Below are 55511 nucleotides of genomic sequence, written 5' to 3' on the forward strand. Positions count from 1 at the left end.
TTGGCTGAGTCTTTCGTCTCAACCGAGGCGCGCATTCTACAGCGCCCCGTGTATCTGTCAAGCGGTTATTTTTAGAAGTTTTCAAAGTTTCCTTATCAACTTCAACCACTTGCGCTTTCGATCTCTCGTTAGCGGGAGGCGAATTCTACAGCGTTAGTCGCTGCTGTCAACACCTCTTTTACACCGCTTTCGACCGAGAGGATCGAATCGTCGACAGGGCCAAACAACACCGCCCTATCCACTCCTTCCGTGCCTCGATGAACTGAAGCCCGCCTACATCGAAACCTACTTAACTCATTGAAACTCAAGGAGTTTTCCGTTTCGACTGCGCCGGAAGTGGGGCGAATTATAGACACCCAGGATTTTCCGTCAACCCTTTATTTCGCTTTTCCAGCCTCGAGACCGAAATGGCTCCAATCCGTCTTATATATAGACGGTATCGTTTGAAATGCGCACTATATTGCGCAAACCAGTCTTTCTCGCCTTTTCTTGGATGACACCCTGTAATGACTTCTCCCAATCGCAACCTGGTAGCTACCCTATATCCGGTTGCCCTGCTCCTCATAGCCATGGCATCCATCCAGTCCGGAGCCTCCCTCGCCAAAAGCATGTTCCCGGTGGTAGGCGCCCAAGGCACCACTACGCTGCGGCTCATTTTTGCCAGCCTCATCATGTTGCTGTTGCTACGACCCTGGCGAGCCAAACTCACCGCCCAGTCTCTGCGCACCGTGGTCATCTACGGATTGGCCCTGGGCGGTATGAATTTCCTCTTCTATATGTCGCTTCGCACGGTTCCACTGGGCATTGCCGTGGCACTGGAGTTTACCGGTCCCTTGGCCGTTGCCATCTACGCCTCTCGCCGAGCAATCGATTTCCTCTGGATTGCCCTGGCATTGATTGGACTGCTGTTACTCATACCAACCGGAGCAGCCAGCGCCAGCATCGATATGACCGGAGCCAGCTATGCCCTGGGAGCAGGCGTGTGTTGGGCGCTATACATTCTGTTTGGCCAAAAGGCAGGAGCGGATAACGGCGTGCAAACCGCGGCATTGGGCGTCATGATCGCCGCCTTGTTTGTAGCCCCTATCGGCATCGTCCATGCCGGGGCCGCGCTACTTACACCAAGTCTTATCCCGGTCGCCATTGCAGTCGCCATACTCTCCACTGCCCTGCCTTATACCTTGGAAATGATTTCCCTGACCCGGATCCCCGCGCGTACGTTTGGAACCCTTATGAGCGTCGAGCCCGCGATCGGCGCGTTGTCGGGCCTGTTATTCCTCCAAGAGTACCTGTCCCTGGCCCAGTGGACCGCCATCACCTGCATTATCCTCGCTTCGATCGGCGCGACACTGACCATGGGCGATACCGCAAAGCCCGCCGTTGCGGCGGATTGAGCAGTTTTTTACATAGCTCTGGTATTTACCGGCCATTTAGGCCATGTTTAGGCCCGTAACCTAATGCCAGACATGGATTTTTTCATACAGGACGTCATGAACGCTTCAAGCGAAAGCGAACGCAGCCGTACGTAGACAGAAGATCCACGACGGCATAAGGACGGGAATGAAACGAATTTTGATATTGATCGCCGTACTTGCGGTTGCGGGCTGCGCGGCGACATCGAAAACCGAAATCAAACGCGGTAAGAAAGGCCTGCACATCAATTGCTCTGGCCTGACGTCATCTTGGGACCAGTGTGCTGCTACCGCCGCCAATTCATGCGCCCCAAAAAACTACAAGGTCATCGCCAAGTCGGGCGACGCCGTCGAGGAACCGGGGGATTATCCCTTCGGACTCAACCCCGCCGGCTACACCAGCCGCAGCATGATCGTCATCTGCAAATAAGCGCAGGTCAATCGGATGGCCGCTCGGCTATTCGGCGGCTGATTTCATCATGACTGGACTTGAGGACATCGCGCTGGACCTCGGGTGTCGCCAGCATTCGCGCGACGACCAACGCTCCCACGCATTGCGACAGGATTGCCCACGCAAGGCTGCTGCTTCCCAGTATTTGCGCCCAACTTTCGTGCAGGCGGCAGATCCACGCTTGTGCCGCTTCACGAACCTCCAGATCCGAGCGCGCAATCTCGGCTCCCAGTACCGGCAAGGCGCACCCTGCTTCGGGTTGCTCGACATGGCTCATGCTCAGGTACTGCTTGAGACAACGTTGCAGTTTCGTTGAGTCCATCACCCCGTCGCCGCTCAAACGGTCCAGGCTGTGAGCGAGCTCTCGCTCGATAATGACCTTGAAAAGCTCGTCCTTGGATGAGAAGTGACTGTAGAACGCCCCGCCGCTTAATCCGATCGCCTTCATAAGACCATCAACCCCTACCGTCGAAAAACCCGACTTCTTGGCTGACATGGCGCTGCTAACGAGCAGCTTTTCCCGGGTTTCCATCTTGTGATTGGCTGAATAACGCATCGTCCTGCCCCTTGGTACTCACCTTGACGTCCACCGAACCTTAGCATAACGTTCGTTTAGCTAACGATCGTTTACCTACAGGACTGATCATGAATAATAAGAAGGTCGTACTGGTTGTCGGTGCGGGTGATGCCACAGGCGGCGCCATAGCCAGGCGATTCGCCCAGGAAGGTTTCGTCGCATGTGTAACGCGTCGCAGCGCCGACAAGCTCGAACCGTTGGTCAACGACATTCGAGCCCAAGGCGGCGAAGCCCACGGTTTCGCCTGCGATGCGCGCAAGGAAGACGACGTCATTGCATTGATCGAACAAATCGAGACTCAACTCGGCCCGATCGAAGCCTTCGTATTTAATATCGGCGCCAACGTGCCGTGCAGCATCCTGGAAGAGACAGCGCGCAAGTATTTCAAGATCTGGGAGATGGCATGTTTCTCAGGCTTTCTCAACGCGCGAGAAGTGGCCAAGCGTATGGTCAAGCGCCAGCGCGGAACAATTCTGTTCACCGGGGCCACGGCGGGATTGCGCGGCGCATCTGGGTTCGCCGCGTTTGCCGGGGCGAAGCACGGCATACGCGCGCTGGCCCAGAGTATGGCGCGTGAACTGGGGCCGATGAATATCCACGTGGCTCATGTGGTGGTCGACGGCGCCATCGACACTGATTTCATTCGCAATAATTTCCCGGAAAAATACGCAACCAAGGATGAGGACGGCATCCTCGACCCCGGACACATTGCTGAAAATTATTGGTATCTGCACACCCAGCCTCGCGATGCCTGGACCTTCGAGCTGGACCTGCGCCCCTGGAGCGAACGCTGGTAGCCCTCTCCTTCCTATACCAATAAGAGAGCAATGCTGATGAATAAATCTGTGGAATTTTTCTTCGATCTCGGCAGCCCGACCACCTATCTGGCCTATACCCAATTACCCGCGCTTTGCGCACAAACCGCCAGCAAACTGATTTACCGCCCGATGCTCCTCGGTGGCGTATTCAAGGCAACGGGCAACGCATCGCCGGTGACCGTGCCAGCCAAAGGTCCTTACCTGTTCAAGGATCTGAATCGCTTTGCCAAACGTTACGGCGTCGATTTCAAACTCAATCCCTATTTCCCGATCAACACATTGCTGCTGATGCGTGCCGTGACCGGCATGCAGTTGCGCCAGCCCGAGCGTTTCGAGGCTTTTGTTGATTGTCTGTTCCGAGCATTGTGGGTCGATGCCCGCAACCTGAACGATCCGGCAACCGTGGCGGCGGTCCTGAGCGAGGGCGGTTTCGATCCTGATCATGTGCTGGCCTTGACCGCAGATGAACAGATCAAGGAAGCGCTCAAGACAACCACGCAAGAAGCTATTAGACGTGGGGTGTTCGGCGCCCCGAGCATGTTCGTGGGCGCAGAACTGTTTTTTGGCCAGGATCGGCTGGACTTCGTCCGTGAAGCCCTTGGCTGATCCCTTCGCCTCAGATTGCCGCAGTCCGGGTATTCAGCCATTGCAACGCGTCGCCGTCCAGCAACGGGCTCAATCGACGCTGGACCTCGGCGTGATAACCGTTGAACCAGTCTTTTTCATCCTGGGTCAGCAGGGACGGCTCCAGGCAACGGGTGTCGATCGGGCACAAAGTCAGGGTTTCAAACTCAAGGAAATCACCGAACTCGCTGCTGCCCGCCTCGCGATTCAACACCAGGTTCTCAATGCGCACACCCCAGCGACCGGGACGATAAGTGCCTGGCTCGATGGATGTGATCATGCCCGGCTGCATCGCCGTTTGTGGCGTGGCGGCGGCCTGGTAGGCAATGACCTGCGGTCCCTCGTGAACATTCAGGAAGTAACCGACGCCGTGGCCAGTGCCATGGCCGTAATCCACCTGTTCAGCCCAGATAGGCGCGCGGGCGATGGCATCCAGCAAGGGCGACAGGATGCCCTTTGGAAATTTGGCCCGGGATAAGGCAATCACGCCTTTGAGCACACGAGTGCAATCTCGCTTCTGCTCTGGTGTCGGCGTTCCGACCGGCACCATGCGCGTGATGTCCGTGGTACCACCAAGGTATTGGCCACCCGAATCGATCAGCAGCAAACCATCGCCTTCAATAACCGCGTGCGCTTCTTCCGTCGCGTGATAATGCGGCATCGCGCCATTGGCATTGAACGCTGCGATGGTATTGAAGCTCAGGGAAATAAAATCCGGCCGACGCTTGCGCGCTGCGGTCAGGTGCTCATCGATGGTCAGCTCGGTGATGCGTTCGCGGCCCCAGGCATTCTCCAGCCAGGCGAAGAATTCGCAGAGTGCCGCCCCGTCCTGCTCCATGGCTAGACGAATGTGCTCGGCATCGGCCAGGCTTTTGCGCGATTTGGCCAGTGTCGTGGGATTGAGCCCTTCGACCAGCTTCACGCCGCTGTTGAGGTTGTCCAGCAATCCGACCGTGACCCGCGCCGGATCAACTTGCAAGCTCGCGTCGCTCGGCACTTCACGCAAAGCGGCCGCGGCCTCGCTGTAGTCGCGCAACGTCACGCCATCCTGTTCGAGGAGGGCACGCAGCGATGCATCGATTTTGCCCAGGGCGACAAACAGTGTTGCCCGCTGTTGGCTGATCAAGGCAAAGGAAACGAATACAGGATTGAACGACACATCCGCGCCGCGCAGGTTGAACAGCCAGGCGATGTCGTCCAGCGTGGCGATGAAATGCCAATCGGCGCCGCGTTCCTTGAGAGATTCCCGCAGCTTGGCAAGCTTCTCGACACGGCTGGCCGTCGCTTGTGGTGGGAGGTGAGCGTACACCGGTTGACCAGGCAGTTCCGGGCGATCGGTCCAGGCCTGCTGAAGCAGGTCGATATCAGTACGCAATCGCGCGCCACGCGACTCAAGCTTGCTGCTCAACGTTCGGGCCGACGCCACGGCCATCACCGCACCGTCAACTGCAACCACGCCGCCTTCAGGCGTCTGCTCGCCCAGCCAATCCAATGGGCCAGGCTGGCCGGGAATGAGTTTGACCAGCTCGATGCCGCTGCCCTCCAGCTCCTGTGTGGCCTGCTCCCAATAACGACTGTCGGCCCAGACCCCGGCGAAATCCGCAGTGACGATCAAGGTACCGACCGAGCCATGGAAGCCCGACAACCATTGGCGCCCTTGCCAGTAGCCCGGCAGATACTCGGATAGATGCGGGTCGGCTGATGGAACCAGCAGCGCGTGAACGCCCTCCTCGCTCATCAATTGGCGGATTCGGGCCAGGCGCTGGGGAATCTGTCCCGCGGTCAAAGGCTGGGTGCTCATCATTACTCCTGCTAATCAATTTATTGTTCGATGCCAAACACGTTCGGCTCAGGGCGCTGCCGCCCAGAAAGCCGGCGCAGCCGTGCAGGCTACCTTGATCAACCGCACGGCCTCATCGACATCCTGCTCGCTGGTAAAGCGACCAAGGCTCAAGCGGATGGTCCGCCCGGCCGCACGCGCATCGTGCCCGAGGGCAAGGAGCACGTGGGACGGGGTGTTCTGCGCCGAGTTGCAGGCCGAGGTCGCGGAAAATGCAATCGATGCGCCCAGCGTCGCCGGGTTGAATTCGCCTTCGTTGAAAGTAACGCTCAGTGTGTGAGGGATCCGGCGGTTCGCACTGCCATTTATACATACACCGGGCAACGCCAGCAGCGGCTCAAGCAAACGATTGCGCAACCGAGTGATTTTGGCGAGTTCTTCATCAAAGAACTGCGCCGCCAGTTCGAATGCCGCGCCCATCGCTGCAATCTGGTGGGTGGCCAGGGTACCGGAGCGCAAGCCACCTTCATGACCTCCACCATGGATCTGGGCCGACAGGTGCGTCCGCGCGCGATCACCGACATAAAGCGCGCCGATGCCCTTGGGGCCGTAGATCTTGTGCGCGGAAAAAGACATCAGGTCCACCGGCCACCGGGCCAGGTCGATGCCCACCTTGCCGGCGCCCTGGGCCGCGTCCATGTGGAATAGCGCGCCATGCTCGCGAACGATTTCGCCGATGGCGACGGCATCATTGAGGGTGCCCAACTCATTGTTCACCAGCATCAGCGACACCAGGAATGTGTCGTCACGCAACGCCTCGCGAACCGCTTGCGGACTGATCAGTCCATCGGCGTCCGGCGCCAGCCAGGTCACCGCGACGCCACTTTCCTCGAGCTGCCTGACGGTGTCGAGAACCGCCTTGTGTTCGATCAGGCTGGTGATGACATGGCCTGCGCACGCACCGCGCATCTGGGCCACGCCTTTGATGGCCAGGTTGTTGGATTCGGTGGCGCCGGACGTCCAGACGATCTGCCCGGGTTGAGCCCCAACCAAGTGGGCCACCTGCACGCGCGCCTGTTCCACGGAACGCCGGGCCTCCTGTCCGAAGGCATGGGAGCTGGAAGCCGGATTGCCAAAATTACCGTCAAACCCCAGGCACTGGACCATGACCTGGATGACTCGCTCATCCACCGGCGTAGTGGCGGCATAATCGAAATACAAAGGACGCTTATTCATAAGAAACTCGCAGAGCCTGCTCCGGGATCAGGATGCCCTCGTTGGGTTCGAGACAAGCTATACCTGATCAAGACCTTAAAGAAGTCGGACTTCGTTTAAAAGTGCGTAGGAACGCTCCTGGAAAAGCGAGCTTAGCAGGCATCGCGTCGAAGCTCAGCCCTCAGCTCACGCTTTCGAGCAACAACGGATACAGCGATGCGACCAACAGCAGCGCCATGCCCCAGTTGAACAGGCGCAGCCATCGATGATCACGCAACAAATTGCGCAACAGGCTGCCGCAAACCACCCACAAGCTGACACTTGGCAGATTGATGAGGGCAAACACCGTCGCGATCACCACCACGTTGAAAAAGTAGCCTTGCAGAGGCGTGTAGGTACTGATGGCACCGATGGCCATGATCCAGGCCTTGGGATTGACCCATTGGAACGCCGCCGCGCCCCAATAGCTGATCGGCTTGTTGTCCCCGGTTCCACTGTCAGAAACAGGACCGGAATGAGCGATCTTCCACGCCAGGTACATCAGATACGCCGCGCCGACGTAGCGCAGCACGGTGTAGAGCAGCGGGTAGGCCTGGAACACCGCGCCCAGGCCAAGGCCCACCGCCAACACCAGGGAAAAGAACCCGCAGGTGATGCCCAGCATGTGAGGAATGGTGCGGTTGAAACCGAAATTGACACCCGAGGCCAGCAACATGGTGTTGTTGGGGCCTGGCGTGATCGAGGTCACGAGGGCAAACAGGGCGAAGCCCAGCAGCAGGTCAAGCGAGAGGGTCATGCCAGGTCAATCCGTCGGGGCAGTCAGCTAGTGACCCTACCCCACGTCCCGGCGCAAACCCATGGACAGTTAGGCAAAACTTCGAGCGGTACAGTCCCTCAGCTTGGCCGGCCAGGCAATTGGACGGTCTGCTCGGCATTCATTTCGCCACGCTCATCAAAGCCGACATTTTTCTGCGAAGGTCCAAGCAGTTCGGCTTTTTTCGCATGGTATTCGTCAAACGAAAGGCCGCGGCGATTCAAGGCTTCAAGGGCCAACTCGCGAGATTCCTCGGCGGTGTAGGGACGCAGCTCCGGCGAAGAGCTGGCGCAACCGCTCAATACGGTGACAGTCAACAGCAGCAAGACAGCAAGGATACGATTCATGGCGGGTGTCCGATGTTCTGGAGTTGGGCGATGAACAAAGGCTACCCGCCGCCCCGGCACGGCAGAAATCAACGGTTTTGATAGTGGGTATCGCCCTCTCGGATTTCTCGTTGCGCTTGCCTGAGCCACCGGCACTGCAGCGCGTTGTCCAGGCTGCGCTCGATGTCGTGCAGTACCTGGAACGAGCCGAACGTCACCGCTTTGGCCCGGTGCGCCTGAATCAACTGCCAGAAATTCTCCTCGCCGTTTTCGAAACTTCGAAACGCCGCCTCACCCGCTTCGCGGGTTTGCCATTGCAAATAATTGAGTACCCGCCGGCCGTCGTCGCTGGCCTGGATACTGGCACTGAGGAAGCCCAGGTGGTCACGGGCCAGACGCTCGGTCTGCTTCGTCAGGGCGATTACCAGCGCCTGCAGCGACTGCGGCTCGATATCGAATTCGATCAGTTGCGTGAAACTGCGGTTATTACTTGGCGATTGCATGAAAGGTCCCCGTCCACGTAAGGCGAATCTTGCGATCCGAAGGTCTGCAGGGTAAAACCTCTAGTTAAGTCAAGGTCAAGCGGTGATTCAGTTGCCAGCACCTCTCAATATTCACAAGCAACTTACTGTCGGCCAAGTCGCCGCCCGCAGCGGCGTGGCAGTCACGGCGCTCCATTTTTATGAATCCAAGGGCCTGATCAAAAGTACCCGCAACACGGGCAATCAGCGTCGCTACCCTCGCGAAGTCCTGCGGCGCGTGGCGCTGATCAAGGTCGCCCAGCGCCTGGGTATTCCTCTGGCGGAAATTGGCGAGGCATTGAAGAACCTCCCGGACAACCGCGCACCAACGGCGACCGACTGGAAGGTTTTGTCGGCGCAGTGGGGCCGGAACCTAGATGAGCGCATCAATCAACTGGTCGCGCTGCGCGACCGGCTCAACGGTTGTATCGGCTGCGGTTGTCTATCAATGGAGAGTTGCCCGCTGCGCAATCATGGCGACGTATTAGGCAAGCTTGGACCTGGGGCGCATTTGCTGGACGAACCTTGAGGCGTTCGTCGGGACATGAGCCCAGCCGCGATGGCCGGCCTATAGTGGGTGAGCGCAAATCGACGAAGACTTTCTTCGCCTCCCATAACAACCAAGGAGAAGCGTCATGGGCGTCAAAGCGATTCCGGAAGGTTTCCACAGCATCACGCCCTACCTGGGCATTCAAAAAGCCGCCGAAGCCATCGATTTCTATAAAAATGCCTTCAACGCCACGGAGGTGATGCGCCTGGCCATGCCCGATGGGGGTATCGGACATGCCGAGCTGCGAATCAACGGTTATCCGATCATGCTCGGCACGCCTTGCGATCAGGGCCCGCTGAGCAACCCGGACCGATCGCCCTCGGTGGGACTGCATTTATATGTCGAAGACGTGGACAGTGCCTTCACCCAAGCGATTGAAGCCGGAGGCACAGTGATTTCCGAGGTCAAGGATCAATTTTATGGTGATCGCACCGGGACCCTGAAAGATCCCTTCGGGCATCTGTGGTTCCTGGCGACGCACAAGGAGGATCTGAGCCAGGAACAGATCGAGCAGCGAGCCAGGGAGATGTTCCAACAGCAGGGCTGACTGGTCCAAAGCCTTTTTGGCGAGGGAACTTCCTCGCCAAAAAGTCATGAACAGTAAACGCGAAACATTTTCTTTCATCTTCTCTTTCGGGATTTCGCTCGCTCATTCGTCTTAATTAGATGCAGCAGGCCGCGTCGGCAAAAGCCACGGTCTGTTTTCCCAGGGTTCATGGCGTTACGAAGCCCGTGACACAGAACCTTTCATCGAATCAAGACGCCCAATCATGTCCAAGAAATCCCGTTCAAAACTCTGGTTCCTGGTTCATAGCTGGCTGGCGCTGCCCATCTGGTTCTTCGTCCTGATAGTTTGCGTCACCGGCACCCTGGCGGTGGTCAGCCAGGAGATTGTCTGGCTGGTGAACCCTGAAATGCGCGCCAGCGAGCCCTCGGACGATGCCCCGCTGCTCAGCTACGACCAGGTGATTGCCGCCATCAAGCAGGCCCAACCGCTGACCCAAGTGCAAAGCATCGTGCGTCCGGAAGAATCGCATTTCGCCCTGGAGGCCAAGGTCACCTACCCCGACGGTCGCCCTGACACCGTCTACGTAAATCCCTACAGCGGCGTCATCCAGGGATCGGCCCCGGCGTTCAACTTCAGGGCCTTTACACGTGCACTGCATGGATGGTGGCTGGTGCCATTCACCAACGGTTACAGCTGGGGCTGGTACCTGGTGTCTTTCCTCGGCCTGCCGCTGCTCGCGTCCCTGGTGACCGGGCTGGTGGTCTACAAGCGTTTCTGGAAGGGTTTCTTCCGTCCGACCCTGCGCATCCGTCACGGCGCCCGTATTTTCTGGGGGGACTTCCATCGGCTCAGCGGCATCTGGTCGATCTGGTTCATTGCGGTCATTTCCATCACTGGCGTCTGGTTCCTGATCGAGGCCGCGCTCGCCGACAACGGGATTTCCATCTCCAGTGCACCGGTCGTCGCGGTAGTGGCCCGCGAAAGCGTTCCGCTCTCGGCCGATGGCGTGCCGCCGCCACAGCTGAGCCTGGATCGCGCCATCGAAATCGCCCAGCAGCGAATCCCAGGGCTGGAGGCGAGCTTCGTCAGCCTGCCCTTCAACGCCTACAGCCATCTGGAAATCGGCGGTCGCGGCTGGTATCCGCTGATGTTCCAGACCGCGACTATCAATCCCTACAACGGTGACGTGGACGCCTCGCGCTTGTTGTCGGACCGTACCGCGCTGGAATTCGTCACCGAATCGATGCGCCCGTTGCACACCGGGGATTTCGGCGGACTATGGATCAAGCTCATCTGGTTCTTCTTTGGCCTGGTCCTGAGCCTGATGGTCCTCAGCGGCCTGTTGATCTGGACCAAACGCACGGCCCTGGCGACCGCCAACGCCTTCAAGCGCAGCCAGAAACCCGCACGACAGGCCTTGGCCGCGCCTTTATTGCAGCCGTCCTCGCACCGTGACTCGCCGGAGGGCAACCTGTGAACCCGTCCACCACGACGACATCACCCTCACGCCTGGGCCAGTTCTGGCACAAATGGCGTTTCCACCTCAACGTCTTGTTGCTGTTGATTCCCCTGGGTTTCATGCCTAAGTATTTCTCAGAAGCGGCTCTGTTCCGAGGAGACGGGGGGCTTGGCGAGCGTGAAGTCGGCGAGGTCCAGGTCGGGCCGTGGAGCCTACGCCTGGCGGAGTTTCGCAATGAAGCGCCTCGCACCCAGGGGCCCGCCGGCCCGATGAAACACTTCAATGCCGCCCTCTGCCAGCGCTGCATCAGCCAGGTCAAGGCCACCTACTTGCGCATCGGTAAACCGCGCAGCCTGCGGGCCGCCGGGGTGATTTTCTTCGGCTCGCCGTATCGCATGGGCGCCCTGCTGCCAGTGCCGAAAAAGACCCAGCCAGACGCCGAACTGTGGATCACCCTTGAAGGCTGGGACGGTTCGATGCATCAAGCTTCCATTCCCCTGAGCCAGGCCTCCCCGGCCACCGTCGCCTGGTTGAAATCCCAAGGAGCCCGTCCATGACCCTCCGCGCCTCTTTCAACAGCCTGGCGCTGCTGCTCTGCGCAGGCTTGAGCACCAGCGCACTGGCCCACAACCCGATGTGCGAATGCAAGGCCATCGACGCCGAACAGATCCAATGCACGGGCGGTTTTTCCGACGGCAGCGGCGCCCCAGGGGTGACGCTGGACGTCATCGGCTACGACGAAACCATCCTGGTCCCCGGCAAGCTCGGCGCCGACTCGACCCTGACCTTCAAAAAGCCGAACGCCGAATTCTACGTGCTCTTCGACGCAGGTCCCGGCCACGTAGTGGAAATCGACCAAGCCGACATCGAGGCCCCATGAGCGCACCTACAACCCAAGTCATCCGCCCCGCCGGGGCCGGCCATGAAACGCTCTACGTGTTGCTGCTGTGCCTGGTTATCGTATTGGGCGCCGGCTCGGTCGTGGCTTGGCACGGGGAAACCCAGGACGTCGCGCGTCTGGAGAGCTATCAACTGGATGCTCGCCGCGACCTCAGCGCCGCCGAGCAAGGCATCTATGCCGACCTGCGGGTGACGCTGGATGAGATCCGCCTTCTGCGCGAAAGCGAGCAAGCCCTCCCCGGCCCGCAAGCCTTGGCCGACGAAGGTTTTGCGCCGTTCGCCCACGACGCCAGTTCCGTCAGTCGAGGCGACCACGCCTGGCAACTGTTGGACGGACAAGCCTACTTCGGCGCGAGCACGAGTCCATCGGTCTCAGGCTCCTTTCTGATGCGCATCAGCGAAGCGTCCGATGCCGCCCCGGACATCTGGCTTAACCGCAACAACTCTCCGACGGCTCCCGCGGCACTGGACGACGCCGCCTTGTCCGCCGCCGGCTGGCAACAGATCGTCGCGCAATTCGATGCCGGCGTAACCCGTCAGCACCGGCACTGACTCCACGTTTTTTTTCGAGAGAAGACCGTTTGCCCATGCCTATTGCATTTCAACGCCGCCCCTTGCTGCGCCTGCTATTGATCGGCCTGCTCGCTTGCCTGGTCGCCCCACTGGCGAGCGCCGAAACACCCAAGCGCCTGCGCATCGGCATCACCTTGCACCCTTATTACAGCTACGTAGCCAACATCGTCGGCGACAAGGCCGAAGTGGTGCCGTTGATCCCGGCGGGTTTCAACCCTCACGCCTATGAACCCCGCGCGCAAGACATCAAGCGCATCGGCGGCCTGGACGTGATCGTGCTCAACGGCGTAGGCCACGACGATTTCGCCGACCGCATGATCGCCGCCAGCGAAACCCCGGACGTCAAGGTCATAGAGGCCAACGAAAACGTACCCTTGCTGGCCGCCACCGGCACCGCCGCACGAGGCGCGGGCAAGGTCGTGAACCCACACACTTTCCTGTCCATCAGCGCGTCCATCGCCCAGGTCAACAACATCGCCCGGGAATTGGGCAAGCTCGACCCGGACAATGCCAAGGCCTATACGCAGAACGCCCGCGCCTATGGCAAGCGCCTGCGGCAGATGCGTGCCGCCGCCCTGGCAAAGCTGACCCAGGCGCCGAACGCCGAACTGCGGGTCGCCACAGTGCACGCCGCCTACGACTACCTGTTGCGCGAATTCGGCCTGGAAGTCACCGCCGTGGTCGAGCCCGCCCACGGCATCGAGCCCAGCCCCAGCCAATTGAAAAAGACCATCGACCAACTGCGTGAGTTGGACGTGAAAGTGATCTTCTCGGAGATGGACTTCCCATCTACCTACGTCGACACCATCCAGCGTGAATCGGGGGTGAAGCTCTACCCGCTCTCGCACATCTCGTACGGCGACTACAGCGCCGAGAAGTACGAAAAGGAGATGACCGGCAACCTCGACACGGTAGTCCGAGCGATCCAGGAGTCCGGCGCATGACCGTCCAGCAAACCGTTATCCAGCCACACGCCGGCCCCCTGATCGAGTTCGCCGACATCGGTCTCAACCTGGGTCGCACCACGATTCTCGACAGCGTGGCATTCCAGGTACAACCGGGCAGCATCCATGCGCTGGTCGGGCCCAACGGTGGCGGCAAGAGTTCGCTGATCAAGACCTTGCTCGGGCAGATGCCGCATCAGGGCCGCTTGAGCCTGCAATGGCCGGGCGAGCCTGGGGTGATCGGCTACGTGCCCCAGGCATTGGAGTTCGACCGGGGCTTGCCCATGACCGTGGATGATTTCATGGCGGCGATGTGTCAGCGGCGGCCAGCCTTTCTCGGCCTGAGCAAACACTACGCTGGCGCCATCGGCCAGGCCCTGGAGCGGGTCGGAATGCAGGACAAGCGCAAGCGGCGCATGGGCGCGCTGTCCGGCGGCGAACGCCAGCGGGTGTTGTTGGCCCAGGGGCTGATTCCTTCACCGCAATTGCTGGTGCTGGATGAACCGATGTCGGCGCTGGACGAGGCAGGCATCCAGGTGTTTGAAAAATTGCTACAGGACTGGCGCCTTGCCGGGATCACGGTGCTGTGGATCGAACACGACCTGGAAGCCGTCGGGCGCCTGGCTGACCGCGTCACCGGCCTGAATCGCCGCGTACTGTTCGATGGCCCGCCGCGCCAGACCCTGACACCGGAACGCCTGCTGACGCTGTTTTCCACCCATCCACGCACGAACGGGAGCGCCGCAGGATGAGTTACGAAGCCTTTCGCTTGATGATCCAGGGCTGGGCGTCGTCCGGTTATCTGCCCGAGGCGCTGGCCTATGGATTCGTGGTCAATGCCTTGCTGGCCGGGCTATTGATCGGGCCGGTGCTGGGCGGCCTTGGCACGCTGGTAGTGGTCAAGCGCTTCGCGTTTTTCTCCGAGGCGGTGGGCCATGCGGCGCTGACTGGCGTGGCCATCGGTATCCTGCTCGGCGAACCCTACACCGGGCCCTACGGCAGCCTGTTCGGCTACTGCCTGTTGTTTGGCATCTTGCTCAATTACTTGCGCAATCGCACCGGCCTGGCACCGGACACCCTGATCGGCGTCTTCCTTTCGGTGTCCCTGGCCCTGGGCGCCAGCCTGCTGTTGATCCTGGCGGGCAAGATCAACGTGCACATCCTGGAAAACGTGTTGTTCGGCTCGGTGCTCACGGTCAATGGCAACGACCTCGTGGTGCTGGCGGTGGTCGGCTCGCTGGTGATGGCCCTGGCGCTGCCGTTGTACAACCGGATCATGCTCGCCAGCTTCAACCCGCAACTGGCGGCGGTTCGCGGGGTGGCGGTCAAGACGCTGGATTATCTGTTCGTGGTGTTGGTGACGCTGATCACCGTGGCGGCGGTAAAGGTCATCGGCGCCATTCTGGTGGGCGCGTTGCTGGTGATTCCGGCGGCGGCGGCGCGCTTGCTCAGCCAATCGTTGAAAGGCTTTTTCTGGTGTTCCGTGCTGATCGCCACCGTCAGCACCTTGTGCGGGATTCTCGCGCCGATTGTGTTCGACCTGCCGATCCCGTCCGGTGCCGCGATCATTTTGGTGGCCGGCATCGCTTTCGCCCTGAGCGCCATCGCCCGTGGTGTCGTCCCCAGCCTCAAAGGGAATCTTGGATAAATGGTTTTTTCATTGCGACAATTGACCCTGGCCGTCGCGTTATGCGGCATGGCTGTCACCTCGTCTTTCGCCGACGAAAAGCTCCGTCTGCTGGCGTCATTGCCGGTCACCTATGGGTTGAGCGAGACCTTGCTCAAAGGCACCAAGGTCAGCCTGGAGCGGGCCGCGCCCGCCAACCTGCCCGGAACCCGCCAGAGTGCCTACTTCAGCGGCCGTGGCGCGCCGGCCTTGAGCAAACTGGCCAGCGACGCCGACGCAGTGATAGGCCTGCGCTCGTTGTGGCCGGACGATCCGCTATACCCCATGGCCCGGCGCAGCAATATCCGCATCGTCGAGGTCGACGCGGCGCGCCCGGTGGACGGCGCCCTGCCCGGTATCGCCGTGCAACCGGGCATGGCCGATGGCCTGGCGAGCCAACCGTGGATGGCCAGCCATAACCTGGGCCGCATGGCCGACGTGATTGCCGCCGACCTTGTGCGCCTGGCCCCGGCGGACAAAACAAAAATCGATGCCAACCTGGCGGCGCTCAAGCAACGCCTGCTCAAGCTCAGCGCCGACAGCGAGAAACGCCTCGCCGGCGCTGACAACCTGAGCGTGCTCAGCCTGAGCGAACATTTAGGTTATCTGATCAGCGGACTGAATCTGGACGCAATCGGCACCGATGCCCGGCCCGACGCCGAATGGACCGCCGAAGCCCTCAAGCAGTTGACCGCAACGCTGAAAGAAAACGACGTGGCACTGGTGCTCCATCACCGCCAGCCGTCGGATGCGTTGAAAGCGGCCATTGCCGAAGCCGGGAGTCAGTTACGGGTATTGAGTACCGACAGCGCCGATCCGGTGGCGGAACTGGAAAGCAATGTGGAGCTGGTCGTCGCGGCGCTGACCAAGGCATGACGACAGGAGCGAATGGACTCGTTCCCACCGCGGCCCAGTCAGCTCAGGACATTCCCTGGCACCCGCACGACACCTTCCATCAAGACCCGCGCGCTGCGGCTCATGATGGCTTTTTTCACGGTCCATTCGCCGTTGACCTCGCTCGCCTCGGCGCCCACGCGCAAAGTGCCGGACGGATGCCCGAAGCGCACCGCGTTACGCTCGGTGCCACCCGCCGCCAGGTTCACCAGTGTCCCGCGAATCGCTGCGGCGGTACCAATGGCGACAGCGGCGGTGCCCATCATCGCGTGGTGCAGCTTGCCCATGGACAACGCCCGCACCAGCAGGTCGATGTCCCGCGCAGCCACGGCTTTTCCGCTCGATGAAACGTAATCCGTCGGCGGCGCGACGAACGCGACTTTCGGGGTGTGCTGGCGCTGGGCAGCTTCGTCCAGATGCTTGATCAAGCCCATGCGCAACGCACCGTGGGCGCGGATGGTTTCGAACATCGCCAAGGCCTTGGGATCGCCATTAACGGCACCCTGCAACTCGGTGCCGGTGTAACCAACGTCTCTGGCATTGATGAAAATCGTCGGGATACCCGCGTTGATCAACGTGGCCTTGAGCGTACCGACGCCGGGCACCTCCAAGTCATCCACCAGATTGCCGGTGGGAAACATCGAGCCGCCACCGCCCTCCTCCTCGGCCGCCGGATCCATGAACTCCAGTTGCACTTCGGCGGCCGGAAACGTCACGCCGTCGAGTTCAAAATCGCCGGTTTCCTGCACCTCGCCCTCGGTGATTGGCACATGGGCAATGATGGTCTTGCCGATGTTGGCCTGCCAGATCCGCACCACGGCCAGACCGTTCTGCGGGATACGGCCAGGCGCAACCAAACCACTGCTGATAGCGAATGACCCGACCGCCGCCGACAGGTTGCCGCAATTGCCACTCCAGTCCACGAACGGTTTGTCGATGGACACTTGGCCGAACAGATAATCGACGTCGTGGCCGGCGCGCGTGCTCTTGGACAGGATCACGGTCTTGCTGGTGCTGGACGTCGCGCCGCCCATGCCATCGATCTGCTTTTCATACGGATCGGGGCTGCCAATGACCCGCAGCAACAACGCGTCACGCACCGGACCGGGGACGCGGGCGGCTTCGGGCAGGTCTTGCAGGCTGAAGAACACGCCTTTGCTGGTGCCGCCACGCATGTAGGTCGCGGGGATCTTGATTTGAGGCGAGTGAGCCATGTGCTCCAACTCCTGAAAAAACGGGTGGCCGGAGAACGGGCCACCCAAGCGATTTAAACGGCAACCGCCGATTCAAGGAAATCCTGGGCGAAGCGTTGCAGCACGCCCCCGGCTTCGTAGATCGACACTTCTTCGGCGGTATCGAGGCGGCAGGTCACCGGCACTTCGACGCGCTCGCCGTTCTTGCGAGTGATCACCAGGGTCAGTGTCGCTCGCGGCGTGCGCTCGCCGATCACGTCATAGATTTCGCTGCCGTCGATGCCCAGGGTCTTGCGGTCCGTACCGGGCTTGAACTCCAGCGGCAACACACCCATGCCCACCAGGTTGGTGCGGTGGATGCGCTCGAAACCTTCGGCAGCGATCGCCTCGACACCGGCCAGGCGCACGCCCTTGGCCGCCCAATCCCGCGACGAACCCTGGCCATAATCGGCACCGGCAATGATGATCAACGGCTGCTTGCGTTCCATGTAGGTTTCAATCGCTTCCCACATGCGCATGACCTTGCCTTCCGGCTCGACCCGGGCCAGGGAGCCCTGCTTGACCTTGCCGTTTTCCTGGACCATTTCGTTGAACAGTTTCGGGTTGGCGAAAGTGGCGCGTTGCGCGGTCAGGTGGTCGCCACGGTGAGTCGCGTAGGAGTTGAAGTCCTCTTCCGGCAAGCCCATTTTTGCCAGGTACTCCCCGGCGGCGCTGTCCAGCATGATCGCGTTGGAGGGCGACAAATGATCGGTAGTGATGTTGTCCGGCAGCACCGCCAGCGGGCGCATGCCCTTGAGCGGTCGTGCCCCGGCCAATGCGCCTTCCCAATACGGTGGACGACGGATGTAGGTGCTTTGTGGGCGCCAGTCGTACAGCGGCGTCACTTTCGGCCCGGTGTCTTCCTGAATGGCGAACATCGGGATGTACACCTGGCGGAACTGTTCCGGCTTCACCGAAGCCTTGACCACCGCGTCGATTTCTTCGTCGCTCGGCCAGATGTCCTTGAGACGAATCTCGCGACCGTCCACCACGCCCAGCACATCCTTCTCGATATCGAAGCGAATGGTCCCGGCGATGGCATAAGCCACCACCAGCGGCGGCGAAGCCAGGAACGCCTGCTTGGCGTACGGATGGATACGCCCGTCGAAGTTGCGGTTGCCCGACAACACGGCGGTGGCGTACAGGTCGCGGTCGATGATTTCCTGCTGGATCACCGGATCCAGCGCGCCGGACATGCCGTTGCACGTGGTGCAGGCGAACGCCACCACGCCGAAGCCCAGCTTCTCGAGTTCGGTCGTCAGGCCGGCTTCATCCAGGTACAGCGCCACGGTTTTCGAACCAGGCGCCAGGGACGACTTGACCCACGGTTTGCGGGCCAAACCCAAGCGATTGGCGTTGCGCGCCAGCAGGCCGGCGGCGATCACATTCCGCGGGTTGCTGGTGTTGGTGCAACTGGTGATCGCGGCGATGATCACCGCGCCGTCGGGCATTTGTCCGGGCACATCGTCCCACTGGCCGGAAATGCCTTTGGCAGCCAGATCCGACACCGCGACACGGGCGTGGGGATTGCTGGGACCTGCCATGTTGCGCACCACCGACGACAGGTCGAAGGTCAGGCCACGCTCGTATTGCGCGTCCTTGAGGCTATCGGCCCACAGGCCCACGTGCTTGGCATAGGTTTCCACCAACTGCACCTGGGTGTCTTCGCGGCCGGTGAGCTTGAGGTAATCGATCGTCTGTTGGTCAATATGGAACATCGCCGCCGTGGCGCCGTATTCCGGGGCCATGTTGGAGATGGTCGCGCGGTCGCCCAAGGTCAGGGCACTGGCGCCTTCGCCGAAGAACTCCAGCCACGCGCCGACGACTTTCTGCTTGCGCAGGAACTCGGTCAGCGCCAGCACCATGTCGGTGGCGGTGATGCCCGGTTGCAGTTTGCCGGTCAGCTCGACGCCGATGATTTCCGGCAGGCGCATCCATGAAGCGCGACCGAGCATGACGCTTTCGGCTTCCAGGCCACCGACGCCGATGGCGATCACGCCCAGGGCATCGACGTGGGGCGTGTGGCTGTCGGTGCCGACGCAAGTATCGGGGAACGCAACGCCGTCACGCTGCTGGATCACCGGCGACATTTTTTCCAGGTTGATCTGATGCATGATCCCGTTGCCCGGCGGAATCACATCGACGTTCTTGAAGGCTTTCTTGGTCCAGTTGATGAAGTGGAAGCGGTCTTCGTTGCGGCGGTCTTCAATGGCGCGGTTCTTGGCGAAGGCTTGCGGGTCGGAACCACCGCTTTCCACCGCCAGGGAATGATCGACGATCAGTTGGGTTGGCACCACCGGGTTGACCTGCGCCGGGTCGCCACCCTGCAAGGCGATGGCGTCGCGCAAGCCGGCCAGGTCCACCAGGGCGGTCTGGCCGAGGATGTCGTGACACACCACCCGCGCCGGGAACCATGGGAAATCCAAGTCGCGCTTGCGCTCGATCAGTTGCAGCAGCGACTCGCGCAGCGCGGCCGGATCGCAGCGGCGCACGAGGTTTTCCGCCAGCACGCGGGAGGTGTAGGGCAGGCCGTCATAGGCGCCGGGGCGGATGGCCTCCACGGCAGCGCGAACGTCGAAATAATCCAGCGAAGTGCCGGGCAGCGATTTGCGAAATTCTGTGTTCATCGTCAGGACTCGGGTCACGGTGGTTTCAGAAAGGCGCTTGCCACGACCATGATCGCTCCCACGCAGAGCATGGGAGCGATCATGGTAATCGCGCGAGCCCTCCCGCTCAGCGTTGTTCGATTGGCACGAACTTGCGCTGTTCGACGCCGGTGTATTCGGCGCTCGGTCGGATGATGCGGTTGTTGGCGCGTTGTTCGAACACGTGGGCGGCCCAGCCAGTCAGACGCGAGCAAACGAAGATCGGCGTGAACAGCTTGGTCGGGATGCCCATGAAGTGGTAAGCCGAGGCATGGTAGAAATCGGCGTTGGGGAACAGTTTCTTCTGCTCCCACATGGTTTTGTCGATGGCTTCGGAGACCGGGAACAGCACCGTGTCGCCGACTTCATCGGCGAGTTTTTTCGACCAGCCCTTGATCACCTCGTTACGTGGATCGTTGTCCTTATAGATCGCGTGGCCGAAGCCCATGATCTTGTCCTTGCGCGCCAGCATGCCGAGGGTGCCTTCGATGGCTTCCTGGGGCGAGCCGAAGCGCTCGATCATTTCCATCGCCGCCTCGTTCGCGCCGCCATGCAACGGGCCGCGCAGCGAGCCGATGGCAGCGGTGATGCAAGAGAACAGGTCCGACAGCGTGGAGGCGCAGACCCGGGCGGTGAAGGTCGAGGCGTTGAATTCATGCTCGGCGTAAAGGATCAGCGATACGTTCATGACCTTGACGTGCAGCTCGCTCGGCTTCTTGCCGTGCAGCAAGTGCAGGAAGTGACCGCCGATGGAGGTTTCATCCGTCACGCATTCGATGCGCTGGCCTTGGTGGCTGAAGCGATACCAGTAGCACATGACCGCCGGGAACGCGGCCAGCAGGCGATCGGTCTTGTCGTGCTGCTCGGAAAAATCCTGCTCGGGTTCCAGGTTGCCGAGGAACGAGCAACCGGTGCGCATCACGTCCATCGGGTGGGCGTCGGCGGGGATACGTTCCAGCACTTCCTTCAGCGCTTGCGGCAAGTCGCGCAACTGGCGCAGCTTGCTGGTGTAGGCATCCAGTTGGGCCTGGGTCGGCAGCTCGCCGTACAGCAGCAGGTAAGCCACTTCTTCAAATTGAGCGTCAGCCGCCAGGTCGCGAACGTCGTAGCCGCGATAGGTCAGGCCGGCGCCCGTCTGGCCCACGGTGGACAATGCGGTTTGCCCGGCCACCTGGCCACGAAGTCCGGCGCCACTGAGTACTTTTGCTTCGGCCATTTGCTGTCTCCATTTTTCTTGAATTTGTAGGGGAGTCGCGCCTTACTTCTTCGCCGCGAACAACGCATCGAGCTTCTGCTCGAACGTGTGGTAGTCGATGCGATCGTAAAGCTCCATGCGGGTCTGCATGGTGTCGATGACATTCTGTTGTGTGCCGTCGCGGCGGATTGCGGTGTAGACGTTCTCGGCGGCCTTGTTCATGGCGCGGAACGCTGACAACGGATACAGCACCAGGGACACGTCGGCACCGGCCAACTGTTCGGTGGTGTACAGCGGGGTCGCGCCGAATTCGGTGATGTTGGCCAGGATCGGGGCTTTCACGCGGTTGGCGAACAGCTTGTACATCTCAAGCTCGGTGATGGCTTCCGGAAAAATCATGTCGGCACCGGCCTCGATACAGGCGGCCGCACGGTCCAGGGCCGACTCCAAGCCTTCCACCGCGAGGGCATCGGTACGCGCCATGATCACGAAACTGTCGTCGGTGCGGGCATCGACGGCGGCCTTGATGCGGTCGACCATCTCCTGCTGCGAGACGATTTCCTTGTTCGGACGATGGCCGCAACGCTTGGCGCCGACCTGATCCTCGATATGAATCGCCGCCGCGCCGAACTTGATCATCGACTTGACCGTGCGGGCGACGTTGAACGCCGAGGAACCAAACCCGGTGTCCACGTCCACCAGCAGCGGCAGGTCGCAGACGTCGGTGATGCGGCGCACATCGGTCAGCACGTCATCCAGGCCGGTGATGCCCAGGTCCGGCACGCCGAGGGAACCGGCCGCCACGCCGCCGCCCGACAGGTAGATCGCCTTGAAACCGGCGCGCTTGGCCAGCAGCGCGTGGTTGGCGTTGATGGCGCCGACCACTTGCAGGGGATGTTCGCTGGCGACCGCTTCGCGGAAACGCTGGCCTGGCGTGCTCTTGCTGGAACTCATGACTCACCTCGTTCAGTGGTGGCGCTGTCCTGGAAATGGCGCGCGATATTGCGTTTGGAAGCGCCGATGTGCCGGCGCATCAATAATTCAGCCAGTTCGCCATCACGGTCGGCGATAGCATCGAGAATCCGGTGATGCTCGGCAAAGGCCTGGCGCGGACGGTTGGGCGTGGTGGAAAACTGGATGCGATACATGCGCACCAGTTGGTACAACTCGCCGCAGAGCATTTGCGTCAGGGTGCGATTGCCACTGCCCTGGATGATCCGGTAATGAAAGTCGAAATCGCCTTCCTGCTGGTAGTAACCGACACCGGCCTGGAACGCCGCATCGCGCTCGTGGGTTTCCAGCACGCGGCGCAGTTCGTCGATTTCTTCCAGGGTCATGCGTTCGGCCGCCAGACGGCAGGCCATGCCTTCCAGGGATTCACGGATTTCGTAGAGTTCCAGCAGTTCGGCATGACTCAGCGACACCACCCGCGCCCCAACATGCGGGATTCGCACCAGCAGGCGCTGGCCTTCCAGGCGGTGGATCGCCTCGCGCAGCGGCCCGCGGCTGATACCGTAGGTCCGGGCCAGCTCGGGCTCGGAGATCTTGCTGCCCGGGGCGATTTCGCCTTTGACGATAGCCGCCTGGATGCGCCGGAAGACGTTCTCCGAGAGGGTCTCGACATCGTCCTGGACCGGAACCGGCGTTTCGAGCTGATCGAGCATATTGTCGACACCTTGGAGGTCAATATGGCGAAAACTACCCGCTGCCTGCCTTAACGTCAAAACAAAAATAGGTATTGTCGACAATCGTCTAATAAACGCCCCTGCCATAACCGACGGTACCGACGACTCGTAGCCCCCGGCCAGCGGTGGCGTCAGAAAACCACCGTGCTAGAATGCCGCCGCAATTGCCGCTCTTCCTATATAGAGGAGGCAACCTAGGGAGCTTGTGCAGTAATGCCAGGGCCTGAACCGAAAACGGAACGCTGCGCACCAGGATCTATGACACTCAAGCCCTTATCCGCTGCTTTTTATTTCTTGTGCCTGCCGGGGCTTGCCGCGGCGGGTGAGAAAACCGTGTACGGCCTCAACGAATATGCAGCGCTGCAAGGCATAGACCTCGAGGTCGCCGCCAAGCTCGACACCGGCGCCAAGACCGCATCCCTCAGCGCCAGGGACATCAAGCGTTTCAAGCGCAATGGCGAATCCTGGGTGCGTTTTTACCTAGCCATCGACGCGGCCCATTCGCACCCCATCGAACGCCCGCTGGCCCGAGTCAGCAAGATCAAGCGCCGCGCCGGTGACTACGACCCGGAAGAAGGCAAGAAATACACGGCCCGGCCGGTCATCGAACTCGACATCTGCATGGGTTCTGCCCTGCGCAGCATCGAAGTGAACCTGACCGACCGCAGCGCCTTCCAATACCCGTTGCTGATCGGCTCCGAAGCGCTCAAGCGTTTCGATGCGCTGGTCGACCCCAGTCTTAAATACGCTGCCGGCAAACCCGCCTGCGCCAATGCCGCTCATACCGCAGAGTAATTCCAATGCGCTCCCTTACCCTCCATCTGAAAATGCTGATCGCCATCCTGGTGGTGCTGGGCCTGTCGGTGACGGCCTATCAGATTTTCGTGCTCGGCATCCCAGTCACCGAAGACGCCACCGACGACTTGTGGAACATTGATGCCAAGGTCGAATTCGTGCCTAACGCCAAGGATCCGGTGAAGATCCAGATGTTCGTGCCGCCCTTGAGCCGCGATTATGTGAGCCTCAATGAGAGTTTCATTTCCAATAATTACGGCGTTGCGGTGAACCGGGTCGACGGCAATCGCAAGGTGACGTGGTCGGCCCGTCGTGCCAAAGGCAACCAGACCCTGTATTACCGCCTGGTGCTGACCAAGCGTTACAGCGCCGAGAAAACCAAGATAAAGGGCCCGACCTTCCGCGACAGCATCGCCGTCGAAGGCCCGGAAAAGCTCGCCGCCGAAGCACTGCTCGCGCCGATCCGCCAGCATTCGGCCGACGTCGAGACCTTCATCAGCGAAGCGATCAAGCGGGTCAACAACCTCAACGACGACAACGTCAAGCTGTTGCTGGCCGGCGATCCGTCCTCAAGCAACAAAGCAAGAATCGTCGAGTTGGTGCTGTCCATCGCCCACGTGCCGGTGGAAAAAGTCCATACCATCCGCCTGGTCGCCGACCAGCCGCAGACGCCTGAGCTGTGGCTGCGCAGTTTCAACGGCACCGACTGGCTGTACTTCAATCCGGATTCCGGCGAGCAAGGCCTGCCCACCGACCGTCTGTTGTGGTGGACCGGCGATGAGAACCTGATCACCGTCGATGGCGGCAAGAAAGCCACCGTCACCTTCAGCATGAACAACAGCGAAATGAACGCCATTCGCCTGGCCAAGCTGACGGACGAGAACACTGACGCCAACTTCCTCGAATACTCGCTCTATGGCCTGCCGCTACAGACCCAGCAAACCTTCATGATCATGGTGATGATCCCCATCGGCGTGCTGGTGATCCTGGTGCTGCGCAACCTGATCGGCCTGCAAACCCTCGGGACCTTCACCCCGGTGCTGATCGCCCTGGCGTTCCGCGAAACCCAACTGGGCTTCGGGATCATTCTGTTCACGGTGATCACTACGCTGGGCTTGTCGCTGCGTTCGTACCTGGAGCACCTCAAGCTGCAAATGCTGCCAAGGCTTTCGGTGGTGCTGACGTTCGTGGTGGTGCTGATCGCCGCCATCAGCCTGTTCAGCCATAAGCTGGGCCTGGAGCGCGGCTTGTCGGTGGCGCTGTTCCCGATGGTGATCCTGACCATGACCATCGAACGCCTGTCCATCACCTGGGAAGAACGCGGCGCCGGCCACGCGATGAAAGTCGCCATTGGCACGCTGTTCGCCGCCTCCCTGGCGCACCTGATCATGAGCGTGCCGGAACTGGTGTATTTCGTGTTCACGTTCCCGGCGATCCTGCTGATCCTGGTGGGTTTCATGCTGGCCATGGGTCGTTATCGCGGCTACCGCCTGACCGAGCTGGTACGGTTCAAGGCTTTCGTCAAGGCTGACTCCTGATGTTCGGCCTCTGGAAGACCTGGAAGGCCCTGGAAGCCCGGGGCATCATGGGCATCAACCGGCGTAACGCCGACTACGTGCTCAAGTACAACAAGCGCAGCCTGTATCCCATCGTCGATGACAAGATCATCACCAAGGAGCGGGCGATCGTTGCCGGTATTCACGTACCGGAGCTGTATGGAGTGATCTCCACCGAGAAGGAAATCGACAAGCTCGACGAAATCATCGGCGGGCGTACCGATTTCGTGATCAAGCCGGCCCAAGGCGCGGGCGGTGATGGCATCATCGTGATTGCCGACCGCTTCGAGGGGCGCTATCGAACCGTGTCCGGCAAGATCATCAGCCATGAGGAAATCGAGCACCACATTTCGAGCATCCTCACCGGCCTGTATTCCCTCGGCGGGCATCGTGACAGGGCATTGATCGAATACCGCGTGACGCCGGACCAGATATTCAAGAGCATCAGCTACGAAGGCGTGCCGGACATCCGCATCATCGTGCTGATGGGCTATCCGGTGATGGCCATGCTGCGCTTGCCGACCCGCCAATCCGGCGGCAAGGCCAACCTGCACCAGGGCGCCATCGGCGTCGGCGTTGACCTCGCTACGGGCCTGACGCTACGCGGTACCTGGCTGAACAACATCATTACCAAGCATCCCGACACCACCAACGCAGTGGATGGCGTGCAACTGCCCTATTGGGACGGTTTCATGAAACTGGCCGCCGGTTGCTATGAGCTGTGCGGGCTGGGCTACATTGGCGTGGACATGGTGCTGGATCAGGAAAAGGGCCCGTTGATTCTCGAGCTCAACGCTCGGCCCGGGTTGAACATCCAGATTGCCAACGACTGCGGCCTGACCTTGCGCACCCATGCGGTGGAAGCTCGCCTGGAAGAGCTCAAGGCCCGGGGAGTCATCGAAACCGTGGAAGAACGCGTGGCGTTTGCCCAGGAGCTGTTTGGGCATATTCCGCCGGTTGAGGGTTGAGGCTTGAAGTAAGCTGAGGATTGAAGATTGCCCCCGTGGCGAGGGAGCTTGCTCCCTCGCCACGGTCCATTGAGCCTTAAGAGATGTTCAATACCGACATCCCCCTAGGAGCAAATCCAACTGGGGATTACAATCGCCACCCCGCCTGAACGGCTGACCCGCCCCGCCCATGCCAACCTGCTCCGTACACTCGTTGCCCTACCGTGCCAACCCCGCCGACTACTTCGCGGCGATCCGCCATGCTCCCGGCAGCGTGCTGCTCGATAGCGGCCGGCCGAGTGCCGAGCGCGGGCGGTACGACCTGCTCAGCGCTTGGTCGCTGGTGCAACTGGCGGTGTTACCGGACGAAAGTGGCAGCGATTTCCTGCAACGCCTTCGGATGCATCTGACGCAACTGGGCCACGCAGATCTGCCCGCCACGGTGCAACTGCCATTCGCCGGTGGCCTGATCGGCTATCTGAGTTATGACTTTGGCCGGTATCTGGAGGCCCTGCCTTCCCATGCCAAGGACGACCTGCAACTGCCAGACGCGTGCTTCGGCCTGTATGACTGGGCGCTGATCACCGACCATCAGGCCCGCACAAGCCAACTGGTCTTCCATCCCCACTGCGGCGAAAGCGAACGCCAGCGACTGATCGAGCTGTTCGCCCGTCCAAACACGGCGCCCGTCACTGCGTTCAACCTCCAAGGCCCGATGACGCCCGACCTCAGCGCCGAGGACTATCGGCAAGCATTCGAGCGTATCCAGGCCTATATCCAGGCCGGCGATTGTTACCAAGTCAACTTTGCCCAACGTTTTCGCGCCCCCTGCCAGGGTGACGCCTGGGCCGCTTACCAGGCGCTGCGAGCCGCGTGCCCGACGCCATTTTCCGGCTTCCAGAGCCTGCCCGATGGCGGCGCGGTGCTGAGCCTGTCCCCGGAGCGCTTCGTCAAGGTCAGCGAGGGCCAAGTGGAAACCCGACCGATCAAGGGCACCCGGCCCCGTGGCACAACGCCCGAGGAAGACGCCGCCCACGCCGCTGATCTTTTGGCCAGCCCGAAGGACCGGGCGGAAAACCTGATGATCGTCGACCTGCTGCGCAATGATCTGGGCCGCACCTGCCGCGTTGGCTCGGTACGAGTGCCGGAGTTGTTCAGCCTGGAAAGTTACCCGAACGTGCATCACCTGGTCAGTAGCGTGACCGGCGAGCTGGCCGACGACAAGGACGCCCTTGACCTGATCGCCAACAGCTTTCCCGGCGGCTCGATCACCGGCGCGCCGAAAATCCGCGCCATGCAGATCATCGACGAACTCGAACCGACCCGACGCGGACTCTATTGCGGCTCATTGCTGTACCTGGACGTGCGCGGAGAAATGGACAGTTCCATCACCATCCGCAGTTTGCTGGTCAAGGATGGGCAGGTGTGCTGCTGGGGTGGCGGCGGGATTGTCGCGGACTCGGATTGGGAGGCCGAATATCAGGAATCGATGACCAAAGTCCGGGTCTTGCTCGAAACCCTGCAGGAACTTTAGGACTTCAGTGATCGCTCCCACGCTCACGTAGGAACGATCACCCGCTCAGGTCTACAGACTCAGCGGGCGGTTCGAAGCCTTGATGAACGCCTGCTTCAACTCGGCAAAGGTGTGCACCGCCGGGAACTGCGGGAATTCGCGGATCACATTGTCAGGCGCATGGAACAGAATCCCCGCGTCGGCTTCACCCAGCATCGTCGTGTCGTTGTAGGAATCCCCCGCCGCAATCACACGGTAGTACAGACTCTTGAAGGCCAGGACCGACTGCCGTTTCGGATCCTTCTGACGCAACTGATAGCCCGTCACCCGCCCGCCATCGTCGGTAATCAGCCGGTGGCAAAGCAACGTCGGAAAGCCCAGCTGACGCATCAACGGCTGAGAGAATTCATAGAACGTGTCGGAAAGAATCACCACCTGGAAGCGCTCGCGCAGCCAATCGACGAATTCGATAGCACCGTCCAGTGGCTTGAGGGTGGCGATCACCTCCTGAATGTCGGAGAGCTTGAGGCCATGCTCATCGAGGATGCGCAACCGCTGCTTCATCAGCACGTCGTAGTCGGGGATGTCCCGAGTGGTTGCCCTGAGGGATTGAATCCCGGTTTTTTCAGCGAAGGCGATCCAGATCTCCGGGACCAGCACACCTTCCAGGTCGAGACAGGCAATTTCCACAAGACACTCCCATTTTTTGATGTTTATCGGTTGAGCGAACCAAAGGACTGCCGACTCTAGCCATTCGCCGAAGCCTGCGCAACGCACAGGAGCGCGCCAGCCCCGGCAGCTTTTTGTTACCATCAGCCCCATATAGAGCGCCCAGCGCCACCGACCTGTAGGAAACCGCCCTGATGAGCCCAACGTTTGACGTCGTGGAACTCGCCACGACCTATGCCAACAAGTCCCCGCAGGACATCCTCAAGCTGGCCTTCGCCGAGTTCGGCGACGATCTGTGGATATCTTTCAGCGGCGCCGAAGACGTGGTGCTGGTGGATATGGCCTGGAAACTGAACAAGAACGTCAAAGTGTTCAGCCTCGACACCGGTCGCCTGCATCCGGAGACCTATCGTTTCATCGACCAGGTGCGCGAGCACTACAAGATCGAGATCGAGCTGGTCTCGCCGGACTACACGAAACTTGAACCCTTCGTGAAGGAAAAAGGCTTGTTCAGCTTCTATAAGGATGGCCACGGCGAATGCTGCGGCATCCGCAAGATCGAGCCGCTGCGACGCAAGCTGACCGATGTCCGCGCTTGGGCCACCGGCCAGCGCCGCGACCAGAGCCCCGGCACCCGCAGCCAGGTGGCAGTGTTGGAAATCGATACAGCATTTTCCACTCCCGAGCGCACCCTGTACAAATTCAACCCGCTGTCGCAAATGACCAGCGAAGAAGTCTGGGGCTACATCCGTATGCTGGAGCTCCCTTACAACAGCCTGCATGAACGCGGCTTCATCAGCATCGGCTGCGAGCCTTGCACCCGTCCGGTCCTGCCGAACCAGCATGAGCGGGAAGGTCGTTGGTGGTGGGAAGAAGCTACGCAGAAGGAATGTGGGCTGCACGCCGGCAACATCATCGCCAAATCCAAGACGCTCTGACGAGACGCCCTCCCTGTACACAAAAATGTCACTTCAGGTGGCATTTTTGTGTGCACTCGCCGCCCACCCTGCCCGAAAAAGTTACACCCCGTCCCACGGTCAGTCTGTCTGGCCGTCCTCGCACTCGCCTCGCTTTTAGAAATACCTGTTCAAACGGTCAATTTTTAAAACTTGTATTTCAGCGAGTTAGTCGCGACAGATAACGAAACGAAATTAAGCAGGCGTTTTATAGATGCCGGACTGGCATAAAACTGGCTTTGGTCGACACGCGTTTTGTATACAACTATACGAAAACGTACACACACTTTAGATCCGACAGCCTGAAGCGCCCTATCCCGTACAGGCTGCAGATGCCCCGTAATCAATGATTGCTCATCCCGCTGCGACGAAGATCTGCCGAGCCCCGCGCTCATGCACAGTCATCGCGGCCTTGAGAATCAGGAGCCTGCCGGAATGCGTACAAGTCTCTCTAATAACATCGCGCTGGATCTGCCCTCTCCGACTACTGCCTTTGATGACCCAACCGCAGTCCTTCCCACGTTGAGTCCCAGGCTACACAACAAGGATCTCGCACCGACCAAGGCCGAAGGCCGACGCTGGGGCCGCTACAGCATCTTCGCCCTGTGGACCAACGACGTGCACAACATCGCCAATTACTCATTTGCCATCGGCCTGTACGCACTGGGCCTGGGTGGCTGGCAGATCCTCCTGTCCCTGGGAATCGGCGCAGCGTTGGTGTATGGCTTCATGAACCTGTCCGGCTACATGGGACAAAAGACCGGGGTGCCGTTTCCCGTCATCAGCCGAATCAGTTTTGGCATCCATGGCGCGCAGATTCCTGCGCTGATCAGGGCAGTCATTGCCATCGCCTGGTTCGGCATTCAGACGTACTTGGCGTCCGTGGTGTTCCGCGTGCTGTTGACCGCGATCCATCCAGGCTTCGCCGAGTACGATCACAACTCGATCCTTGGGCTGTCGAGCCTCGGCTGGGTGTGCTTCGTGGCGATTTGGTTCGTGCAACTGATGATCCTGGCGTACGGCATGGAAACGGTGCGCCGTTACGAAGGCTTTGCCGGGCCAGTCATCCTGGTGACAGTCGCGGCGCTGGCCGGTTGGATGTACTTCCAGGCCGATGCCACCATCGCCTGGTCAATCCGCGAACCGCTGACCGGCGGCGAGATGTGGCGCAACATTTTCGCCGGTGGCGCGTTGTGGCTGGCCATCTATGGCACGTTGATTCTCAATTTCTGCGACTTCGCCCGGTCCTCGCCGTGCCGTCGGACCATAGTCGTCGGAAACTTCTGGGGCTTGCCGGTAAACATTCTGCTGTTTGCCGCGATTACCATCCTGCTGTGTGGTGCGCAGTTCCAGATCAACGGACAGATCATCGAAAGCCCGACCCAGGTCATCGCCTCGATCCCCAACACCTTTTTCCTGGTGCTCGGTTGCCTGGCGTTCCTGATCGTGACCGTGGCGGTGAACATCATGGCCAACTTCGTCGCCCCGGCCTTCGTACTCAGCAACCTGGCGCCCAAATACCTGACCTTTCGTCGCGCCGGGCTGATCAGCGCCGCCATTGCCGTACTGATCCTGCCGTGGAACTTGTACAACAGCCCGCTAGTGATTGTGTATTTCCTGTCCGGCCTCGGCGCCCTGCTCGGGCCGCTGTACGGCGTGATCATGGTCGATTACTGGTTGCTGCGAAAAGGCCGCATCAACGTGCCGCAACTGTACAGCGAGGACCCAAATGGTGCGTATTTCTACAGCAATGGGGTCAATCTGCGAGCGGTGGCGGCGTTCATTCCAGCGGCGCTGATCGCGATCATCCTGGCGCTGGTGCCCGGTTTCGACAGCGTTTCAGCGTTTTCCTGGCTGATTGGCGCTTCGATTGCAGGGTTGCTGTACCTGATCATTGCCAAGCGCCAGCCGTATTACGAGGACGTCAGCGGCGAATCCATCGCCGTGGATAACGTCAGCCATTGATCCATGACCAGTGGCCCGTCAGGTGCGGGCCGCTTATGTATGTGTTTAAAAGGGACAGCTCATGCGAATTCTTGTCGTCAACGTCAACACCACCGAATCCATCACCCAGGCCATCGCCCGACAGGCCCAGGCCGTAGCCGCGCCGGGCACCGAGATCATCGGGTTGACGCCGCATTTTGGTGCCGACTCCATCGAAGGCAACTTTGAAAGCTATCTGGCAGCAATCGCCGTGATGGACCGGGTGATGTCTTACGACCAGCCGTTCGACGCAGTAATCCAAGCCGGTTATGGCGAACATGGCCGTGAAGGTTTGCAGGAGCTGCTCAACGTGCCGGTGGTGGACATCACCGATGCCGGCGCCAGCACCGCGATGTTCCTCGGTCATGCGTATTCGGTTGTCACTACCTTGGACCGCACGGTGCCGCTGATCGAGGACCGCCTCAAACTCTCAGGTCTGTTCGACCGCTGTGCCTCGGTGCGGGCCAGTGGCCTGGCGGTGCTGGAACTTGAGCAGGATCCACAACGGGCACTCGAAGCCATCGTGTACCAGGCCGAACTGGCGGTCAGCCAGGACAAGGCCGAGGTCATCTGCCTGGGTTGCGGTGGCATGGCCGGGCTCGCTGAACAGATCCGCCAGCGCACTGGCGTGCCGGTGGTCGATGGGGTAACCGCAGCGGTGACCATCGCCGAATCACTGGTGCGCCTGGGCTTGTCGACGTCAAAAGTACGCACCTACGCGACGCCTCGGCCGAAGACCATCATTGGCTGGCCGGGTCGGTTTGCGCGATGAGTTCAAACTTCAGACCGCGCTGAACCGCTGCGCAAGCCCCTGCTCGGCAAACTGTTCAATGATGAAATCCACGAACGCCCGGGTCTTGCCCGGCAGCAGTTTGTGCTCGGCGTAATAAATGGAAATGTTGCCGTCATCGACGTACCAGTCTGGCAGGACTCGCTGCAACACCCCGGAGTCCAGGAAAGGAATGGCGATCGGCATGCTCACCAGCCCGATCCCCAACCCTTGGGCGGCAGCCGCGCAGTCGGCTTCCGAGTCACTCATGGTCATGCGCGCCTTGAGCATCAGCGGGCTATGTTCCCGGTTGCGATGGGTCAGTTGCCAGGAGCGGACACGCCCGGTCTGTGGCGAACGAATCAGGATGCCTTGATGGTGCGCCAGATCTTGCGGCTCAGTGATCGCAGCATGATTCTGTAGATAACCTTCGGACGCGACCAACACCCGATGTGCCACCGTCAGTTTGCGCGCCACCACGCCTTGAGGCAGCTCGAACCCACCCCCGATGGCCGCGTCGAAGCCCTGCCCGATCAGGTCCACCTGGCGATTATCGAAATGCCAGTCCGGGTTGATCGCCGGATACCGCCGCAGGAATTCCCCCAGCAACGGCACGACAAACAATCGCCCGAACGCCGTGCCCATGCTCACCTTCAGCGTACCGGCCGGCTGCCCACCGGCGCTGGCCAGGTTGGCGACGGCGTTCTGGATCGTATTGAAACTGCTGCCCACTTCTCGCAGGAACAACTGGCCGGCCTCGGTCAGTGTCAGGCTGCGAGTGCTGCGCTGGAACAGCCGTACGCCCAGGCGGGCTTCAAGCTTGGCCACGCTTTTGCCCACCGCCGCCGGGGTCAGGCTCAAGCGTCGCGCAGCCTCGGCAAAACTGCCGACCTCGGCGCTGCGGACAAAGCATTCGATACTGCTGAAAGTCTCCATGGCGCCCACTATAAACTTTTGGTTTACACAGACTATATCAAAGGAGGTCTACACAGCCGTTAGCCGAGTCTTGATACTCGCCCCATCAACCGCGGCACCTCGCCTCGGCATTTTTGGAGACCTCCATGAGCAATCAGACACTTAACGGTAAAGTCGCCTTGATCCAAGGCGGTTCCCGCGGCATCGGCGCCGCCATCGTCAAGCGCCTCGCTGCGCAAGGCGCTGCAGTCGCCTTCACGTACGTCAGTTCCGCCGCCAAGTCCGAAGAACTGCAGAACAGCATCATCGCAGCCGGTGGCAAGGCCTTGGCGATCAAGGCTGACAGCGCTGACGCCGACGCCATCCGCAGCGCCGTCGATGCGACTGTGGACGCTTTTGGCCGGCTGGACATCCTGGTCAACAACGCTGGCATCCTGGCAATGGCACCGCTGGACGAGTTCAAGCTTGAAGACTTCGACCAGACCCTGGCCGTCAACGTGCGCAGCGTATTTGTCGCCACCCAGGCCGCCGCGCGCCACATGACCGAAGGCGGTCGAGTCATCAATATCGGCAGCACCAACGCCGACCGGATGCCCTTCGCCGGCGGCGCGACTTATGCCATGAGCAAATCCGCGCTGGTGGGCCTGACCAAAGGCCTGGCGCGCGACCTCGGCCCACGGGGTATCACCGTCAACAACGTGCAGCCCGGCCCGGTGGACACTGACATGAACCCAGCAGACAGCGACTTCGCGTCCAGCCTGATGGACCTCATGGCTGTAGGGCGTTATGGCACGGTGGAAGAAATCGCCAGCTTCGTCGCCTATCTGGCGGGCCCGGAAGCGGCCTACATCACCGGGGCCAGCCTGACCATCGACGGCGGTTTTGGCGCCTGATCCCAAGCCACACAAAAACGCCGGTCATGGTTGAGCCATGACCGGCGTTTTTTGTTGCCTCGCATTGTGTCGTCAGGCCCATTCCATCTCTGGCAAACCGCACAGGCTTGGCTGGAAAAGCTTGAGCGAGCGAATGATCCCGTCGGCATGGGCATACTTCTCGTCAGCCATGGCCGAATCCGGAATAGCGATAGCGGTCATGCCCGCAGCTTTTGCCGCCGTCACGCCGAACGGCGAGTCCTCGAAGACCAGACAATCTTTCGGCGCAACGCCGAGGCGACGGGCCGCGGTGAGGAAGATATCCGGCGCCGGCTTGGCCGCGCCCACTTCCGGATCATCCGCCGTCACGATGAAATCGAACAGCGCGAACCAGTCCCGGTGCAGCGTGGTTTTCAGCTCGAACGACTGGCGCGCCGAACTGGTTCCTACCGCGATGGGCACGTCGTGGGCCTTCAAATGGCGCACCAACTCTTCAGCGCCGGGCATCGCCAGGGCATGAGGAAAACGTTCGCGCATCAGCGGTTCGCGGATGACCAGGAACTCTTCGGGGGTGATCGGCAGCTCCAGCGCCTGAACCACATAACGAGCCAGGTCACCCGCGCCGCGCCCGATGATGTTCTGCTTGTGGCTCCAGTCGAACGTACGCCCGTAGCGCTCGGCAATGATGGACGTAACCTCTGTATAGATGCCTTCGGTGTCCAACAGCAGGCCATCCATGTCGAAGATCACAGCTTTGATCGGGCCAAACTTTTTCAGCGGTGCATTCATCGCATCTGATCCGTTATTAACACAACATTTCAGGGAGGGCTCAGGTGCGGCCAGCGCAACGTGTTCGCCTTAAAGGATTCAGCAGAATAACGAGGCGCGCTGGATGCAGGCAATGGGAAATTTTCCTAACGAGGTGGCGAGGGATGAGCTGCTGCTTGACCGGGCGGCGACGGGTTCCCTTTGGGGGCGCTTAGCCCCCAAAGGGAGAAACTCCCTCGCCACGAACACAAGGCTATCGACAATGGGCTGTGCTTAGCCGCCGGAGGCACCCGAACCGGAGGCGGAGCCGGAGCCGCCGCCGCTTGAGCTGCCACCGCTGCTGCTACCGGTTCCACTGCTTGAGCCGGAAGATCCGCCGCCCATCGTGCTGCCACCGCTGGTCGAGCCACTGCCGGTTCCCGGACTGGTGCTGCTGCCGCTGGCATCGCCACCATTGCCGCCACCCACAGAACCGGGAGGCAAGGCGTTGCCGGTCTGCTCGGTGGTGGATCCGGCGTCCATCTGGGTCGAGGGCGGCATGCCTCCCTTATCCACAGGCGCGTCGTCCGAGGACTGGGCGAAAACCGCCAATGGACTGGCACAAAGAACACCGGCGAGTGCCAAAGCCTTCAGGTGTGACTTCATCATGGTCAATCTCCTTTTAAGATGACTACCTGATGTCTGGCCCCCCTGGCACGCCGATGGTGCCGCAAAATCGACGGGCGGATAGTCAATCAGCTTGGCTTGCCGGAAGCGTCGTCACCGGCAATGTCCGGGTCGTCCGGAGTCGCCTCGACATCCTGGTCGTCGCTTGGTACTTGTTCTACACCGGCCTCCTCGTCCTCAGGTGGACGCTGATCGCGGCTCAGGGAGTCGGTTGGCGATGGCAGCGGGTATTCCGGGGTTTCATCGTCGTCTGGGACAGGCGAGTCGGCAGTCATGGCAAATCTCCTGGTCATGCAGTTTTACGAGGACATCGGCGCTGCGCTTGGGCAGCTTCAATCGTAGGACTCATCTTCAAGCTCAGTATCTTCGCCCTCGATCAGCGGAACCTGAGCGTCGTCCATCAGCGAACCTGGATCTTCATTGCCCGGGTCATTCACGCCCGGATCGTTGATGAACGGAACGCCCGAGGGGCCTTTTTCTTCCTTGCCTTCGGTTTCCGGCGTCATGGCAGACCTCACTATCGCAAGTGTGTATGCGTTCGAGGCGGTGGTAGGGCAAACGTTCCGGAAAATACCCAATAAGAAAAAACCCGGCACAAGGCCGGGTTTCTTCAAGCAAGCGTCCGCTCAGCGGTGTTTTCTCTTGTGCTTGTGCTTCTTCTTGCCACCGGAATGGCCGTCGTTATCGTTGGACAGGTTGCTGCCCAATGCTCCGCCAGCCGCACCGCCGACCCCCGCACCAATAGTCGACCCGGTGGAACCGCCCAGGCGATTGCCCACAATCGAACCGCCGGCCGAACCCAGGCCACCGCCAATGGCCGCTTCCGTACGGCTGCCCTTGCGAGCCCCCACCGCGCTGCCGGCTGCGCCACCGACACCGGCGCCAATCGCAGCGCCTGTGCTGCCGCCCATCTGCTGGCCGACCACGTTACCCAAGACACCGCCAAGACCACCGCCGACCGCAGCGGTACCGTCGCCAGCGGCCATTGCGCCCTGAGCGACCACAAGCCCAAGCACCAAGGTGGACAAAGTCAAACGCATGATAAAAACCTCAAGAATGCCGCATCGGGGAGAGATAGCCGGTGCGCGCGGGCGCGAGTGTACGCCAAACCGCGTCAGCCATGACGGTTGGACCACAAACACGAGGGTAGTTTTATGACAGGCAAAAAAAAGCCCGCTGGGGAAACGGGCAGGTACTGCTTTCTAACGGATGAGCTGAGACTACGCGTGCGAGTGTGAAAGAAACGTGAAAGCAATTGTCTGTAGGAAAAAGATTAAAAATATTTACGAAACGTCCAATTCTCTAAAAATATCTGCAAAAAAAAGCCCCATTCGGTGACGGGGCTGTGCTTACGTTATTTCCTGATAGGTACCTTGGGCAAGAACTTGGCCCTTTCCCCTCGCTGCACTTTGGCAACCTTCGTCCGGATGGACTTGATTGGCTCATCGCCAAAGTCTGATCGATACGCCGACTGGCCACATTGCAGTCCTTCGTTGACCGGATACGCGGCTCCGTTTTCCTCGCTGTACGGTGCTCCCATCGCATTTCCCCTTTCGTCAAGGTCGATACCGGCAACAAACGATCGCCTGGAAATATCGATCCTCACAGCAAAGAGACTAGTCGGTCATCAACAGACTGCCTGTTCGTTGACACCCTTGACCGACGAATGGAATCCGCTGTTTCAAAAAGAAAACATTCATTCGGTGCCCAGCATCGTCCGGCTCAATACACGGGAAACCTGATCGGCGGAATAAGGTTTGGACAAAAACTCGAAACCCTCATGTCCGCTACGAGCCAACTCTTCGCTGTAGCCAGACGTCAACACCACTGGTAGATCCGGGCGACGCTGGCGCAGTTGCCTGGCCAGCGCAATGCCACTGATGCCAGGCATAAGGACATCGGAAAATATCGCATCGAACGCCATCGCATCCTGGCCAACCATCTCCAGTGCCTGCTCAGCGTTGGTCGCCCAGGCCGTTTCGTACCCCAGGTCTTGCAGAATCTGGTTGGCGAAACGCCCGACTTCCAGGTTGTCTTCCACGACCAGTATCCGGCGTCGGCCCTTTTCCAACCTCAAATGCGGGGTTTCTTCCATGGGAGGCAAATGCACTTCCTGAGCTTCCACTTCCGGAAGATACAAGGTGAACCGGGTCCCCTTTCCGACAACGGTGGAAACGTCGACGTTGCCACCCGACTGTTTGGCGAAACCAAACACCTGGGACAACCCCAGCCCCGTACCCTTGCCCACCTCCTTGGTGGTGAAAAACGGTTCGAAGATGTGTTCGAGTATCTCCGGAGCGATCCCGGTGCCGGTGTCCTCCAGGGTAATGGCAGCAAAAGCCTGCGCTGCCCCGGCATGGCCGCGGATCGGCGGTATGCCGGCACCGCAATTGAGCCTGAGCCACAGCGTTCCCTGGCCGTTCATGGCATCCCGGGCGTTCAACGCCATGTTGATGATGGCCGTTTCGAACTGGCTTAAATCAGCGCAGATATAACAAGGCCGGTCGCACAGCTCGACCTTGACGCGTATGCGTGCGCCAGTCACGGTTTCCAGCATGTCCCCCAGGCTCTGCACCTGCTTGCCCACCTCGATGACTTCCGGCTTCAAGGGCTGGCGGCGGGCAAACGCGAGTAACTGGCTGGTCAGCTTCGACGCGCGCTCCACCGTCTCGGCAACAGCTGACATGTAGCGCTGCCGGCGCTCATCGGACAGATTGGGCATACGCAGGAAATCGACGGAGGAGCGGATGATTGTCAGCAGATTATTGAAATCGTGGGCTACACCACCCGTGAGCTGGCCTATGGCTTCGAGCTTCTGCGACTGACGAAGCGCCGCTTCGGTCTGCTTCAGTCGCGTGGTGCGTTCCTCGACCCGTTGCTCCAGGGTCGCATTCAACTCAGCCAGTGCGGCCAAGCCTTCACGTACCGCGGCGTCCGCGCGGGCGCGCTCGATGTGGGCCCAGGATCGCTCCGTAACTTCCATCAGCAACGCCAGATCGTTGGAAGACCAGACCCTAGGCGTTTTATCGTGAATTGCCATCAGTGCGGTCAAACGCCCGTTCTTTATCAACGGAACGCAAATGGTGGCCGCGATACCAATCGATTGGAAGGCTGCCGCTTCCTCCGGCTCGAGCTCCGCCAGGTTATCGTTCAACACCAATGGCTTGCCGGCCCGCAGATTGGCCACGGCCAGTCGACCGAAATCCGCCAGTCGGTAATGTCCGACGATGCTCGGCGACCCGGCTCTCGCCCAATCGCCGCGAATGGTGAAACCGTCTTCGTCTTCATCCATGTCCGCGTAGGCACAATTGGACAAGTTCAGGTGCGCCGCCAGAATGCGCGTAGTGGTCGCCATGATGGTCTGCGGGTCGGTGGCATTCGCCACGGCGCTGCCAATGGCATCAAGCACCGCGAGCCGCTGAGTCATGAACACCGTGGAGGTGGTCTCGGTGACCGTATCCAAAACGCCCACGACCTTGCCGAACTGGTCACGAATGGGGCTGTAGCAGAAAGTGAAATAGGCCTGTTCAGGGCCACCACCGCGCTCAATGACCAGCTGGAAGTTCTCAATGAAGGTGGCTTGCCCCTCAAAGGCCGCCTGCATGATCGGACTGATTTCGCTCCAGGCTTCCTGCCAGACTTCATCAAACGGCCGGCCCAGCGCCTCGGGTTTGCTGCCGAGAATGGGGGCGAACGCATCGTTGTAAAGCGTGACCAGTTCGGGCCCCCAGATGATGGCCTGGGGAAAATGAGAAGCAAGGCTCAGCGCCACCGTGGTCTTCAACACATCGGGCCACTTATCCAGAGGTCCGAGGGAGGTGCCGTTCCAATCATGACGGCGTACCCGGCCAGCCATTTCTCCATAACTTTGCAGCCAATCTGTCATTGCGTTCGATCCTTCTCAGCCGCCAATATCATGGAGGGGAGCGCTTGTGACCTCAAGCAGGGCCGTATTATCCCCCGTGAAGCGGGAGCAAGCTCCCTCGCCACGGAATGTGCAAATATCAAGACCGTGTGTAACTCGCTGCCACGTTGGCGAGCAAGCTGAACTTCCTGCGGATCCTTACTATGTCGGGTGGAAAGCTACCGACTCAGCCTTGACTCATCGTCCCTGAAAAACTCGCCTCCACCGGCCCGATAAGAAAGACCGCACCCACGCCATCCCATTGCACCGTCACGCTTGCGCCATCGCATTCAACCTCGACGGAATCGTCCAACAAACCACGACGGATACCGTTGACAACCGCCCCGCAGGAACAGGAACCAGAACCCAGCGCAATACCCGCCCCGCGCTCCCAGATGCGCAGTCGAATATGACATCCAATGCGGAGCCATCTGCGTTCCAGAACATCACGCGCGCATCAGCATCGTCGCAATCGAGCAGCACGGCGAGTTGGTTGAAGCCCACGCCCCGGTTCCGATTACCCATTCGCTGGACCATGGCACTTGTCATTGGGTTAACGGCGTTTCGCGCGTCGACGATGACGAAGTCGTCGCCATTGGCATGCATCTTTTGAAAGCTCAACGGCATGGACTGATCCTGACAGGGAAGAATGGGGGCCATCTGATCGGTCGTAAAATCGCCACGCTATAAGTTATCCGTTGCCCTACACAGTTTGCTGTCCCTCAAGAATGAAGGGGGGAGCTGCGTCGATCCCGCAGGCAATTGCTGGAGTGTCACTGTACATTCATGACGCCCCGCCGCTTCCAGCTGGTAATCCATTCCTGCCTCCGGGACAAAGCTGAACATGTTGTAGCACTGAGCCCCGATGTAATGAAAAGCGATGGGCTTTCCGGCGGGCACTCGCAGCTCAGTCACTACCGTAGAGGGCGAGGATTTGCCGATAGCCGGCATGCCCAGGTTCTCACCGTTGCGATTGGCGTACCCATCGCGGAACGCCACCATCACCCCCGCGCCCGGCAGACGGAAGTCCACGCAATCAGACTTGGGGACAGCCCTGACCATGCCATCGCTGATCACCCGCAAGCGCGCGGTCTCACCATCATCGGGCGTTGAGTAGGGAGTGGAGAAAGAGCGGACGTCCGACAGCGCTCCGCAGCCGCTGAGCAGCGCCAGGAAGCTGAGGTTAAAGGCATGTCGCAGCGCGCGAAACGTACTGTGGGGGCGAATGTCAGTTCGGGAGTTGAGGTGGGGAAACATTTGGCTCACGATGATGCTCCATGCAGGTCAGATATCCAGCGCCAACGACGGTCGGAAGGGACGCGATGCCAGCGCGAGATTTTATAAAGCGTTCAGGGACTCGCTGCAATGGCCGGTGCATCGGGGCGCACGCCTGATGATCCGGGCCCACTCGAACCTCATCAGCGGATTGGCCCTCGCCGTGGTCGCGACGCTGAGCTGGGCGTTGAACTTTATTGCGCCTTACGTCACCGGTGCCTACACGATCTATGACTTGATGATCGTAAGATTCTTGATCGCCGGTGCCCTGGGCCTGGCTGTCGTGCTGATCTACCGAGCCCAGCTTCGACGCCTGCTCCCCAACCAGGTATTTCTGGCCGCAGGCCTGGGCGTGATCGGCTACCTCGGCTACAGCGCCTGTATCGCCGCCGGCATCATCTTCGGCGGGCCGGTGCTGACCCCCGCCTTTATTGGAGTGGTGCCGGTCTTGCTGGCACTGCTGGGCAACGCCACGACCAAAACCCTTCCATGGCACAAATTGGCGATCCCGCTGGTTTTCTTGACGGTTGGACTTCTGCTGTCGAATCTCGGCGCGATCCACCAACCCGTCGCAAGCGATGGCTCGTGGCTGATGGGCTTATTATTTTCAATTGGCGCCGTGGTGTTGTGGCTCGCATTCAGTTGGTTGAATCAGCGGGCGCTGCTTAAGCTGCCAGCCGATGCATCTGGCGCGTGGACCGGTCTCATGATGGCCGGCGCCGGAATCGGCACCTTGTGCTTGTTACCGGCGGTACAAGCCCTCGACCTGCTCAAACTGCCGAGCCTGGGGTTTCATGTTTCCGTTGCCGGGCGTTTATACCTCTGGGGTTTCGTTATCGCATTGATGTCGTCCGTCATAGGGGCCTGGGCTTGGAACGCAGCGTCACGGCGCCTGCCCATGGTGCTTTCCGGGCAATTGATCGCTCTGGAGTCGTTGTTCGCGACGTTGCTCGGCTTGTGGTTTCATGGCCGGCTGCCGACAGCTCTGGAGACGACAGGTCTTGCGGCTGTGTTGGTTGGGGTGGGGATGGGGGTGCGTATCATTCTGGCTTCCCGTGGGGCGTCAACTGACCCCGGCCCTTGATCAGCAGACGACTGCCCTACCCTTTGTCAGGCTCTTCGACTGTTTTTTTGCGGCCCTTCGAAGTCACCACTTTGTACTCACCAGCGCCGGGGTCTTTCACTGAATGGGCGGTCAACGGGTCGTTGCGAAAGCGGTGATACGCTGAATTTTTGCCGACGGGAAGACGAACAGTTTCGATATGAGCCGCCTCTATCGAGCCTGCGGTCAAGAAAGCACTCGGCTCCATCGCAAATCGCTCCGCCAGCGCGTACGCCATCTTGTGACTGATAGGCCGATCGCCATTGAGCACCTTGGACACCGCCGTTTTATCACCGATTTCAGGGAGGTCTGAACCGGTCAGCCCGAGCGTCTCCATCAGGTCCTTGATCAATTGCACAGGCGTACAGGTCATCTCAAAAGAAGCATTCGATTCGCGAAACTGGTCGGAGTCGCGCTGGTAGGCCAGGATTTCGTCCTCGAGCTCAACGAGAATTCTCTCCTCGGTCTTGCTCAGTTCGCGCCCGTCAGTGAGTTCATCGAGCAGGTCGGTCGCACGGTCATAGTCGGCAGGGGTCTTGATCCCATACACAAACTCACCGCGCAGGCGATCCAGTACCGCGTGTAGCTCGCCAAGCGTTGCGATCACCGTTTGAAGGTCGTTACGGGCTGCGCTCATCGTCTTACCCCTTTGTTTCTTGCATACCAGACGTTGGCAACGTCGTAATCGGCATGCGTGTAGATGTGTTTGACGTAGAACTTCTGCCGGGCATAGTTGACGCCGCCTATCACCCTGGGATTGTTACCGCCTACGTCGATCACCACCCAATTCATTGCGGCTCTGGGCTTGAACAAATCGACACCGTGCGTACCGAAAAGCTTTTGCAGGTCGGCGAACGCCTTGGGGCGCGCCATCCTCAAAATGCGCAGGCATCGATCAAGCCCGGCCTTGTCGTTCGGGTACAAAATCGCAGCGTCGTCAAAACGTGATGGCGTGAGTATATCCATGGGCTTCCTTGTCTTCGGGCCGATGGTACTCTTGTTGTGTTTTTTCACAACCTCTGTTTGATGACTGCTGGGTGCATTCATATGTGGAAAGGTTTCAAAGGCGCAAGCGGCGGCGGGCTCAAACAGAAAGGGCGCGTTGCGCAAGGGATTTGGCAACGCTCCCATCAAACGGACGCTCGAACGCATGAGGCATGCAGGCCGTCAGTGGGCGGGTTTCACCCGTCGCATGAGGTCGTCCAAGGCGTAGGTATCCAGAAAAGCCGTCACTTCAACGATCTGGCCACTCTTGAATGTCATGTGCCACAGATAGGTGTTGTCGTAGGGTTTGTGATCCAGCGCCGTGGCCGTTCCACTCCAAAGAACCGCCACGACATCGCCCTCGGCAACGATACTGCGCACCGTAGGGACAATTGGCGTTGCCAGCCTCGCAGTAATTGGCCGCACGGCTTGGGCCAACTCAGCCTTGCTGGCGTAGACAGCAGAAACGGGGCTCGTGCCGGCCACGGTCCATTTGGCATCGGGCGCCAGCAGATCGAACGCCGAGCCTTTTCCTTGCTGCCAGTTAGCGAATGCCTGGCGAACCAGATCCGTGTTGGTGTTTTGAGTGTTCTCCGAGGCCCAGGCGTGGGCCGTTGAAAATATTAAAGACAACGCGAGAACCTGGACGCGCCAAGCCAAACTCATCCACTTCATCAGATGTACCTCACAGCAGTTCAACGGGTAAGGGCTTTCAGGAAGCACCTTAACGGCATGCGCCGTTAAGCTTTTGCCCGATACTGCTGTGGGGTTGCATGATGCTGTTCAGTGGTCTGAAGTTCGCTTAAGTAGACAGCGCAGCAAGATACGGCCGCGCAACATTTTCATAGAACGCCTGCGCCGCCAGGTTCTTATCTTTCGCCTCCAACATAATGTCGAAACGGTCCAGGAACCTGAGCGCGTAAGTGTTGGTCCAGCCGTTCCACATTTGATCACTGTGGCCGTACAAATCACGTTTGGAAACGGCCTTCAACAACGCCTCCATCTCAAGCTTGCGGTCCGCATCGAAACCCAACTCCTGAAGGCGCTCCGGCGGCTGCGAGTAATGCATGGTGGGCCGAACCCCACGCCAACTTTCGATGATGCGATCGACTCGCGGGGAGTCCGGCGCGATGTAATCATTTTCGTTGATCCAGCAGTGATGAATGTCCAGCACGACGGGGGCAAGGTCAGCGAGTTGCAGGCAATCATCCACGCCGTAAGTCTTCTCCTCGTTTTCAAACGTGATGCAATTGCGTGCCACTTCCGACAGTTGCGGCCAGACCCCACGAATCCCCTCGCCTCCCAGGCGCCCAGCGATGTGCACGTTGCATTTGAAATCCTGGAAGCGCCGTCCGTAGCCCATCATCCGAATCATGTCGGCGTGGTATTCAAACTCGGCGATGCTGTTTTCCACCACCGATGGTTTATCCGAACCCAACACACAGTATTGGCCCGGGTGAAAAGACAATCGGATATCCGCCGAACGCGCCACCTCGCCAATCGCAGCGAAACGCTCTTCAAGTTGACGTTGAATAACCGGGTCCCGATAAAAGCCGCGCACTTTCGGATGGCTGTAGAACGGCAGCAGGTCGCTACTCAGGCGAAGCATGCGCAGAGTAGGCGGCAACTCGGCAACGTAGGCGATCAGGCGCAACTGCGCGTCGAGATTGTGGGCGACCACTTCCACTAGCTTGTCGCGGGCGACCTGGGGAGAGACGCCGTCCATCCAGCGCAACGTCGTGGTGCGAGGATTGAATGGGCTTTCGATTGCTTTTAACGCGCTGACTGAAAGGCCGCGATCTGGGTGCCGATATTGGCAGGCGAAGCCGATTCGGGGGTGGGTCATGGAGTGTCCTGGCCGTTGGGTCCGTATGTGCGGTAGACATTGCGGTGGCCGAGTGGTGCTTTTTGATTGGCTATTTGACAGCAGACAGCAAACCTGCGGACTTACATACCGAGTTACGCCGAACTAAGAAAGTAGGATAAATCTGGGAGCTACGTAAGAGAGTGCGTTTACGTTGGGTATCTACCTGAAACCGACTTGTTGGCCTTACAAACAAGCTCGGCGGTCGCTCACGAGGTGGGCTATCACGACCCGCTGGCCTATCAAGACATCGGCTACATCAATCCCTCGCAAACCAAGACCTTCATAACCAGACAAGGCAAGCCACGCAACATCTGGAACGAGTGGCTAAAGCGTCAGGAGGATCAGGTTGGTCGTAGCCGTGAGGACAGCATCGAATGGCATCGACAACACCATAGATCCATACCATTCTGGGTCGTCGTCGAAGCTTGGGACTTAGGAACCGCATCGAAATACTACGAGATCTTGAAGGACAGCCACCGGAACGAATCTGCAAGCGGTTTGGCCTCTCCCACACAAAAATCTTGAAAGAATGGCTGCGAGAGATCAACACCCTGCGAAACCGGTGCGCCCACCACAGCCGCATCTGGAACCAGGTTTCAGCCAATCCGCTGCCCACCATTCCGAATGATCGCTACTTCGAAAGACTTTCCCTCGATTCGAATGCAACGAGCCGTCTATACGGATTGATTGCGATCATTTGGTATCTGGTCACAACCATCGGAGCCAACTCGAAATGGATACAGCAGGTTGCAGACGTCATCGACTCCAAGCCTATGGTGCCGGGCTGTCCATTTGCATCGCTGGGTTTGCCTGATGAAACAGGATTCCCCCGGGCGCTGTTTGGGATCTGACTATGCTTTTGTTTCCAGATGGGTCCCATATCGCCCTTTTCCACACACCAAAAACCACAAACCCCCGACTTTCTCTAGGAAAATCAGGGGTTTGTGTTTGTAGAATGTGGCGGTGAAGGAGAGATTCGAACTCTCGATACAGTTTCCTGTATACACACTTTCCAGGCGTGCTCCTTAAGCCACTCGGACACTTCACCGTGTCTCGGCAAACTGTTCAGTCTGTCGAGGCGCGCTAATGTAGTCGAAAGCTTTTCCGATGGCAAAGGTTTTTTTCAGAATTTTCATGTGGTTAAGGCTGGCTGGCGTTTCAAACGCGCCGGGGCATGGCAAACCGGCCAAACTCCGGCTTTGTCTGTGTGCTGCGCTATAGAAGCAGGCGCGGCCTGCTGGGCGGGCCGGGATGTTTGTCGGGGGGCGCGGCTGACCGGCGAGTCAGTCACGGTGCTTTACCTGGCCTGCGGCGGTGGGTAACGTCTGCTTCACTTCTCTTACAAGGAATAGCGCCATGAGCGACCTGATTGCCTACCATCTCGAAGACGGTATTGCGACCCTGACCTTGAACAACGGCAAGGTCAATGCTATCTCGCCTGACGTGATCGTCGCGTTCAACGTCGCGCTGGACCAGGCAGTGGCCGATCGCGCGGTGGTGATCATCACCGGGCAACCGGGGATCCTGTCGGGCGGTTACGATTTGAAAGTGATGACAGCTGGGCCCAAGGAGGCGGTGAGCCTGGTCGCGTCCGGCTCGACCCTGGCCCGTCGCCTGTTGTCCCACCCCTTCCCTGTCATCGTCGCGTGTTCCGGGCATGCAGTGGCCAAGGGCGCGTTCCTGTTGCTGTCGGCGGATTACCGCATCGGCGTTGAGGGTCCGTTCACGATTGGCCTGAATGAGGTGCAAATCGGCATGACCATGCACCATGCCGGCATCGAGCTGGCCCGCGACCGCTTGCGCAAGTCTGCCTTTCACCGCTCGGTCATCAATGGCGAGATGTTTAACCCGCAGAGCGCCGTGGATGCCGGCTTCCTCGATAAAGTGGTCTCGGCTGACGAGTTGCAAGCGGCGGCATTGGAAGCGGCGCGCCAGTTGAAGAAGATCAACATGACGGCCCATAAAAACACCAAGCTCAAGGTTCGCAAGGCGCTGCTGGAGACGTTGGACAGTGCGATTCTGCTGGATCAGGAATATATGGGCTGACCCCCAAATCATTCAGGGATCATTGTGGTGAGGAGCGGCTAGCGCTTTGTCCTACACATGTCGAGTAAAAGTCCGGCAACCGCTCTAGCACGCTTCTTTCAAGTTGCTGCTAGATAAACACTTAAACATCGGCCATCTCCTACTTCTATAGGGACAATTGCTGAAAACAGTGCACATCCGTACACTGCGCCACCTTTTGTCCCAATGGGGCCTGTTGATGTTGTTTGCATTGCGTATGTCTTTGATGGCCTTGCATTTTGTCTTAGCGGGTGTGCTGGGCGTGATGCTGGGGCTGTGCCGGCCGTTCAACCCCGACAACAGCCGTTTATGCGCCAGGCTGTATGCACTGCCTGCGATGTGGATCCTGCGCCTGCGGGTGAAGGCCGAGGTCGATACGCTGGTGAACAAATCCCAGGGTTGCGTGATCATCGCCAATCATCAGTCCAATTATGATCTGTTCATGTTCGGCAACGTGGTGCCGCGTCGTACCGTGTGCATTGGCAAGAAGAGCCTGAAGTGGGTGCCGCTGTTTGGGCAATTGTTCTGGTTGGCGGGTAACGTATTGATCGACCGCGGCAATGCGATCAAGGCGCGCCAGTCGATGCTGGCCACCACGCATACGCTCCAGCACGAGAACACGTCTATCTGGGTGTTCCCGGAGGGTACGCGTAACTTGGGCGAAGAGCTGCTGCCATTCAAGAAAGGCGCGTTTCAAATGGCGATCGCCGCCGGGGTGCCGATTATCCCGGTGTGTGTCAGCAGCTACATCAAGCACATGCGCCTAAATCGCTGGCGCTCCGGTGACATTCTCATACGCTCGCTGCCGGCGATTCCTACGGCAGGCCTGAGCATGGATGACATGCCCAGCCTCGTCGCCCAATGCCGGGAACAGATGCGCGAGTGCATCGAGACGATGGATCGGCAGCTGCAAGCCGCATGAGCCAAAAACCCGCCTCCATGGCGGGTTTTCCATTAGCGGCGAACTCAGCTGATTTTGCTGACTCTCAAGCCCCATGGCGCGCTAAGCTGCACGTGCCTGCCACTGCCAATTTCCAAGAAGAAGTGAACCATCATCATGGGTAGAGTCGTTGCTGCTGCGGTTTATAGCGCCGGTAAGAAAGTCACCAACATTACCCTCGACGAAGGCAGCGCCTGGGCTGCAAAACCAGGACATTTCGTGTGGATCGGACTCGAAGAGCCGAGCACGCTGGAACTGACCAACCTGCAACGCCAGTTCAACCTGCACGAGTTGGCGATTGAAGATGCCATGGAGAAACACAGTCGTCCGAAGCTGGAGACATTTGGCGATGCGCTGTTTATCGTCACGTATTCGCCGGTACGCCAGGACGGCAAGCTGCAGTTCATCGAAACCCATATCTTCGCCGGCAAGGGTTACATCATCACCGCCCGCAACGGTCACTCCGCGTCCTACGCCCACGTCCGGCAACGCTGTGAGGCACGTCCTATTCTGCTGGAGCACGGGGAGGATTTCGTCCTCTACGCCATCCTCGATTTCGTCATTGAAAACTACCAGCCGGTGGGCGAAGCCATTCACGCCGAGATCGATGAGCTGGAGCGCAACGTGCTGTGCAGCGCCCTCAACGAGCGAGACATCCAGAACCTGCACAGTTTGCGCCGCGACGTGCTGCGCCTGCGTCGCTACGCGGCGCCGATGGTGGAAATCAGCGAGGAACTGCAGCGGCTGGATTTTCCGTTCATCGACAAGAATATGAGCCCGTATTTCCGTGATGTGCAGATTCACGTCACCCGCCAGATGGAAGACTTGGCGACCCTGGCGGACATTGCCAGCCAGACCATCGAGATTGGTGTGCTGCTCGAAGCGTCACGCCAGAGCGTGGTGCAACGCAAGTTCGCAGCATGGGCGGCGATCCTGGCGTTCCCGACAGCTGTCGCCGGGATCTATGGGATGAACTTCGAGAATATGCCGGAGTTGACCTGGCACTACGGCTATTTCCTGGTGCTGGGGTTTATCGGGGTAGGGTGTATCGCGTTGTGGGCGAGTTTCAAGCGGTCGGGATGGTTGTAGGAGAGGAGCAGCTGCAAGCTCTGAGCTTCAAGCTGCAAGTTCGGGCTTGCAGCGCTTGTAGCTTAAAGCTGCTTTTGAGCCACGAAACGCATCATCCATTCCGCCACGGTCGTGCCGTGATGCTCATGCTCAAGACTCGCCACGCCCTGGCTGTAGATTTGCTCGCCGAGGTGCTGTTGGCGGATCTCCAGCAAGGCCCGGGAATAATCGTGGATAAATTCCGGATGGCCTTGGAAGCACAGGACTTGATCGTTGATGTGATAGGCCGCGAAGGGGCAGAAATCGCTTGAAGCGATGACCGTGGCATTTTCTGGTAGCTCGGTAACTTGATCCTGATGGCTGATCAGCAAGGTCAATTCTTCCATTACCGGGCTCATCCACGGCGCCTTGGCCGCGAGCTTATAACGATGGGTGCCCACGCCCCAGCCTTGGCTCGCCCGCTCAGTCTTGCCACCCAGCAGCAGCGCCAGCAACTGATGGCCAAAGCAGACGCCCAACAACTTGTCGCCACGCTGGTAGCGGTCCAGTAGGTACGTCTTGAGGGTCTGGATCCAGGGATCGGTGCCGAAGGAGTCGGCCTTGCTGCCTGTGACCAGATAGGCGTCGAACTGCTCATCGTCACTGGGATATTGCCCTTGCACCACGTTGTACACGGTGAAATCGGCCGCAATGGGCTGCTGCGAAAACAGGCGCTGAAACATCTGCCCGTAACCCTGATATTGGTCGACCAGTTCCGGACGCAGGATATCGGTTTCCAAAATGCAGATGCGTAGCGACATAAAAAATACCTGACACGATGATGGGAATATTGCACACCCAGAGCCTGCCTTGAAACACCGCCCCAAGGCAAGCCCCCCTCTCGATCAGAACAACGCCTGGCTCGCGGCTTTTTCCAGCAACAGGGCGGGCGGTGAGAAACGTTCACCGTATTGATCGGCCAGGTATTGGGCACGGGCCACGAACGCCTGCACACCGTATTGGTTGATGAACTGCAACGCTCCGCCCGTCCAGGCCGCAAAGCCGATGCCGAAGACCGAGCCGACGTTAGCATCCGCCGTCGAGGTGACGACGCCCTCCTCGACGCAGCGCACGGTCTCCAAGGCCTGGATGAACAGCAGGCGCTCACGGATGTCCTGAGGCGGGATCTGCCGATCGGGTTTCTCGAAGCGGTTCTTGAGCACCGGCCAGAGGTATTTCTGTCCCTGGGCCGGATATTCATAAAAACCGCCGCCGGCGGCTTTGCCCGATCGCTTGTCTTTCTCGAGCAGCCAGTCAATCACGGCGAATGCCGGGTGCTCAATCGGCGTATTCCCTTCTGCTTGCAGGTCCTTGGCCGTTTGCGTGCGGATATGGCTCATCAGGCTGAGGGAAACTTCATCTGAAACAGCCAGCGGGCCGACCGGCATCCCGGCCTTGCGCGCCTCGGTTTCGATCATCGGCGCACTCACACCTTCGCCAAGCATCGCGATGCCTTCATTGATGAAGGTGCCGAAAACCCGCGACGTGAAGAAGCCGCGGCTGTCATTGACCACAATCGGGGTCTTGCCGATTTGCAGGACGAAATCGAAGCCCCGGGCAAGGGTTTCATCGCTGGTCCGCGCGCCCTTGATGATTTCAACCAACGGCATTTTTTCCACTGGGCTGAAGAAGTGCAATCCGACAAACTTGCTCGGGTCCGGCACCGCCATCGCCAAGCCGCTGATGGGCAGCGTCGAAGTGTTGGAAGCAATCACCGCGTCAGGTCCTGCCACCGCCTGGGCTGCCGCCGACACGCTGGTTTTCAAAGAGCGGTCTTCAAATACGGCTTCGATGATCAGGTCGCAACCCGCCAGGTCGGCATCGCTGTCGGTGGGATGGATGCGCGCCAGCGTGGCATCACGCTGTCCATCGGTAAGCTCGCCACGAGCGACTTTTTTGTCCAGCAACGCCGCCGAGCGGGCCTTGCCCTTTTGCGCTGCGGCCAGGTCGATGTCCTTGAGCACCACGTCAATGCCAGCCAGCGCGCTGACATGGGCGATGCCGGCTCCCATCATTCCGGCACCGAGCACGCCGATTTTGTTTGTCCGATAAGGCGTGAAACCCTGTGGGCGGGAACCGCCGGCCTTGATCTCGTTGAGTTGAAACCAGAAAGTGCCGATCAGGTTCTTGGCCACTTGGCCGGTGACCAGCTCGGTGAAATAGCGGGTCTCGATCAGATGCGCCGCGTCAAACCCCACCTGTGCGCCTTCGACGGCGGCGCAGAGGATTTTCTCCGGAGCCGGCAAGCAGCCCTGGGTCTTGCTGCGCAGGATCGAAGGCGCGATCGCCAACATCTGAGCGACTGCCGGGTCGGCCGGCGTCCCGCCGGGCATACGATAGCCTTTGCCGTCCCATGGTTGAGCCGCACTCGGGTTGGCGAGAATCCAGGCCCGGGATTTGGCCAGCAGTTCGTCGCGGTCCGCCGCCAGCTCATCGATCAAACCGACCTGCTGCGCCTGTTGCGGGCCCACACGCTTGCCTTCAAGCAAATACGGCAAGGCCTTTTCCAGGCCCAACAGACGCACCATTCGCACCACACCGCCACCGCCCGGCAGCAAGCCGAGGGTGACTTCCGGCAAGCCGATCTGCACCGACGGATGATCCAACGCGACGCGGTGATGACAAGCCAGGCATATTTCCCAACCGCCGCCCAGGGCTGCGCCATTGATGGCAGCGACCACGGGCTTGCCGAAGGTTTCCAAGGCACGCAGTTGCGCCTTGAGTCCCAAGACCGTTTCGTAGAACGCCTGGGCCTCGTGCTTGCCGACCTTGACCAGCTCGCTCAGGTCGCCGCCAGCAAAAAAGGTTTTCTTGGCGGAGGTGACGATCACACCGGCAATCGAATCTTTTTCAGCGATCAAGCGAGCTACGCAAATGGCCATCGCCTCGCGGTACATCGCGTTCATGGTATTGGCGCTCTGGCCTGGCATGTCCAGGGTGAGGACGACGATCCGGTCCTCGCCGGTTTCGTAACGAATGGCGTCGATCATGAAAAGTGTTCCTTGAAGTCGGGGCTCAGAGGCGTTCGATGATGGTGGCGATGCCCATGCCACCGCCGACACACAAAGTCGCCAGGCCATAGCGCTGGCGACGCACCTCCAGTTCGTCGAGCAGCGTGCCGAGGATTGCGCATCCCGTGGCACCCAAAGGGTGGCCCATGGCGATGGAGCCGCCGTTGACGTTGACCTTGACCGGGTCGATGGCCATGTCCTTGATGAATTTGAGCACCACCGAGGCGAAGGCTTCGTTGACTTCGAACAAGTCGATGTCTTCCACCCGCAGCCCAGCTTTCGCCAGGGCCTTGCGGGTGGCTGGGGCCGGACCGGTGAGCATGATGGTCGGCTCTGAGCTGGTGACGGCAGTGGCGACGATTCGCGCCCGAGGCTCCAGGCCCAGCTCGCGTCCCTTCGCCTGGGAACCGATCAGCATCAGCGCCGCGCCATCGACGATGCCCGAACTGTTGCCCGGGGTGTGCACATGATTGATCCGTTCGACATGACTGTAGACCCGCAACGCCGAGGCATCGAAGCCCGACTGCCCCATCGCCTCGAAACTCGGCCTGAGCTTGCCCAGGCCTTCAAGCGTTGAATCGGCGCGGATGAATTCGTCATGGTCCAGCAACACGATGCCGTTCTGGTCGCGCACCGCCACCAAGGATTTGTGAAACGAACCGTTGTCACGGGCCCGCGCGGCTTTTTGCTGGGACTGCATGGCGAACGCGTCGACGTCCTCGCGATTGAAACCCTCAAGAGTGGCGATCAGGTCGGCACCAATGCCTTGGGGCACGAAATGGCCGTGCAGGTTGGATTGCGGGTCCAGCGCCCACGCGCCACCGTCACTGCCCATCGGCACCCGCGACATCGACTCGACGCCGCCAGCCACTACCAGATCTTCGAAGCCGGAGCGCACTTTCATCGCGGCCAGGTTCACGGCCTCCAGTCCCGAGGCGCAAAAGCGGTTGAGTTGCACGCCGGGCACGCTCACGTCCCAGTCGGCCACCAGGACAGCGGTCTTGGCAATGTCGGCGCCTTGATCGCCCACTGGCGTCACGCAACCAAGCACAACGTCATCAACATGACCGGTGTCCAGGCTCATGCGCTGCCGTAACGCAGTAAGCAGGCCAGCAACCAGGTTTACCGGCTTGACGGTGTACAGCGCGCCGTCAGGTTTACCTTTGCCGCGAGGCGTGCGTAATGCATCGAAAATAAAAGCTTGGGTCATGACATCCTCGAACCGCTATCGGCATGGAACAAAACCCCTCCAACCTTAAGCCCAGCGGCACTGGATGCAATGACCACAGTGCTCAATGGCATTGACAGCCACGCTCAGACGAACGGTAGCGAGCTATCGGGTTAACCGTTTCAGGTGAGCAAGCTGTCTAGCAAAAGGCCCGGCAAGAAGCTGGCAATAGGCCTCATGCCTTTTTAATAGCCGAACAATTGGAATTGATACGAATTGGATCTAAGCCATGGCAGCCGTGGCCCCTAAGGTAAACCTTGTACAAGTAAGTCGTCGGGTTTTGCCGAGACGCTTGTTCAACAGGAAGTGCAACGCCAGCCGTGATGGAGTTACGCAGGCTGGCCTCAGGAAATAACAAAAAGGCGGGTCAGCCATGTTCAAACATTCGAAAGTTCGTCAAGCCGGACTCATTCTCTTTGCCACGACGCTGCTGTTGATTCTGCCGAATATCACCAAGGTGATCGGCTGATCCAGGCGCGTGGTGTCCGCACCCTCAGTAAATTGCATCGCCGATAAATACGAGACGGATCGTTGTTTCGACAACGGTGGCTGTGCCAACCTCTGCACTTCCCCCTCGACATGGACGGCGACGTATTGAAAGCACTCACATTGATTGGGGCGCTGCTGCTCAGCGCGCCTTCCTATGCCGCGCAGTTGGTGCTGGAGCTGGGTACGAATGCGCGCACCTGGCAAACCGAAGAGCTGCTCAAGCATCCAGAAGTTCAAACCGTCCAAATCACTGAAGATGTTTCCTACAAGAAACCCATGAGCTATCGCGCCGTGCCGTTGACCGCACTGCTGGCCGGTATCCAGTCGGACGATCATTTGCAAGCCGTGGCGCTGGACGGCTTTGCCGCCGAAATGCCCGCGGCGCCGCTGCTCAACACGAACGGCGCACGAGCGTGGCTGGCGATTGAAGACCCGGCCAAACCTTGGCCGCCGCTGGGGCAAGGCAAGCACAGCGCCGGTCCCTTCTACCTGGTCTGGACCGATCCCCAAGCGGGCCATATCAGCCCCGAGCAATGGCCCTACTCAGTGGCGACCATCAAGCGTCTCTCGGCAGTGGCCGACCGGTTCCCGGCGCTATTGCCCTCGCCCACCCTGGCCAAAGATGATCCAGTCAATAAAGGTTTCGAGTTGTTCCAAAAAAACTGCCTGGCTTGCCATCGCCTCAACGGCGCGGGTGACGCGCAGTTCGGCCCGGACCTGAACATCCCTTTCAACCCTACGGAATATTTCTCGGCAGATTTCCTCAGGCTCTACATACGGGATCCGCAGAGCTTACGCCACTGGCCCCAAGGAAAAATGCCCGGGTTCTCAGCGGCTGTGCTGCCGGACTCGGAGTTGGATTTACTGGTGGGGTACTTGAAGCACATGGCGGGGCGTAAGCAGCCATTGAAGCAGTAAGTTGGCCTTTGGGGTGAGCTTGCTCCTCACCCGCAAAGGCTCGCTTGCCAAGAGTTATTGCTGCTGCACGGTGATCACCGGTGCCTTTGTCACCAGCACCTTGGCATGCATCTGTTCGCCCCCACCGCCGCGGCGCATGCCACGCACCGGGCAAGCGTCGAGGTAATCCAGGCCAACAGCCAGTTTCAGATGCCGCTCCGGGCGAGCCAGTTGGTTGGTCACGTCGAAGCTGTACCAGGCGTCGTCAAGCCAGGCTTCGGCCCAGGCATGACTGGCCAGGTGTTCGCTGTCTTCGTTGAACAGATAGCCCGACACATAGCGCGCCGGAACACCCAGGCTACGAGCGCACGCCAGGAACGCGTGGGCATGGTCCTGGCACACCCCGCTGCCACCGGCAAAGGCCTCGGCCGCGCTGGTCTCCACTTCAGTGGTACCCGGCGTGTAGGCCATGTGCTGGTTCAGCGCGTGCATCAGATCAATCAACGCCGTGCGATTGCGATGCTGTTTGCAGTGCTCGCGAGCAAAAGTGCGCAGGGCCTCGTCCGCTTCGGTGAGCCGGGTGAAGCGCAGGAACGGTAATGCCGACTGGCTTTCATGCTCGGCTTCACGCAACGGATCGATGTCGACCTGGCCTCGGGCACCGATGATGATTGTTTCGTGAGGCTCGTCCAGGGTCAGCACATGAAGAATGTTGCCGAACGGATCGAGCTGCGACCGCACCGGCCTTGGCAGGTCCAACTGCCAGCTCAACACATGCTGGCGCTCACTGTCGTGAGGAGTCAGCCGCAGATACTGGATGCTGGCACGGACCAGGTCCTCGTAGTGATAGGCCGTTTCGTGGCTGATCGAGAGTCTCATATGACCTCCAGGTAGGAACGGTGGATGGCATTGCCCAGTTCACGCACCAATGGGATGAATTCGGTGAGCCAGGCATGCAGCCCCTCGTCGAGGATTTCGTTGATACCGGTGTAGCGCAGGCGCGCATCCATCTCCGCCGCCAGGCGTTGTGCCTGGCGTCCAGTGCTGCCAGGCAGGCTGGCGAGGATCTGGTCGATTTCTTCGGTACAAGCGCGCAACGAACGCGGCACGTCGACGCGCAGCAGCAACAGTTCGGCCACATGGCGGGCCATGGGAGCATCGCGATAGACCTCGGTGTAGGCCTCGAAGGAGGATAAGGCCCGCAGCAGGGCGCTCCACTGATAGTACGCGTGGGCTGTGCCATCACTGACGGCGTCAGCCTGGTCGCCCGCCATTTCGTAGCGCGCGTCAAGCAGGCGCAAGGTGTTGTCCGCACGCTCGATGAAAGTCCCCAGGCGTATGAAACGGAACGCATCGTTGCGCATGATGGTGCCGTAGGTAGCGCCTCGAAACAGGTGGGATCGCTCCTTGATCCATTCGCAGAAACGGCTCATGCCGTAGCGCCC

56 protein-coding genes, 1 tRNA gene and 2 pseudogenes (1 of these 59 running past the window's edge) are annotated in these 55511 nt (G+C 59.9%); 28 read left to right on the forward strand and 31 right to left on the reverse strand.

Annotation, left to right across the window (positions count from 1 at the left end):
• Nucleotides 1-506 precede the first annotated feature (506 nt).
• Both rhtA and HU806_RS11160 read left to right on the forward strand, forming a co-directional pair.
• A complete protein-coding gene (gene rhtA / locus HU806_RS11155) occupies nucleotides 507-1394 on the forward strand; it encodes a threonine/homoserine exporter RhtA (RefSeq protein WP_186611431.1) in 888 nt (295 codons plus the stop codon).
• A 166-nt stretch (nucleotides 1395-1560) separates the two neighbouring features.
• Nucleotides 1561-1842 carry a hypothetical protein gene (locus HU806_RS11160; protein ID WP_186611432.1) on the forward strand — a complete coding sequence of 94 codons (282 nt, stop codon included), beginning with the start codon at nucleotides 1561-1563 and terminating at the stop codon, nucleotides 1840-1842.
• Between the two features lie 7 nt (nucleotides 1843-1849).
• Here HU806_RS11160 and HU806_RS11165 read toward each other — a convergent pair whose 3' ends face one another.
• Nucleotides 1850-2419: a TetR/AcrR family transcriptional regulator gene (locus tag HU806_RS11165; protein WP_186611433.1), complete on the reverse strand. Its 570-nt coding sequence runs from the start codon at nucleotides 2417-2419 to the stop codon at nucleotides 1850-1852.
• An 89-nt stretch (nucleotides 2420-2508) separates the two neighbouring features.
• On the opposite strand from HU806_RS11165, the gene HU806_RS11170 reads away from it, so the two are divergent.
• Both HU806_RS11170 and HU806_RS11175 read left to right on the forward strand, forming a co-directional pair.
• Nucleotides 2509-3237 carry an SDR family oxidoreductase gene (locus HU806_RS11170; RefSeq protein ID WP_186611434.1) on the forward strand — a complete coding sequence of 243 codons (729 nt, stop codon included), beginning with the start codon at nucleotides 2509-2511 and terminating at the stop codon, nucleotides 3235-3237.
• A 36-nt stretch (nucleotides 3238-3273) separates the two neighbouring features.
• Nucleotides 3274-3864, forward strand: a complete 591-nt coding sequence (locus HU806_RS11175; protein ID WP_186611435.1) for a 2-hydroxychromene-2-carboxylate isomerase — start codon at nucleotides 3274-3276, stop codon at nucleotides 3862-3864.
• Between the two features lie 10 nt (nucleotides 3865-3874).
• On the opposite strand, the gene HU806_RS11180 is transcribed toward HU806_RS11175, so the two are convergent.
• The 5 genes from HU806_RS11180 to HU806_RS11200 all read right to left on the reverse strand — a co-directional run bounded on the left by HU806_RS11180 (nucleotide 3875) and on the right by HU806_RS11200 (nucleotide 8520).
• Complete coding sequence (locus tag HU806_RS11180; RefSeq protein WP_186611436.1) at nucleotides 3875-5683, reverse strand: aminopeptidase P family protein; 1809 nt, start codon at nucleotides 5681-5683, stop codon at nucleotides 3875-3877.
• Nucleotides 5684-5731: 48 nt separating this feature from the next.
• Nucleotides 5732-6898 carry a cysteine desulfurase family protein gene (locus HU806_RS11185; protein ID WP_186611437.1) on the reverse strand — a complete coding sequence of 389 codons (1167 nt, stop codon included), beginning with the start codon at nucleotides 6896-6898 and terminating at the stop codon, nucleotides 5732-5734.
• A gap of 160 nt (nucleotides 6899-7058) precedes the next feature.
• The gene (locus tag HU806_RS11190) at nucleotides 7059-7673 is read right to left on the reverse strand and encodes a LysE family translocator (RefSeq protein ID WP_186611438.1); all 615 of its coding nucleotides are present in this window, start codon (nucleotides 7671-7673) and stop codon (nucleotides 7059-7061) included.
• A 98-nt stretch (nucleotides 7674-7771) separates the two neighbouring features.
• On the reverse strand, nucleotides 7772-8038 hold the full coding sequence (locus HU806_RS11195; protein WP_186611439.1) for a hypothetical protein: 267 nt from the start codon (nucleotides 8036-8038) through the stop codon (nucleotides 7772-7774).
• Between the two features lie 68 nt (nucleotides 8039-8106).
• A complete protein-coding gene (locus HU806_RS11200; protein WP_186611440.1) occupies nucleotides 8107-8520 on the reverse strand; it encodes an antibiotic biosynthesis monooxygenase in 414 nt (137 codons plus the stop codon).
• 91 nt (nucleotides 8521-8611) lie between these two features.
• Here HU806_RS11200 and soxR point away from each other — a divergent pair, with 91 nt between their 5' ends.
• The 10 genes from soxR to HU806_RS11250 all read left to right on the forward strand — a co-directional run bounded on the left by soxR (nucleotide 8612) and on the right by HU806_RS11250 (nucleotide 16014).
• The gene (gene soxR, locus HU806_RS11205; protein ID WP_186611601.1) at nucleotides 8612-9067 is read left to right on the forward strand and encodes a redox-sensitive transcriptional activator SoxR; all 456 of its coding nucleotides are present in this window, start codon (nucleotides 8612-8614) and stop codon (nucleotides 9065-9067) included.
• Nucleotides 9068-9173: 106 nt separating this feature from the next.
• Entirely contained in the window at nucleotides 9174-9635 is a 462-nt protein-coding gene (locus HU806_RS11210; protein WP_186611441.1) for a VOC family protein, read from the forward strand.
• A gap of 223 nt (nucleotides 9636-9858) precedes the next feature.
• On the forward strand, nucleotides 9859-11073 hold the full coding sequence (locus tag HU806_RS11215) for a PepSY-associated TM helix domain-containing protein (protein WP_186611442.1): 1215 nt from the start codon (nucleotides 9859-9861) through the stop codon (nucleotides 11071-11073).
• Nucleotides 11070-11612: a PA2404 family protein gene (locus HU806_RS11220; RefSeq protein WP_186611443.1), complete on the forward strand. Its 543-nt coding sequence runs from the start codon at nucleotides 11070-11072 to the stop codon at nucleotides 11610-11612. The genes HU806_RS11215 and HU806_RS11220 overlap by 4 nt, the downstream gene beginning before the upstream one ends.
• The gene (locus tag HU806_RS11225; RefSeq protein ID WP_186611444.1) at nucleotides 11609-11935 is read left to right on the forward strand and encodes a hypothetical protein; all 327 of its coding nucleotides are present in this window, start codon (nucleotides 11609-11611) and stop codon (nucleotides 11933-11935) included. The genes HU806_RS11220 and HU806_RS11225 overlap by 4 nt, the downstream gene beginning before the upstream one ends.
• The gene (locus tag HU806_RS11230) at nucleotides 11932-12507 is read left to right on the forward strand and encodes a DUF6162 family protein (protein WP_186611445.1); all 576 of its coding nucleotides are present in this window, start codon (nucleotides 11932-11934) and stop codon (nucleotides 12505-12507) included. Before HU806_RS11225 ends, HU806_RS11230 begins: the two co-directional genes overlap by 4 nt.
• A 35-nt stretch (nucleotides 12508-12542) precedes the next feature.
• Nucleotides 12543-13472: a metal ABC transporter solute-binding protein, Zn/Mn family gene (locus HU806_RS11235; protein WP_186611446.1), complete on the forward strand. Its 930-nt coding sequence runs from the start codon at nucleotides 12543-12545 to the stop codon at nucleotides 13470-13472.
• Nucleotides 13469-14224 carry a metal ABC transporter ATP-binding protein gene (locus tag HU806_RS11240; protein ID WP_186611447.1) on the forward strand — a complete coding sequence of 252 codons (756 nt, stop codon included), beginning with the start codon at nucleotides 13469-13471 and terminating at the stop codon, nucleotides 14222-14224. Before HU806_RS11235 ends, HU806_RS11240 begins: the two co-directional genes overlap by 4 nt.
• Nucleotides 14221-15120, forward strand: a complete 900-nt coding sequence (locus HU806_RS11245; protein ID WP_186611448.1) for a metal ABC transporter permease — start codon at nucleotides 14221-14223, stop codon at nucleotides 15118-15120. The genes HU806_RS11240 and HU806_RS11245 overlap by 4 nt, the downstream gene beginning before the upstream one ends.
• The gene (locus HU806_RS11250) at nucleotides 15121-16014 is read left to right on the forward strand and encodes a metal ABC transporter substrate-binding protein (RefSeq protein ID WP_186611449.1); all 894 of its coding nucleotides are present in this window, start codon (nucleotides 15121-15123) and stop codon (nucleotides 16012-16014) included.
• 38 nt (nucleotides 16015-16052) lie between these two features.
• Here HU806_RS11250 and prpF read toward each other — a convergent pair whose 3' ends face one another.
• From prpF to HU806_RS11275, 5 genes are all read right to left on the reverse strand, one after another.
• Nucleotides 16053-17246, reverse strand: a complete 1194-nt coding sequence (gene prpF, locus HU806_RS11255) for a 2-methylaconitate cis-trans isomerase PrpF (RefSeq protein WP_186611450.1) — start codon at nucleotides 17244-17246, stop codon at nucleotides 16053-16055.
• A gap of 53 nt (nucleotides 17247-17299) precedes the next feature.
• Nucleotides 17300-19891, reverse strand: coding sequence for a Fe/S-dependent 2-methylisocitrate dehydratase AcnD (gene acnD / locus HU806_RS11260; protein ID WP_186611451.1), 2592 nt, complete (start codon nucleotides 19889-19891; stop codon nucleotides 17300-17302).
• A gap of 106 nt (nucleotides 19892-19997) precedes the next feature.
• Nucleotides 19998-21125, reverse strand: coding sequence for a bifunctional 2-methylcitrate synthase/citrate synthase (gene prpC / locus HU806_RS11265; protein ID WP_186611452.1), 1128 nt, complete (start codon nucleotides 21123-21125; stop codon nucleotides 19998-20000).
• A gap of 42 nt (nucleotides 21126-21167) precedes the next feature.
• Nucleotides 21168-22058: a methylisocitrate lyase gene (prpB, locus tag HU806_RS11270; protein ID WP_186611453.1), complete on the reverse strand. Its 891-nt coding sequence runs from the start codon at nucleotides 22056-22058 to the stop codon at nucleotides 21168-21170.
• On the reverse strand, nucleotides 22055-22768 hold the full coding sequence (locus HU806_RS11275) for a GntR family transcriptional regulator (RefSeq protein ID WP_186611454.1): 714 nt from the start codon (nucleotides 22766-22768) through the stop codon (nucleotides 22055-22057). The genes prpB and HU806_RS11275 overlap by 4 nt, the downstream gene beginning before the upstream one ends.
• Nucleotides 22769-23047: 279 nt before the next feature.
• Here HU806_RS11275 and rloA point away from each other — a divergent pair, with 279 nt between their 5' ends.
• The 4 genes from rloA to pabB all read left to right on the forward strand — a co-directional run bounded on the left by rloA (nucleotide 23048) and on the right by pabB (nucleotide 27621).
• On the forward strand, nucleotides 23048-23584 hold the full coding sequence (rloA, locus tag HU806_RS11280; protein WP_186611455.1) for a retropepsin-like aspartic peptidase RloA: 537 nt from the start codon (nucleotides 23048-23050) through the stop codon (nucleotides 23582-23584).
• Between the two features lie 5 nt (nucleotides 23585-23589).
• On the forward strand, nucleotides 23590-25122 hold the full coding sequence (gene rloB / locus HU806_RS11285; RefSeq protein WP_186611456.1) for an osmotic stress tolerance membrane protein RloB: 1533 nt from the start codon (nucleotides 23590-23592) through the stop codon (nucleotides 25120-25122).
• Nucleotides 25122-26108: an alpha-L-glutamate ligase-like protein gene (locus tag HU806_RS11290; protein ID WP_186611457.1), complete on the forward strand. Its 987-nt coding sequence runs from the start codon at nucleotides 25122-25124 to the stop codon at nucleotides 26106-26108. Before rloB ends, HU806_RS11290 begins: the two co-directional genes overlap by 1 nt.
• A 169-nt stretch (nucleotides 26109-26277) precedes the next feature.
• Nucleotides 26278-27621 carry an aminodeoxychorismate synthase component I gene (gene pabB / locus HU806_RS11295; RefSeq protein ID WP_186611458.1) on the forward strand — a complete coding sequence of 448 codons (1344 nt, stop codon included), beginning with the start codon at nucleotides 26278-26280 and terminating at the stop codon, nucleotides 27619-27621.
• A 51-nt stretch (nucleotides 27622-27672) separates the two neighbouring features.
• Here pabB and thrH read toward each other — a convergent pair whose 3' ends face one another.
• Complete coding sequence (thrH, locus tag HU806_RS11300; RefSeq protein ID WP_186611459.1) at nucleotides 27673-28290, reverse strand: bifunctional phosphoserine phosphatase/homoserine phosphotransferase ThrH; 618 nt, start codon at nucleotides 28288-28290, stop codon at nucleotides 27673-27675.
• A 173-nt stretch (nucleotides 28291-28463) separates the two neighbouring features.
• Between thrH and HU806_RS11305 the strand changes: the two genes are divergently transcribed.
• The 3 genes from HU806_RS11305 (at nucleotide 28464) to HU806_RS11315 (ending at nucleotide 31980) form a co-directional block, all read left to right on the forward strand.
• Entirely contained in the window at nucleotides 28464-29207 is a 744-nt protein-coding gene (locus HU806_RS11305) for a phosphoadenylyl-sulfate reductase (protein WP_186611460.1), read from the forward strand.
• Nucleotides 29208-29660: 453 nt separating this feature from the next.
• Nucleotides 29661-31190: an NCS1 family nucleobase:cation symporter-1 gene (locus HU806_RS11310; protein WP_186611461.1), complete on the forward strand. Its 1530-nt coding sequence runs from the start codon at nucleotides 29661-29663 to the stop codon at nucleotides 31188-31190.
• 61 nt (nucleotides 31191-31251) lie between these two features.
• Entirely contained in the window at nucleotides 31252-31980 is a 729-nt protein-coding gene (locus HU806_RS11315; RefSeq protein ID WP_186611462.1) for an aspartate/glutamate racemase family protein, read from the forward strand.
• Between the two features lie 9 nt (nucleotides 31981-31989).
• Here HU806_RS11315 and HU806_RS11320 read toward each other — a convergent pair whose 3' ends face one another.
• Nucleotides 31990-32913 (reverse strand): LysR family transcriptional regulator, encoded by a 924-nt coding sequence (locus tag HU806_RS11320; RefSeq protein WP_186611463.1) that lies wholly within the window; start codon nucleotides 32911-32913, stop codon nucleotides 31990-31992.
• Nucleotides 32914-33038: 125 nt separating this feature from the next.
• Here HU806_RS11320 and HU806_RS11325 point away from each other — a divergent pair, with 125 nt between their 5' ends.
• A complete protein-coding gene (locus HU806_RS11325; RefSeq protein ID WP_186611464.1) occupies nucleotides 33039-33785 on the forward strand; it encodes a 3-oxoacyl-ACP reductase family protein in 747 nt (248 codons plus the stop codon).
• 72 nt (nucleotides 33786-33857) lie between these two features.
• Here the strand turns inward: HU806_RS11325 and HU806_RS11330 are convergent, their stop codons facing one another.
• The 8 genes and pseudogenes from HU806_RS11330 to HU806_RS11365 form a co-directional block, all read right to left on the reverse strand.
• Entirely contained in the window at nucleotides 33858-34553 is a 696-nt protein-coding gene (locus HU806_RS11330) for an HAD-IA family hydrolase (protein ID WP_186611465.1), read from the reverse strand.
• A 252-nt stretch (nucleotides 34554-34805) separates the two neighbouring features.
• On the reverse strand, nucleotides 34806-35180 hold the full coding sequence (locus tag HU806_RS11335; RefSeq protein WP_186611466.1) for a hypothetical protein: 375 nt from the start codon (nucleotides 35178-35180) through the stop codon (nucleotides 34806-34808).
• Nucleotides 35181-35266: 86 nt separating this feature from the next.
• Complete coding sequence (locus tag HU806_RS11340; RefSeq protein ID WP_186611467.1) at nucleotides 35267-35473, reverse strand: hypothetical protein; 207 nt, start codon at nucleotides 35471-35473, stop codon at nucleotides 35267-35269.
• Nucleotides 35474-35530: 57 nt separating this feature from the next.
• Nucleotides 35531-35704: a hypothetical protein gene (locus HU806_RS11345; RefSeq protein ID WP_186611468.1), complete on the reverse strand. Its 174-nt coding sequence runs from the start codon at nucleotides 35702-35704 to the stop codon at nucleotides 35531-35533.
• 120 nt (nucleotides 35705-35824) lie between these two features.
• Nucleotides 35825-36238: a glycine zipper domain-containing protein gene (locus HU806_RS11350; RefSeq protein WP_186611469.1), complete on the reverse strand. Its 414-nt coding sequence runs from the start codon at nucleotides 36236-36238 to the stop codon at nucleotides 35825-35827.
• A gap of 656 nt (nucleotides 36239-36894) precedes the next feature.
• Nucleotides 36895-39084, reverse strand: coding sequence for an ATP-binding protein (locus tag HU806_RS11355; RefSeq protein WP_186611470.1), 2190 nt, complete (start codon nucleotides 39082-39084; stop codon nucleotides 36895-36897).
• 205 nt (nucleotides 39085-39289) lie between these two features.
• Nucleotides 39290-39729 (reverse strand): annotated as a pseudogene (locus HU806_RS11360) (diaminopimelate epimerase).
• 57 nt (nucleotides 39730-39786) lie between these two features.
• Entirely contained in the window at nucleotides 39787-40368 is a 582-nt protein-coding gene (locus tag HU806_RS11365; protein WP_527251145.1) for a hypothetical protein, read from the reverse strand.
• 127 nt (nucleotides 40369-40495) lie between these two features.
• Here HU806_RS11365 and HU806_RS11370 point away from each other — a divergent pair, with 127 nt between their 5' ends.
• Entirely contained in the window at nucleotides 40496-41461 is a 966-nt protein-coding gene (locus tag HU806_RS11370; RefSeq protein ID WP_186611471.1) for a DMT family transporter, read from the forward strand.
• 16 nt (nucleotides 41462-41477) lie between these two features.
• On the opposite strand, the gene HU806_RS11375 is transcribed toward HU806_RS11370, so the two are convergent.
• From HU806_RS11375 to uvsE, 4 genes are all read right to left on the reverse strand, one after another.
• Nucleotides 41478-42116, reverse strand: coding sequence for a helix-turn-helix domain-containing protein (locus HU806_RS11375; protein WP_186611472.1), 639 nt, complete (start codon nucleotides 42114-42116; stop codon nucleotides 41478-41480).
• Nucleotides 42113-42631 (reverse strand): type II toxin-antitoxin system HigB family toxin, encoded by a 519-nt coding sequence (locus HU806_RS26480; protein WP_238350157.1) that lies wholly within the window; start codon nucleotides 42629-42631, stop codon nucleotides 42113-42115. Before HU806_RS26480 ends, HU806_RS11375 begins: the two co-directional genes overlap by 4 nt.
• Nucleotides 42632-42646: 15 nt before the next feature.
• Entirely contained in the window at nucleotides 42647-43129 is a 483-nt protein-coding gene (locus HU806_RS11385; protein WP_186611604.1) for a nuclear transport factor 2 family protein, read from the reverse strand.
• A 136-nt stretch (nucleotides 43130-43265) separates the two neighbouring features.
• Nucleotides 43266-44309 carry a UV DNA damage repair endonuclease UvsE gene (gene uvsE / locus HU806_RS11390; protein WP_186611473.1) on the reverse strand — a complete coding sequence of 348 codons (1044 nt, stop codon included), beginning with the start codon at nucleotides 44307-44309 and terminating at the stop codon, nucleotides 43266-43268.
• A gap of 234 nt (nucleotides 44310-44543) precedes the next feature.
• Here uvsE and HU806_RS11395 point away from each other — a divergent pair.
• A pseudogene (locus tag HU806_RS11395) lies at nucleotides 44544-45181 on the forward strand (Abi family protein).
• 107 nt (nucleotides 45182-45288) lie between these two features.
• Here HU806_RS11395 and HU806_RS11400 read toward each other — a convergent pair.
• Nucleotides 45289-45378: transfer RNA gene (locus HU806_RS11400), tRNA-Ser, on the reverse strand.
• Nucleotides 45379-45686: 308 nt separating this feature from the next.
• Here HU806_RS11400 and HU806_RS11405 point away from each other — a divergent pair.
• The 3 genes from HU806_RS11405 (at nucleotide 45687) to HU806_RS11415 (ending at nucleotide 48423) form a co-directional block, all read left to right on the forward strand.
• Nucleotides 45687-46376 carry a crotonase/enoyl-CoA hydratase family protein gene (locus tag HU806_RS11405; RefSeq protein WP_186611474.1) on the forward strand — a complete coding sequence of 230 codons (690 nt, stop codon included), beginning with the start codon at nucleotides 45687-45689 and terminating at the stop codon, nucleotides 46374-46376.
• Between the two features lie 217 nt (nucleotides 46377-46593).
• Nucleotides 46594-47316: a lysophospholipid acyltransferase family protein gene (locus HU806_RS11410; protein ID WP_186611475.1), complete on the forward strand. Its 723-nt coding sequence runs from the start codon at nucleotides 46594-46596 to the stop codon at nucleotides 47314-47316.
• A gap of 135 nt (nucleotides 47317-47451) precedes the next feature.
• A complete protein-coding gene (locus HU806_RS11415) occupies nucleotides 47452-48423 on the forward strand; it encodes a magnesium and cobalt transport protein CorA (protein WP_186611476.1) in 972 nt (323 codons plus the stop codon).
• A 62-nt stretch (nucleotides 48424-48485) separates the two neighbouring features.
• Here the strand turns inward: HU806_RS11415 and HU806_RS11420 are convergent, their stop codons facing one another.
• From HU806_RS11420 to HU806_RS11430, 3 genes are all read right to left on the reverse strand, one after another.
• Entirely contained in the window at nucleotides 48486-49202 is a 717-nt protein-coding gene (locus tag HU806_RS11420) for an amidotransferase (protein ID WP_186611477.1), read from the reverse strand.
• Nucleotides 49203-49286: 84 nt separating this feature from the next.
• On the reverse strand, nucleotides 49287-51431 hold the full coding sequence (locus tag HU806_RS11425; protein ID WP_186611478.1) for a 3-hydroxyacyl-CoA dehydrogenase NAD-binding domain-containing protein: 2145 nt from the start codon (nucleotides 51429-51431) through the stop codon (nucleotides 49287-49289).
• A gap of 25 nt (nucleotides 51432-51456) precedes the next feature.
• Nucleotides 51457-52662 carry an acetyl-CoA C-acetyltransferase gene (locus tag HU806_RS11430; protein ID WP_186611479.1) on the reverse strand — a complete coding sequence of 402 codons (1206 nt, stop codon included), beginning with the start codon at nucleotides 52660-52662 and terminating at the stop codon, nucleotides 51457-51459.
• 597 nt (nucleotides 52663-53259) lie between these two features.
• Between HU806_RS11430 and HU806_RS11435 the strand changes: the two genes are divergently transcribed.
• Nucleotides 53260-54087, forward strand: a complete 828-nt coding sequence (locus tag HU806_RS11435) for a c-type cytochrome (protein WP_186611605.1) — start codon at nucleotides 53260-53262, stop codon at nucleotides 54085-54087.
• Nucleotides 54088-54141: 54 nt separating this feature from the next.
• Here the strand turns inward: HU806_RS11435 and HU806_RS11440 are convergent, their stop codons facing one another.
• Nucleotides 54142-54945, reverse strand: coding sequence for a transglutaminase family protein (locus HU806_RS11440; RefSeq protein WP_186611480.1), 804 nt, complete (start codon nucleotides 54943-54945; stop codon nucleotides 54142-54144).
• Nucleotides 54942-55511, reverse strand: partial view of an alpha-E domain-containing protein gene (locus HU806_RS11445; RefSeq protein WP_186611481.1) — the 3' portion only. It continues 381 nt past the right edge of the window; 570 of the gene's 951 nt are visible here — the last part of the coding sequence; its start codon lies beyond the right edge, outside the window — the gene reads right to left on this strand; the stop codon is at nucleotides 54942-54944. Before HU806_RS11445 ends, HU806_RS11440 begins: the two co-directional genes overlap by 4 nt.

The sequence above is a fragment of the Pseudomonas sp. SWRI154 genome (genome assembly GCF_014268645.1).
GTDB lineage: Bacteria > Pseudomonadota > Gammaproteobacteria > Pseudomonadales > Pseudomonadaceae > Aquipseudomonas > Aquipseudomonas marvdashtae.

Excerpts from the sequence above, each read along its gene's own strand:
- HU806_RS11335 (WP_186611466.1), bottom strand. The coding sequence starts at position 35,180 with ATGATGAAGTCACACCTGAAGGCTTTGGCACTCGCCGGTGTTCTTTGT.
- HU806_RS11175 (WP_186611435.1), top strand. The coding sequence starts at position 3,274 with ATGAATAAATCTGTGGAATTTTTCTTCGATCTCGGCAGCCCGACCACC.
- HU806_RS11250 (WP_186611449.1), top strand. The coding sequence starts at position 15,121 with ATGGTTTTTTCATTGCGACAATTGACCCTGGCCGTCGCGTTATGCGGC.
- HU806_RS11425 (WP_186611478.1), bottom strand. The coding sequence starts at position 51,431 with ATGATCGACGCCATTCGTTACGAAACCGGCGAGGACCGGATCGTCGTC.
- pabB (WP_186611458.1), top strand. The coding sequence starts at position 26,278 with ATGCCAACCTGCTCCGTACACTCGTTGCCCTACCGTGCCAACCCCGCC.
- HU806_RS11385 (WP_186611604.1), bottom strand. The coding sequence starts at position 43,129 with ATGAGTTTGGCTTGGCGCGTCCAGGTTCTCGCGTTGTCTTTAATATTT.
- HU806_RS11330 (WP_186611465.1), bottom strand. The coding sequence starts at position 34,553 with ATGAATGCACCGCTGAAAAAGTTTGGCCCGATCAAAGCTGTGATCTTC.
- HU806_RS11305 (WP_186611460.1), top strand. The coding sequence starts at position 28,464 with ATGAGCCCAACGTTTGACGTCGTGGAACTCGCCACGACCTATGCCAAC.
- HU806_RS11230 (WP_186611445.1), top strand. The coding sequence starts at position 11,932 with ATGAGCGCACCTACAACCCAAGTCATCCGCCCCGCCGGGGCCGGCCAT.
- HU806_RS11170 (WP_186611434.1), top strand. The coding sequence starts at position 2,509 with ATGAATAATAAGAAGGTCGTACTGGTTGTCGGTGCGGGTGATGCCACA.
- HU806_RS11165 (WP_186611433.1), bottom strand. The coding sequence starts at position 2,419 with ATGCGTTATTCAGCCAATCACAAGATGGAAACCCGGGAAAAGCTGCTC.
- HU806_RS11200 (WP_186611440.1), bottom strand. The coding sequence starts at position 8,520 with ATGCAATCGCCAAGTAATAACCGCAGTTTCACGCAACTGATCGAATTC.
- HU806_RS11345 (WP_186611468.1), bottom strand. The coding sequence starts at position 35,704 with ATGACGCCGGAAACCGAAGGCAAGGAAGAAAAAGGCCCCTCGGGCGTT.
- HU806_RS11160 (WP_186611432.1), top strand. The coding sequence starts at position 1,561 with ATGAAACGAATTTTGATATTGATCGCCGTACTTGCGGTTGCGGGCTGC.
- HU806_RS11185 (WP_186611437.1), bottom strand. The coding sequence starts at position 6,898 with ATGAATAAGCGTCCTTTGTATTTCGATTATGCCGCCACTACGCCGGTG.
- HU806_RS11240 (WP_186611447.1), top strand. The coding sequence starts at position 13,469 with ATGACCGTCCAGCAAACCGTTATCCAGCCACACGCCGGCCCCCTGATC.
- HU806_RS26480 (WP_238350157.1), bottom strand. The coding sequence starts at position 42,631 with ATGCGTTCGAGCGTCCGTTTGATGGGAGCGTTGCCAAATCCCTTGCGC.
- HU806_RS11410 (WP_186611475.1), top strand. The coding sequence starts at position 46,594 with ATGTTGTTTGCATTGCGTATGTCTTTGATGGCCTTGCATTTTGTCTTA.
- HU806_RS11430 (WP_186611479.1), bottom strand. The coding sequence starts at position 52,662 with ATGACCCAAGCTTTTATTTTCGATGCATTACGCACGCCTCGCGGCAAA.
- HU806_RS11355 (WP_186611470.1), bottom strand. The coding sequence starts at position 39,084 with ATGACAGATTGGCTGCAAAGTTATGGAGAAATGGCTGGCCGGGTACGC.
- rloB (WP_186611456.1), top strand. The coding sequence starts at position 23,590 with ATGCGCTCCCTTACCCTCCATCTGAAAATGCTGATCGCCATCCTGGTG.
- HU806_RS11340 (WP_186611467.1), bottom strand. The coding sequence starts at position 35,473 with ATGACTGCCGACTCGCCTGTCCCAGACGACGATGAAACCCCGGAATAC.
- HU806_RS11435 (WP_186611605.1), top strand. The coding sequence starts at position 53,260 with ATGGACGGCGACGTATTGAAAGCACTCACATTGATTGGGGCGCTGCTG.
- HU806_RS11190 (WP_186611438.1), bottom strand. The coding sequence starts at position 7,673 with ATGACCCTCTCGCTTGACCTGCTGCTGGGCTTCGCCCTGTTTGCCCTC.
- prpF (WP_186611450.1), bottom strand. The coding sequence starts at position 17,246 with ATGGCTCACTCGCCTCAAATCAAGATCCCCGCGACCTACATGCGTGGC.
- uvsE (WP_186611473.1), bottom strand. The coding sequence starts at position 44,309 with ATGACCCACCCCCGAATCGGCTTCGCCTGCCAATATCGGCACCCAGAT.
- HU806_RS11225 (WP_186611444.1), top strand. The coding sequence starts at position 11,609 with ATGACCCTCCGCGCCTCTTTCAACAGCCTGGCGCTGCTGCTCTGCGCA.
- HU806_RS11440 (WP_186611480.1), bottom strand. The coding sequence starts at position 54,945 with ATGAGACTCTCGATCAGCCACGAAACGGCCTATCACTACGAGGACCTG.
- rloA (WP_186611455.1), top strand. The coding sequence starts at position 23,048 with ATGACACTCAAGCCCTTATCCGCTGCTTTTTATTTCTTGTGCCTGCCG.
- prpB (WP_186611453.1), bottom strand. The coding sequence starts at position 22,058 with ATGAGTTCCAGCAAGAGCACGCCAGGCCAGCGTTTCCGCGAAGCGGTC.
- HU806_RS11370 (WP_186611471.1), top strand. The coding sequence starts at position 40,496 with ATGATCCGGGCCCACTCGAACCTCATCAGCGGATTGGCCCTCGCCGTG.
- HU806_RS11375 (WP_186611472.1), bottom strand. The coding sequence starts at position 42,116 with ATGAGCGCAGCCCGTAACGACCTTCAAACGGTGATCGCAACGCTTGGC.
- HU806_RS11195 (WP_186611439.1), bottom strand. The coding sequence starts at position 8,038 with ATGAATCGTATCCTTGCTGTCTTGCTGCTGTTGACTGTCACCGTATTG.
- HU806_RS11315 (WP_186611462.1), top strand. The coding sequence starts at position 31,252 with ATGCGAATTCTTGTCGTCAACGTCAACACCACCGAATCCATCACCCAG.
- prpC (WP_186611452.1), bottom strand. The coding sequence starts at position 21,125 with ATGGCCGAAGCAAAAGTACTCAGTGGCGCCGGACTTCGTGGCCAGGTG.
- HU806_RS11290 (WP_186611457.1), top strand. The coding sequence starts at position 25,122 with ATGTTCGGCCTCTGGAAGACCTGGAAGGCCCTGGAAGCCCGGGGCATC.
- HU806_RS11180 (WP_186611436.1), bottom strand. The coding sequence starts at position 5,683 with ATGAGCACCCAGCCTTTGACCGCGGGACAGATTCCCCAGCGCCTGGCC.
- HU806_RS11245 (WP_186611448.1), top strand. The coding sequence starts at position 14,221 with ATGAGTTACGAAGCCTTTCGCTTGATGATCCAGGGCTGGGCGTCGTCC.
- rhtA (WP_186611431.1), top strand. The coding sequence starts at position 507 with ATGACTTCTCCCAATCGCAACCTGGTAGCTACCCTATATCCGGTTGCC.
- HU806_RS11325 (WP_186611464.1), top strand. The coding sequence starts at position 33,039 with ATGAGCAATCAGACACTTAACGGTAAAGTCGCCTTGATCCAAGGCGGT.
- HU806_RS11215 (WP_186611442.1), top strand. The coding sequence starts at position 9,859 with ATGTCCAAGAAATCCCGTTCAAAACTCTGGTTCCTGGTTCATAGCTGG.
- HU806_RS11320 (WP_186611463.1), bottom strand. The coding sequence starts at position 32,913 with ATGGAGACTTTCAGCAGTATCGAATGCTTTGTCCGCAGCGCCGAGGTC.
- HU806_RS11415 (WP_186611476.1), top strand. The coding sequence starts at position 47,452 with ATGGGTAGAGTCGTTGCTGCTGCGGTTTATAGCGCCGGTAAGAAAGTC.
- HU806_RS11275 (WP_186611454.1), bottom strand. The coding sequence starts at position 22,768 with ATGCTCGATCAGCTCGAAACGCCGGTTCCGGTCCAGGACGATGTCGAG.
- HU806_RS11235 (WP_186611446.1), top strand. The coding sequence starts at position 12,543 with ATGCCTATTGCATTTCAACGCCGCCCCTTGCTGCGCCTGCTATTGATC.
- HU806_RS11350 (WP_186611469.1), bottom strand. The coding sequence starts at position 36,238 with ATGCGTTTGACTTTGTCCACCTTGGTGCTTGGGCTTGTGGTCGCTCAG.
- HU806_RS11210 (WP_186611441.1), top strand. The coding sequence starts at position 9,174 with ATGGGCGTCAAAGCGATTCCGGAAGGTTTCCACAGCATCACGCCCTAC.
- HU806_RS11420 (WP_186611477.1), bottom strand. The coding sequence starts at position 49,202 with ATGTCGCTACGCATCTGCATTTTGGAAACCGATATCCTGCGTCCGGAA.
- acnD (WP_186611451.1), bottom strand. The coding sequence starts at position 19,891 with ATGAACACAGAATTTCGCAAATCGCTGCCCGGCACTTCGCTGGATTAT.
- HU806_RS11310 (WP_186611461.1), top strand. The coding sequence starts at position 29,661 with ATGCGTACAAGTCTCTCTAATAACATCGCGCTGGATCTGCCCTCTCCG.
- HU806_RS11405 (WP_186611474.1), top strand. The coding sequence starts at position 45,687 with ATGAGCGACCTGATTGCCTACCATCTCGAAGACGGTATTGCGACCCTG.